This window comes from Arenimonas donghaensis DSM 18148 = HO3-R19, from assembly GCF_000743535.1.
GTDB classification, from domain to species: domain Bacteria; phylum Pseudomonadota; class Gammaproteobacteria; order Xanthomonadales; family Xanthomonadaceae; genus Arenimonas; species Arenimonas donghaensis.
In genome coordinates, this window is the sequence record NZ_AVCJ01000014.1 from 1 (window position 1) to 43323 (window position 43323).

Annotated in this window: 41 protein-coding genes; 19 read left to right on the forward strand and 22 right to left on the reverse strand. The window is 69.4% G+C overall.

The features are described 5' to 3' along the window. Together N788_RS08130 and N788_RS08135 are read left to right on the forward strand one after the other, a co-directional pair. Positions 1-727, forward strand: a 727-nt coding sequence (locus tag N788_RS08130; protein WP_034223579.1) for a thiol:disulfide interchange protein DsbA/DsbL, incomplete at its 5' end; no start/stop codon positions are given. Between the two features lie 140 nt (positions 728-867). Beyond that, positions 868-1584: an endonuclease/exonuclease/phosphatase family protein gene (locus N788_RS08135; RefSeq protein ID WP_034223652.1), complete on the forward strand. Its 717-nt coding sequence runs from the start codon at positions 868-870 to the stop codon at positions 1582-1584. A gap of 36 nt (positions 1585-1620) precedes the next feature. Here N788_RS08135 and N788_RS08140 read toward each other — a convergent pair whose 3' ends face one another. The 3 genes from N788_RS08140 to N788_RS08150 form a co-directional block, all read right to left on the reverse strand. Then, the gene (locus N788_RS08140; RefSeq protein WP_034223582.1) at positions 1621-2292 is read right to left on the reverse strand and encodes a Fe2+-dependent dioxygenase; all 672 of its coding nucleotides are present in this window, start codon (positions 2290-2292) and stop codon (positions 1621-1623) included. A 539-nt stretch (positions 2293-2831) separates the two neighbouring features. Beyond that, complete coding sequence (locus tag N788_RS08145) at positions 2832-5726, reverse strand: TonB-dependent receptor plug domain-containing protein (protein WP_034223585.1); 2895 nt, start codon at positions 5724-5726, stop codon at positions 2832-2834. A gap of 140 nt (positions 5727-5866) precedes the next feature. Continuing rightward, positions 5867-6664 carry a sulfite exporter TauE/SafE family protein gene (locus N788_RS08150; RefSeq protein ID WP_084695968.1) on the reverse strand — a complete coding sequence of 266 codons (798 nt, stop codon included), beginning with the start codon at positions 6662-6664 and terminating at the stop codon, positions 5867-5869. A gap of 70 nt (positions 6665-6734) precedes the next feature. Between N788_RS08150 and N788_RS08155 the strand changes: the two genes are divergently transcribed. The 3 genes from N788_RS08155 to N788_RS08165 are packed head-to-tail and all read left to right on the forward strand — an operon-like array spanning position 6735 to position 10880. Next, the gene (locus N788_RS08155) at positions 6735-8708 is read left to right on the forward strand and encodes a transglycosylase SLT domain-containing protein (RefSeq protein ID WP_034223589.1); all 1974 of its coding nucleotides are present in this window, start codon (positions 6735-6737) and stop codon (positions 8706-8708) included. Further along, entirely contained in the window at positions 8705-9646 is a 942-nt protein-coding gene (locus tag N788_RS08160; RefSeq protein WP_034223591.1) for a complex I NDUFA9 subunit family protein, read from the forward strand. The genes N788_RS08155 and N788_RS08160 overlap by 4 nt, the downstream gene beginning before the upstream one ends. A gap of 4 nt (positions 9647-9650) precedes the next feature. Beyond that, positions 9651-10880, forward strand: a complete 1230-nt coding sequence (locus N788_RS08165) for a multifunctional CCA addition/repair protein (protein WP_034223594.1) — start codon at positions 9651-9653, stop codon at positions 10878-10880. A gap of 22 nt (positions 10881-10902) precedes the next feature. Here N788_RS08165 and N788_RS08170 read toward each other — a convergent pair whose 3' ends face one another. Further along, entirely contained in the window at positions 10903-11316 is a 414-nt protein-coding gene (locus N788_RS08170; protein ID WP_034223596.1) for a VanZ family protein, read from the reverse strand. A gap of 2 nt (positions 11317-11318) precedes the next feature. Further along, positions 11319-12503 (reverse strand): class I SAM-dependent methyltransferase, encoded by a 1185-nt coding sequence (locus N788_RS08175; protein ID WP_034223658.1) that lies wholly within the window; start codon positions 12501-12503, stop codon positions 11319-11321. 56 nt (positions 12504-12559) lie between these two features. Here N788_RS08175 and N788_RS08180 point away from each other — a divergent pair, with 56 nt between their 5' ends. Further along, positions 12560-13300 (forward strand): pteridine reductase, encoded by a 741-nt coding sequence (locus N788_RS08180; RefSeq protein WP_034223599.1) that lies wholly within the window; start codon positions 12560-12562, stop codon positions 13298-13300. A 96-nt stretch (positions 13301-13396) separates the two neighbouring features. On the opposite strand, the gene N788_RS08185 is transcribed toward N788_RS08180, so the two are convergent. From N788_RS08185 to tsaD, 4 genes are all read right to left on the reverse strand, one after another. Further along, positions 13397-14230: a DUF6159 family protein gene (locus N788_RS08185; protein ID WP_034223602.1), complete on the reverse strand. Its 834-nt coding sequence runs from the start codon at positions 14228-14230 to the stop codon at positions 13397-13399. Positions 14231-14316: 86 nt separating this feature from the next. Then, positions 14317-14817, reverse strand: a complete 501-nt coding sequence (gene folK / locus N788_RS08190; RefSeq protein ID WP_051924492.1) for a 2-amino-4-hydroxy-6-hydroxymethyldihydropteridine diphosphokinase — start codon at positions 14815-14817, stop codon at positions 14317-14319. Beyond that, positions 14814-15170 carry a dihydroneopterin aldolase gene (gene folB, locus N788_RS08195; protein WP_034223604.1) on the reverse strand — a complete coding sequence of 119 codons (357 nt, stop codon included), beginning with the start codon at positions 15168-15170 and terminating at the stop codon, positions 14814-14816. Before folB ends, folK begins: the two co-directional genes overlap by 4 nt. A 33-nt stretch (positions 15171-15203) precedes the next feature. After that, the gene (gene tsaD, locus N788_RS08200; protein ID WP_051924493.1) at positions 15204-16292 is read right to left on the reverse strand and encodes a tRNA (adenosine(37)-N6)-threonylcarbamoyltransferase complex transferase subunit TsaD; all 1089 of its coding nucleotides are present in this window, start codon (positions 16290-16292) and stop codon (positions 15204-15206) included. A gap of 137 nt (positions 16293-16429) precedes the next feature. Between tsaD and rpsU the strand changes: the two genes are divergently transcribed. The 5 genes from rpsU (at position 16430) to N788_RS08225 (ending at position 22009) form a co-directional block, all read left to right on the forward strand. Next, complete coding sequence (gene rpsU, locus N788_RS08205) at positions 16430-16645, forward strand: 30S ribosomal protein S21 (protein WP_034223607.1); 216 nt, start codon at positions 16430-16432, stop codon at positions 16643-16645. A gap of 103 nt (positions 16646-16748) precedes the next feature. Then, positions 16749-17195, forward strand: coding sequence for a GatB/YqeY domain-containing protein (locus N788_RS08210; RefSeq protein ID WP_034223610.1), 447 nt, complete (start codon positions 16749-16751; stop codon positions 17193-17195). A 66-nt stretch (positions 17196-17261) separates the two neighbouring features. Further along, positions 17262-18998, forward strand: a complete 1737-nt coding sequence (gene dnaG / locus N788_RS08215; protein ID WP_034223613.1) for a DNA primase — start codon at positions 17262-17264, stop codon at positions 18996-18998. Between the two features lie 8 nt (positions 18999-19006). Continuing rightward, complete coding sequence (locus N788_RS08220; RefSeq protein ID WP_051924494.1) at positions 19007-20026, forward strand: mechanosensitive ion channel family protein; 1020 nt, start codon at positions 19007-19009, stop codon at positions 20024-20026. A gap of 42 nt (positions 20027-20068) precedes the next feature. Further along, a complete protein-coding gene (locus N788_RS08225) occupies positions 20069-22009 on the forward strand; it encodes a S9 family peptidase (RefSeq protein ID WP_051924495.1) in 1941 nt (646 codons plus the stop codon). Between the two features lie 45 nt (positions 22010-22054). Here the strand turns inward: N788_RS08225 and N788_RS13935 are convergent, their stop codons facing one another. The 6 genes from N788_RS13935 to N788_RS08255 form a co-directional block, all read right to left on the reverse strand. Next, on the reverse strand, positions 22055-23914 hold the full coding sequence (locus N788_RS13935) for a TonB family protein (RefSeq protein ID WP_051924496.1): 1860 nt from the start codon (positions 23912-23914) through the stop codon (positions 22055-22057). After that, positions 23904-24272, reverse strand: a complete 369-nt coding sequence (locus tag N788_RS08235; protein WP_034223673.1) for a BlaI/MecI/CopY family transcriptional regulator — start codon at positions 24270-24272, stop codon at positions 23904-23906. Before N788_RS08235 ends, N788_RS13935 begins: the two co-directional genes overlap by 11 nt. 66 nt (positions 24273-24338) lie before the next feature. Beyond that, the gene (gene cyoE, locus N788_RS08240) at positions 24339-25295 is read right to left on the reverse strand and encodes a heme o synthase (RefSeq protein ID WP_051924497.1); all 957 of its coding nucleotides are present in this window, start codon (positions 25293-25295) and stop codon (positions 24339-24341) included. Then, positions 25292-26437, reverse strand: coding sequence for a COX15/CtaA family protein (locus N788_RS08245; RefSeq protein ID WP_034223616.1), 1146 nt, complete (start codon positions 26435-26437; stop codon positions 25292-25294). The genes cyoE and N788_RS08245 overlap by 4 nt, the downstream gene beginning before the upstream one ends. A gap of 6 nt (positions 26438-26443) precedes the next feature. Beyond that, on the reverse strand, positions 26444-27010 hold the full coding sequence (locus N788_RS08250) for a hypothetical protein (protein ID WP_034223618.1): 567 nt from the start codon (positions 27008-27010) through the stop codon (positions 26444-26446). After that, positions 27007-27705, reverse strand: a complete 699-nt coding sequence (locus N788_RS08255) for an SURF1 family protein (protein WP_244444108.1) — start codon at positions 27703-27705, stop codon at positions 27007-27009. The genes N788_RS08250 and N788_RS08255 overlap by 4 nt, the downstream gene beginning before the upstream one ends. Before the next feature lie 57 nt (positions 27706-27762). Here N788_RS08255 and N788_RS08260 point away from each other — a divergent pair, with 57 nt between their 5' ends. Continuing rightward, positions 27763-27987 (forward strand): twin transmembrane helix small protein, encoded by a 225-nt coding sequence (locus N788_RS08260; RefSeq protein ID WP_034223623.1) that lies wholly within the window; start codon positions 27763-27765, stop codon positions 27985-27987. 130 nt (positions 27988-28117) lie between these two features. Here the strand turns inward: N788_RS08260 and N788_RS08265 are convergent, their stop codons facing one another. The 5 genes from N788_RS08265 to coxB are packed head-to-tail and all read right to left on the reverse strand — an operon-like array spanning position 28118 to position 32317. Next, complete coding sequence (locus tag N788_RS08265; protein ID WP_034223626.1) at positions 28118-28993, reverse strand: cytochrome c oxidase subunit 3; 876 nt, start codon at positions 28991-28993, stop codon at positions 28118-28120. 32 nt (positions 28994-29025) lie between these two features. After that, positions 29026-29610 (reverse strand): cytochrome c oxidase assembly protein, encoded by a 585-nt coding sequence (locus N788_RS08270; protein ID WP_034223629.1) that lies wholly within the window; start codon positions 29608-29610, stop codon positions 29026-29028. Next, entirely contained in the window at positions 29607-29735 is a 129-nt protein-coding gene (locus tag N788_RS15140) for a hypothetical protein (protein WP_275039605.1), read from the reverse strand. Before N788_RS15140 ends, N788_RS08270 begins: the two co-directional genes overlap by 4 nt. 39 nt (positions 29736-29774) lie before the next feature. After that, the gene (ctaD, locus tag N788_RS08275; RefSeq protein ID WP_034223631.1) at positions 29775-31406 is read right to left on the reverse strand and encodes a cytochrome c oxidase subunit I; all 1632 of its coding nucleotides are present in this window, start codon (positions 31404-31406) and stop codon (positions 29775-29777) included. Positions 31407-31432: 26 nt separating this feature from the next. After that, positions 31433-32317: a cytochrome c oxidase subunit II gene (coxB, locus tag N788_RS08280; protein WP_051924498.1), complete on the reverse strand. Its 885-nt coding sequence runs from the start codon at positions 32315-32317 to the stop codon at positions 31433-31435. A 249-nt stretch (positions 32318-32566) separates the two neighbouring features. On the opposite strand from coxB, the gene putA reads away from it, so the two are divergent. Next, a complete protein-coding gene (gene putA / locus N788_RS08285; protein WP_244444109.1) occupies positions 32567-35722 on the forward strand; it encodes a bifunctional proline dehydrogenase/L-glutamate gamma-semialdehyde dehydrogenase PutA in 3156 nt (1051 codons plus the stop codon). Positions 35723-35840: 118 nt separating this feature from the next. Here putA and N788_RS08290 read toward each other — a convergent pair whose 3' ends face one another. Next, a complete protein-coding gene (locus tag N788_RS08290) occupies positions 35841-36452 on the reverse strand; it encodes a hypothetical protein (protein ID WP_034223634.1) in 612 nt (203 codons plus the stop codon). A 200-nt stretch (positions 36453-36652) separates the two neighbouring features. Here N788_RS08290 and N788_RS08295 point away from each other — a divergent pair, with 200 nt between their 5' ends. From N788_RS08295 to N788_RS08315, 5 genes are read left to right on the forward strand one after another with little or no spacing between them, the layout of a single operon-like run. After that, positions 36653-38263: an ExeA family protein gene (locus tag N788_RS08295; RefSeq protein ID WP_034223637.1), complete on the forward strand. Its 1611-nt coding sequence runs from the start codon at positions 36653-36655 to the stop codon at positions 38261-38263. Beyond that, a complete protein-coding gene (locus N788_RS08300; RefSeq protein ID WP_034223640.1) occupies positions 38263-39012 on the forward strand; it encodes a general secretion pathway protein GspB in 750 nt (249 codons plus the stop codon). Before N788_RS08295 ends, N788_RS08300 begins: the two co-directional genes overlap by 1 nt. Positions 39013-39015: 3 nt before the next feature. Further along, positions 39016-39693 carry a rhomboid family intramembrane serine protease gene (locus tag N788_RS08305; RefSeq protein ID WP_034223643.1) on the forward strand — a complete coding sequence of 226 codons (678 nt, stop codon included), beginning with the start codon at positions 39016-39018 and terminating at the stop codon, positions 39691-39693. Positions 39694-39738: 45 nt separating this feature from the next. Further along, positions 39739-40062 carry a DUF1820 family protein gene (locus N788_RS08310; RefSeq protein WP_034223646.1) on the forward strand — a complete coding sequence of 108 codons (324 nt, stop codon included), beginning with the start codon at positions 39739-39741 and terminating at the stop codon, positions 40060-40062. A 4-nt stretch (positions 40063-40066) separates the two neighbouring features. Continuing rightward, positions 40067-41908: an O-linked N-acetylglucosamine transferase, SPINDLY family protein gene (locus N788_RS08315; protein WP_051924499.1), complete on the forward strand. Its 1842-nt coding sequence runs from the start codon at positions 40067-40069 to the stop codon at positions 41906-41908. Here N788_RS08315 and N788_RS08320 read toward each other — a convergent pair. Then, the gene (locus N788_RS08320; protein WP_034223649.1) at positions 41856-42842 is read right to left on the reverse strand and encodes an integron integrase; all 987 of its coding nucleotides are present in this window, start codon (positions 42840-42842) and stop codon (positions 41856-41858) included. The genes N788_RS08315 and N788_RS08320 overlap by 53 nt on opposite strands. Before the next feature lie 258 nt (positions 42843-43100). Here N788_RS08320 and N788_RS14965 point away from each other — a divergent pair. Then, on the forward strand, positions 43101-43323 hold a 223-nt coding region (locus N788_RS14965; protein ID WP_211250701.1), incomplete at its 3' end, for an STY0301 family protein.

Consider the following 43323-nt stretch of genomic DNA (forward strand, 5'->3'; position numbering starts at 1 on the left):
CGCCGAGGCCCCGGCCGACGAAGCGCCGGCGGCTGCCGACGCGGACGCCGCCGAGGCCACCGGCGAAACGCCGGCCGCTGCCGAAGAGGCCGCCACGACCGAAACCGCCGCTGCCGAAGCCCCGCGCCCGGCGCCGCCGGTCGTGGATCCGGCCAAGGCCCCGCGCCTGGGCACGGACTACGAACCGCTGGCCGAGCCGCAGCCGACCATCGGCAAGGGCGGCATCGAGGTGGCCGAGGTGTTCTCGTACATGTGCATCCACTGCGCCAACCTGCAGCCGCTGCTCAACACCTGGAAGGCCAAGCTGCCGGCGGACGTGCGCTTCGAGTACGTGCCGGGCGTCTTCGGCGGCGTCAGCGACAACTTCGCCCGCGCCTACTACGCGGCCGAGGCGATGAACCTGGTGGACACGACCCACGACGACCTGTTCAAGGCGACCCTGATCGAGCGCTCCTTCACCACCGCCTCGCCGGAAGAAATCGCCGACTGGTACGGTGCCCGCGGCGCCGACCGCGACGCCTTCCTGTCGACCATGCAGAGCTTCGCGGTGACCGCCAAGCTCAACCGCGCCAAGCAGTTCGCGCTGCGCGGCGGCGTGGACGCGACCCCGATGATCATCGTCAACGGCAAGTACCGCGCGATGGCCACCGGCGACCGCGGCATGCAGGGCCTGCTCGACACCGTGGATTGGCTGGTCGCGCACGAACGCGCCGGCAGCACGCCCTAAACGGCAGCCCAGCGAAAGCTGAACGAAAAGGGTCGCGCTTGCGGCCCTTTTCCTTTTTCGCCTTGCCGCTGCGCGCGCGGAGGGACACCATGGCAATCATGTCTGCCGTTCCCAAAGAAGCCGAAAACGACCGCCTGCGCCTGCTCAGCGCCAACATCCAGGCCGGATCGAGCACGCGCGCCTACCGCGACTACGTCACCCGCAGCTGGTCGCACGTGCTGCCCAACGGCAAGCGCATCAACCTCGATGCCCTGGCCGAGCTGGCCAGCAACTACGACCTGGTGGGCCTGCAGGAATCCGACCCCGGCAGCCTGCGCTCGGGCTTCACCAACCAGGCCGACTACCTGGCCGAACGGGCCCACTTTCCGTTCTGGAGCCACCAGCCCAACCGCCGCATCTCGCGCATCGCCGGCAGCGGCAACGCCCTGCTGAGCCGGGTGGAGCCCACCGAGCTGCTCGACTACGCCCTGCCCGGCCGCATCGCCGGCCGCGGCGTGCTGGTGGCCAACTTCGGCAAGGGCAAGAAGGCCTGGCAGCTGGCGATCACCCATTTGTCGCTGGGCGTGAAGTCCCGGCAGCTGCAGCTGGGCTTCCTGGCCGAGTTGCTGTCGGAAGCCCCGCGCCTGGTGCTGATGGGCGACTTCAACTGCGATTTCGATGCGCCGGAAATGCGGGCGCTGTACCGGACAACTTCGCTGGAGCCGCCGGCCGAACGGGTCTGCACCTTCCCCAGCTGGGGGCCGCAACGCTGCCTCGACCACGTGCTGGTGGGCGGCTTCGACGTGCTCGACTACAAGGCCGTGCCCGCCGCCGGCTCCGACCACCTGGCCGTGGGCGTCGAACTGCGCCCGAAGTGATGCCCCGGTCCGGGCACGCCGGACGCCGGTGATCGCCTAGGGTTCGGCGTGGCGACGTAGCAGGTTGAAGTAGGACTTGTTGATCAGCTCGAGCGCGCGCGACGCGCCTTCCTGGCCGACCAGCATCTCCCGCGCTTCGGACAGGTCGTGCAGCAATTCGCGCACGGCGGGTTCGCGCACCAGGCTCTGGACCCAGCCGACGACCGCCAGGCGCTCGCCCTCTTCGACCGGCCGCACGCGGTGCAGTTGGCCGGTGGAATAACAGATGGCCGAACGGGCGGGCAGCTTGAAGGCGGTTTCGCCGCTGCCGGTGTCGAACGCGAGCTCGCCGCCCTGGTAGGTGTCGGGCTCGTTGAGGAAGAGCGTGAACGATACGTCGCTGCGGACGTGGTTGGGCTCGGCCATGATCGGCGCATCGACATGCATGCCGTAGGCCATGCCCGGGCGGTAGCGGCTGACGAGCATGGCGGCGAGGCGCCGGGGCTGGGCGACGCTCATGAAGGCATCGCAGCGCCCCAGGGCCTGCATGACCAGGCCGGTCACTTCCTTCATGACCGGGTGGTTCCAGGGGATCTGCTGGTTGTTCTTGGCTTTCTGCAGCAGCGCGCCGGCGGTGGCCTTGCCTTCGGTGAATTCGACGCCGGAGACGAGGCGCTTGATGTGCGCGAGTTCGTCGGGGCTGATCACTTCGGGAAGCGTGAGAATCATGGTCGGGGTCCGGGTCCCGGGAGCGGACCTTAGTGTAGTAGCTACCCCTTCGAAAGCAATCTTGGACTTGCCCTTCGGGCAAGCAAGGCTTGGGGTCGTGGTGCCTTCGCGGGTGGAGGCAGCGTGCAGTCGCCCTGGCCGCGACCGCAAGCACCTCCATGTAGGCTCTTCGTCGACGTCCTTGTCTCCGAAGGTCGGCCAGGGCGACTGCACGCTACCTCCTCAACAATACGCAGTGGCCGCCAGGAAAGCCGGCCGGAAATCGGCAGGAAAGCAATGCTGCGGCCGACGATTGGCGAAGCCAAAGCTGTTCGACGCAGAGCGTCGGGCCTGCAACTTGCGGCCCGTGATGAAGTGGGAGCGTCGTCGTGCACGCTATGTCCTCGACGAAGCGGAAGGCAGGATGCCTGCAGCGTCCGGCCGTGAGCTGGTCGGGGTGGGAAGCTTCGCGCCTGAAGGCGCTCCTACAGGGGGTGGCGGGCAAAAAAAAAGGGCCGGCGCGTTGGCGCCGGCCCTTGGGTGTTGCGTGGATCGGTGGATCAGAAGGTGATGTCGGCGCGCACGTAGAAGAAGCGGCCACCCGGGATGTCGTAGGTGGACGCGTCGTAGCCGTTGAGCGAGCACGACAGGCAGATCGGCGGATCTTCGTCGAACACGTTGTTGACGCCGAAGGTCAGGCCCAGGCCCTCGCCATTGCCGAAGCGGTAGCCCAGCTGCAGGTCGTTGTACGTGGTCGCCGCCAGCACGTTCGTGCTGGTCGCCGGGTTCGAGCAGACCGGGAACGAAACCGCCCGGCCGCAGTTCTCGCGCAGTTCGCTGATGTGGCGCACGGTCCAGGCCGCATTCCAGCCGGCCAGGGCCCAGCTCAGCGAGAAGTTCGAGGTCCACTCCGGGATCGCGCTGTCGGTCACTTCGATGCCCGGGCCCTGCGGCTGCACCTGGCCCGCTGCGCCCACGGCCTGGTAGTCACCCACCAGCGTATTGCGCCACGCGGCGGAGAACTGGCCGATGTCCGTCACCGGGAACACCCAGAACAGGTCGATGTCCCAGCCGTCGGTTTCGATGGTGCCCAGGTTGGTCAGGCGGTTGTTGAAACCGTTGATGCCGCCGGTGGAAGCGCGGGAGATGCCGCTGCAGTACAGCGGGGACAGCGTCTGCACGCACAGGTCGAGCTGGGTCTGCGCGTCGATGGCCTGGATCGCGCCTTCGATTTCGTGGCGGTAGTAGGTGACTTCGAAGTCCACGCGCTCGGCGAACTCCGAATCCTCCAGGAAGGACGGGCTCCAGATGAAGCCGGCCGCGAAGCTGTCCGAGGACTCCGGATCAAGCTGGTCGTTGCCGCCGGTGGTCACCGAGATCTGCGGGTTCGGCTGCTGGTAGTTGTTGGGAACGCCCAGCGCCGCGCAGTTGCCGGCCAGGGACGGGTCGAGCAGCGGCGTCGTGCAGGGGTCGTCGAGCTGGGCGTCGAAGCGGCTGGCGGAACCGAACAGCTCGCCGATCGACGGCGCCCGGAAGCCTTCGCCGTAGCTGGCGCGCAGCACCAGTTCCTCGACCAGCTGGAAGCGCAGGCCGTACTTGGGCGTGAACTGCGAAATGCCGGTCGAATAATCCGAGTAGCGGCCGGCGACGGTGAAGTCGAGCTTCTGGCCGATGTCGGTGTTCTCGAACAGCGGGAAGTTGACCTCGAAGAACACCTCGCTGACGTCGTAGTCACCGGAGGTGGGCAAGGACGGCACGCCGTTGTAATCGCCGGCGACGGTCAGCGGGTCGGGCTGGTACCAGCCTTCCAGGCGACGGTGTTCGAGGCCGGCGGCGAAGTCCACCGAACCGGCCGGCAGGTCGAACAAGCTGCCGGAGAGGTTGGCCGTGAACAGCGCCAGGTCGTTCTGGCTGCGGTCGCGCACGACCGGCTGGATCCAGGCCAGCATTGCCGGGGTGATGGTACCCGGGCCGCCGAAGATGTTGAGCGGCGTGCAGCCGGCCACGGCCGCGCAGGCCGCCGGATCGCCCAGGGCCAGGGCCATGTTGCGGATGTTGTAGCTGCCGTAGTTGGTCTGCTCGGCTTCGTTCTCGCTGAAGGCGATGTTGACGTCCCAGTACAGCGTGCGGTTGGCGTCGATCACGCCTTCCAGGCCGGCACCCACGTACCAGGTGTCGACGTCCTGTTCGAACACGCGCGCGCCACCTTCGATCGGGCGGCGACCGATCAGGATGAGGTTGCGGTCGGCCTCGGGCGTGGTGAAACGGCCATCGAGGTCGAATCCGAACGGGTTGAACGGATTGAGCGCCGAAATGAAGATGCCGTCGGCCTGCGGATTGCCGGTGCCGGCCTCGGGGCCCAGGAACCACGGCTCGGGCGCCGCCTGGTTGGTCGATTCGCGGCGGTTGAGCAGCACCTTGGCGTAACCGCTGACCGCGTCGGTGAAGTTGAAGCGCACCTGGCCGAAGGCGCCCATGCGCTCGGACGGGGTCAGCAGGAGGTTGTACTGCGAGAAGTTGAAGCGGTCCGCGGTACCGAAGCAGTGGTAGTCGTCGGTGCGGGTACAGCCGGTCTGCGACGGATCGAAGGTCGGGTCGCTGGCGCCGTTGTTCGGGGTGATGTCGAACACTTCGCCGGTATTGGGGTCGACGAAGATGAAGCGGCCGGTCGGGGTGCCCGAGCTGCCGAAGGCGACGCCGGTGCCGGGCACCGGGAAGCTCGACTGGGCACGGTCGCGCGAATAGATGACGTCCTGGTCGGTGTAGCTCAGGCCCAGGAAAACGTTGGCGCGGTCGGTGTTCCAGCCCCAGGCCAGGTCCAGTGACTTGGTGGTGCCGTCGCCTTCGCCGTACTGGCCGACCTGGGCGTTGATCGAAAGGCCGTCGAAATTCTTGCGGGTGATGATGTTGATCACGCCGGCGATGGCATCCGAGCCGTACAGCGAGGACGCGCCGTCTTCGAGCACTTCGATGCGGTCGACGATGGCCAGCGGGATGGTGTTGAGGTCGGTCGCGGCGCCGACGCCGGACGCCGAGGCCTCGTTGACCCAGCGCACGCCGTCCACCAGCACCAGCACGCGCTTGGATCCCAGGTGGCGCAGGTCGGCCTGCGCGGAACCCGCGCCGACGCCGCTGCCGTCCGGCGGGAAGCCGAAGTTGCCGCTGGAGTTGAACTTGGTGTTGAGCGCCGAGCCCGAACCGGTGAGCGACTGGACGATGTCGGCGATCGACGTCAGGCCGGTGCGGTCGATGTCTTCGCGGGTGATTCGCTGCACGGGCACCAGGCCCTCGGCTTCCGAGGTCTTGATGCGCGTGCCGGTGACCTCGATGCGGTCGAGCGTCTTGACGTCGTCTTCAGCGCTGTCGTCCTGTGCAAGGGCCACGGCGGGCATCAGCGCGAACAGCAACGCGCCGCGGACCGCCAGGCTCAGGCGGGAGTTACGGATGGTCTTCATGAAGATTCCCCAAGGTTGGATTCACCCGCGCCTTGCCCCCAATGCGCGGCCCACCCCTCTTGTAAAGAAAGCGTCAAAACGTGACAAGAATCACTTTTCCTTACCCGGTTAGCGCCTATGGACGTTTTCGGCAGTTCTATTCAGGGAGCGAAAAAAACACTGATGCCGACCAGGGCCAGGAAGGCGGCGAACACCCGGCGAAGGGCCGGCCCGCTGAGCCGGTGGGCCAGGCGCGTGCCCAGGGGAGCCGCCAGCACCGAGGCCAGCGCGATGCCGGCGGCCGCCGGCAGGAAAACGAAGCCCCAACTGCCCGGCGGCAGGCCCGCGGGCGCCGACTGCAGGCCGTAGCCCGCGGCCGCGGCCAGGGCGATGGCGACACCACAGGCGCTGGACGTGCCCACCGCCCGCACGGGCCGGACGCCCCGCCAGACCAGCAGCGGCACGGTCATCGAACCGCCGCCGATGCCCACCAGCGCCGACATCGCGCCGATGCCGCCGCCAGCCAGCGAATACCCGGGGCCACGCGGCGCATCGGCGCGCTCGCCCCGGGCCCGTGGCCAGTCCAGGGCCATTTGCGCGGCCGCCAGGCCGCAGTAGCCGGCGATGAGCCATCGCAGCCAATCCCCGTCCAGCCGGACCGCCAGGCCGCTGCCGAGCCACCCCCCCAGCAGCAGGCCCGGCACCAGCCAGGCCACGGTCGGCCACAGCACGCTGCCGCGCCGGTGATGGGCGCGCGCCGAGGACAGGCCGGTCAGCACGATGCTGGCCAGGGCCGTGGCCAGGGCCGCGTGCACCGCGTGCTCGGCCGGCACGCCCTGGCCGGGCAGCAGCCAGACCAGGGCCGCCACCAGCACCAGGCCACCGCCGATACCCAACAGGCCCGCCAGCAGGCCCGCCAGCGCCCCGAGGGCGAGGTAAACGGCACAGGCGGACATCATGGGGACAGGCGCCGGGACGGGTCGGTGGGCGACTCGGGGGACTCAAGGGGCATGGGCTAGACTCTGCGGCATGTCGAGGCGAATTCTTACTTTCCTGGTGGCGGGCCTGCTCGCCGTGAACGCAACGGCGCAGGTGCGCCCGCCGGACCTTACCGACCAGCGGTCGGCCATCCTGGAAGCGTTCCGGCTGGCGGATCAAGGGCAACTGAGCCTAACCGACCTGGCGCGGGTCGAGGACCATCCCCTGCTGCCCTGGGTCGAAGTCACCCAGCTGCGCCGCAAGCTGGCCACCACGCCGACCCGCGAAGTGCGCGCTGCACTGGCGCGCCACGAGGGCCTGGCCGCCGGCGACTGGCTGCGCACCACCTGGCTGCACCACCTGGCGGCGAACAAGCGCTGGAGCGACTTCCTGGCCGACTACCAGCCTTCGGACTCACTGGACCTGCGCTGCGCCCACCTGGCCGCACGCCTGGCCACGGGCGCCACCGACGCGGCCTGGATCGCCGATGGCAAGGCCCTGTGGCTGACCGCCGAGTCGCTGCCCTCCGCCTGCGACACCCCGTTCAGCTCGCTGCTGGCCCTGGGCCAGATCGACAAGGACCTGCGCTGGCAGCGCATCGAGTTGGCGCTGCTGGCCGGCCAGACCGGCCTGGCGCGCTTCCTGGCGCGTGACCTGCCGGCGGCCGAAGCCGCCCGCGCCAAGGACTACGCCGACTTCATCGAAACCCCGCATGCACGCGCCGCGCAGTGGCCCAAGGATGCGCGCAGTCGCGCCGTCGCCGCCGAAGGCCTGGCCCGGCTGGCGCGCACTTCGCCCGATGCCGCCGAAGTCCAGCTGGCGACCCTGGACAAGGCCCTGGACCTGGGGGAAACCCAGCGCGGCAAGGTGCTCTACCAGGTCGCGCTGTGGACCGTGGCGTCCTACCTGCCCGGCGCCCGCGAACGCCTGGCGGCGGTGCCCGCCAGCGCCTACGACGAACGCCTGCACGAGTGGCGGGTGCGCGAAGCGCTGAATCGTCGCGACGATGCCGGCGCCCTGGACGCGCTCTCGCGCATGCCCGCCGCCCAGCGCAACGACCCGCGCTGGCAATACTTCGAAGCGCGCGTGCGCGAACGCACGGGCCAGAAGGAGGCCGCCCGCGCCCTGTACGCCAAGGCCGCGGCCACCGCGACCTTCCACGGCTTCCTGGCCGCCGACCGCCTGGGCCAGGCCTATGCCCTGTGCCCGCTGGAACCGTCGGACGACGCGGCGCTGCGCCGGCGCGTCGCCAACCATCCCGGGCTGGTGCGCGCGCTGGAGCTGCACACCATCGACCGCCGCCTGCCGGCGATCCGCGAATGGGCGGCGCTGCTGCGCGAGCTCGACGACGACGAACGCAAGGTCGCCATCGAATTCGCGCGCGACGCGAACTGGTACGACCGCGCCGTGTTCACCATCGGCGACGCGCCCGAGGACCTGCGTTACTACTCGCTGCGGTTCCCGCTGCATCACGAAAACGTGCTGCGCCGCGAAGCCCGCCGGCACGGCGTCGACCCGGCCTGGGTGGCCGCGCAGACCCGCGCCGAAAGCGCCTTCATGCCGCGTGCGCGCTCGCATGCCAACGCCATGGGCCTGATGCAGCTGCTGCCCTCCACCGCCGAGCGCACGGCCCGCCGACTGGGGCTCGCCTGGACCGGCGCGGCCAGCCTCTACAACCCCGAAACGAACATGATCCTGGGCATCGCCCATCTGCGCCACGAACTCGACGAGCACGCGGGCATCGCCTACCAGGCCATCGCCGCCTACAATGCCGGTCCGGCGCCGGTACAGCGGTGGAACCGGGACCGTCCCGGCTTCGATCCCGACCTGTGGATCGAAACCGTCACCTACAAGGAAACCCGCGAGTACATCGCCCGCGTACTCGCCTTCAGCGTCATCTATGACTGGCGGCTCGACGGCACCGCGGTGCCCGTGTCCGAGCGCATGCTCGGCCGCACCGTCGCACCTGCCGCCCGCCGCTCGTTCACCTGCCCCCTTTCGCCAGGTCCAGACACTTCGCCATGACCCCGCTAAAAATCGTCGTCCTGGGTGGTTCCGGTTTCATCGGCCGCCACCTGGTCTCCCGCCTCGCTGCCGACGGCCACGCCGTGACGCTGCTCAGCCGCAACCTGGGCCCGCACCACGACCGCCTGCTGCCGCCGGGCGTGACGCTGCGCGAAGTGGACGTGTACGACCCGGACGTGCTGCGCGCCTGTTTCACCGGCAACGACGCGGTGATCAACCTGGTCGGCATCCTCAACGAGAAGGGTGACAACGGCCGGGGCTTCCGCCGTGCGCACGTGGAGCTGACCAAGCTGGTCATCGCCGCGATGCAGCTGGCCGGCGTGCGCCGCCTGCTGCAGATGAGCTCGCTCAACGCCGGCCGTGGCCGCAGCCATTACCTGAAATCGCGCGGCGAAGCCGAAGCGGCGGTGAAAGCCTCGGGCCTGGACTGGACCCTCTTCGAACCCTCGGTGGTGTTCGGCGACGGCGACGGCCTGTTCTGCCGCTTCGCCGGCCTGCTGCGCATCGCGCCGGTCATCCCGCTGGCCCGCGCCAAGGCGAAGTTCGCGCCGGTGTACGTGGGCGACGTGGTCGAGGCGATGCGTCGCTGCCTGCACCTTCGCGGCAGCCGCGGCGAGGTCTACGAACTCTACGGGCCGGACGTGTTCACGCTGGCGCAGATCGTGCGCATGACCGCCCGCCAGCTGGGCCTGCGGCGGCTGGTGCTGCCGCTGCCCGACGCCCTGGGCCGGATGCAGGCCCTGGCCTGCGATTTCGTGCCGGGCAAGCCGTTCTCGTCCGACAACTTCCGCTCGTTGATGACCGACTCGGTCGGCGGCATCGACGGCCTGCACCGCCTGGGCATCCCGGCCACCCGGGTCGCCGACAAGCTGCCGGCCATCCTGGGCCACGTGGACGAACGCCAGGCCCGCTACCAGCGCTTCCGCGCGGCACGCTGAGCCGATGCAACGCTTCCTGGTCGGTGGCGCCGTTCGTGACCGGCTGCTCGGCCAGCCCGTCGGCGACCGCGACTGGGTGGTGGTGGGCAGCACGCCCGAAGCAATGATCCGCGCCGGCTACCTGCCGGTGGGCAAGGATTTCCCCGTCTTCCTGCATCCGCAGACCAAGGAAGAACACGCGCTGGCGCGCACCGAGCGCAAGACCGCGCCCGGTTACCACGGCTTCGTCTTCCACGCCGCGCCGGACGTCACGCTCGACCAGGACCTGGCGCGGCGCGATTTCACCATCAACGCCATCGCCGAGGACGAAGACGGCAGCCTGACCGATCCCTTCGGCGGCGTGGCCGATGTCCAGGCGCGGGTGCTTCGGCATGTGTCGCCGGCTTTCGCCGAAGACCCGGTGCGCATCCTGCGCGCGGCGCGTTTCCTGGCGCGGTTCGCGCCGCTGGGCTTCACGGTGGCGCCGGAGACGCTGGCGCTGATGCGCGACATGGTGGCCGCCGGGGAAGTCGACCACCTGGTGCCCGAGCGAGTGTGGCAGGAACTCAAGCGCGCGCTGGAAATGCCGCGGCCGTCGGCGGCGATCGCGCTGCTGCGCGAGTGCGGCGCGCTGGCCAGGCTGCTGCCGGAGGTGGATGCGCTCTACGGCGTGCCGCAGCGGCCCGAATACCACCCGGAAGTCGATACCGGCATCCACGTGCAGATGGTGCTGGACATGGCGGCGCGCCTGGCCCCCGGCGACGCGCTCGTGGGCTTTTGCGCCCTCACCCACGACCTGGGCAAGGCGCTGACCCCGGCCGACAAGCTGCCGCGCCACGTCGGCCACGAACATTCCGGCGTGCGACCGCTGCGGGCGGTTTGCGCGCGCTACAAGCTGCCGTCCGAATATGCTGCCGTGGCCGAGATCTGCTGCCGCGAACACCTGAACGTGCATCGCCTGGCCGAGCTGCGCCCCGAAACCGTGCACGAACTGCTGTCGCGCTGCGATGCGTTCCGCAAGCCCGAGCGGGTGCGCCAGCTGGCGCTGGTGTGCGAAGCCGATTCCCGCGGCCGGCTGGGCCGCGAGGAGGCCGATTACCCGTCCGCGCGCCTGCTGCCCAAGCTGCATGAAGCCGCGGCCGCGGTGTCGGCGGGCCATGCGGTGGCCCAGGGCCTGTCGGGCCCGGCGGTCGGCGACTGGCTGCGCAAGGCGCGCATCGAAGCGATCCGCAGCGCCAAGGCCGAACTTCTGTAGGAGCGCCCCTGTGGGAGGGACTTCAGTCCCGAAGCTTTTCGGGACTGAAGTCCCTCCCACAAAGAATCTTTTCCACCCGCTCGAGCGCGAAGCGCAGCGGCGTGAAGGTCAGCGACAGTCCCACCGCGACACCCAGCGTGTTGGCGACGGCGTCGCGCACGTCACCCAGGCGCAAGGTGGTCAGGCTGGCCTGGGCGATTTCCATCGCGATGCCCAGGAACACCAGCGCCAGCGCCGCCAGCAGGTGCGCCCGGCGCGTTCGGAACAGCCATACCGCCCAGGCCGTCAAAGTGAAATAGGCCAGGAAGTGGCCGATCTTGTCCGAGCCGGCGGGCCCGGGCAGGTCGGGCGGCGGCACCAGCGACAGCACGATGCACAGCACCCAGCCGGCCAGCCACAGGCCCAGCCAAAGCCGGGGATGCACGAAAGCCCGCATGCCTACAGGCGCCGGCCCAGGTCGCCCCGCGCGAACAGCGGCCGGATCTCGACACCACGCTGGAACGCCATCGCCTGGAAGCGTTCGCCCATTTCGCCGGGCAGGGTCAGCCGCTTGATCTCGCTGGTGCGCGCCAGCCGCGCCACCGGGTCCTCGATCGCCTCGACCGCCGCCAGCCGCTCGGGCAGGCCGCAGTTGAGCAGGAAGCTCGACTGCGCGCAGTACCCCGCGAGATCGAAGCCGGCGCCGACGCCGGCCTCGGCCAGCGCGGTGAAATCAACGAAGGCGGTGATGTCGGTCAGCCCCGGCAGGTCGAAGGGATCGCCGTGGGCGTGGTGCTGGCGATGGCAGACCAGGGTGCCGTCGCTGCGCTCGGGCAGGTAGTACTCGCGGCGCGGGTAGCCGTAGTCGATGAACAGCATGGCGCCGTCGCGCAGCAGGCCGCCGACCGCCTGGATCCAGTACGGCAGCTGCGGCAGCAGCTCCGAACGGTAGCCGTCGGCGAATGGCGCCTCGATGTCGCGTTCGACGTGGCGCACCGCGGCGTGCAGCAGGGCGTCGGCGGGCTGGTCGACGCGGGCGAGGCGGCCCTGGGCGTCCAGCGCCACGTATTCCTCGTAGACCTCGCCGCCGCGCATGGAAAAACGCGGTGTCGGCAGCGCGTCGATGACCTCGTTGGCGAACAGGAACCCTTGCCAGGGTTTTTCAGGCGGCCCGTCGAGCCAGCGCACCCGGTTGAAGACCGCATCGGGCAGGGCTGCGCGCAGGCGCTCGAGCTGGCGCTCGCGCAGGTCGGCGCTGGGTTCGAGGATCAGGTAGTGGGCGGGCAGCGCATCGATTTCCTGCAGCCGGCGCAGCGCGGCCTCGGCGAAAGCGCCGCTGCCGCCGCCGATCTCGAGGAAATCGGCGCGTCCGTCGAGCTGCCCGAACACCTGGGCGGCGCAGGCCGCCACGCACTCGGCGAAGGTCGGGCCGAGTTCGGGCGAGGTGATGAAGTCGCCGGCGGCGCCGAACTTGAGCGCACCGGCGCTGTAATAACCCAGGCCGGGCGCATACAGCGCCAGCTCCATGTAGCGGGAGAAGGGAATCGCGCCGCCCGCCGCGGCCAACTGGTCCCTGACCAGGGCCAGCAGGCGGTCGCTGTGGGCTTGGGCGTCGGCGTCCGGCGCCGGCATGCGTGCACTCATGTTGGAATCTTCATCGGCCAACGCGCAGGATAACGGCAAATCCCCGGAGCCCCTGAATGCCCACCGACCGTCCCGTCGTCCTGGTGACCGGCGCCGCCAAGCGCATCGGCGCCGTCATCGCCCGCCGCCTGCACGCCGCCGGCTTCGACCTGGCCCTGCACCACCGCCGTTCCGATGCGGAGATGGCGGCGCTGGTGGCCGAGCTCGAAGCCCTGCGCAAAGGCAGCACCCGGGTGCTGCAGGCCGAACTGGCCGACGACGCCGCGCCGGCGACGATGGTGCAGGCGGTGCAGGACCACTTCGGCCGGCTCGATGCGCTGGTGAACAACGCCAGCAGCTTCTGGCCGACGCCGCTGGGCCAGGCGACGCCGGCGGACTGGGACGCGCTGTTCGCCGCCAATGCCCGCGCGCCGTTTTTCCTCGCCCAGGCGGCGGCACCGCTGCTGCGCGCGGCGGGCGGCGCCATCGTCAACCTGGGCGACATCTACGGCGAGCGCCCGCTGGCCGGGCATACGATCTACTGCATGGCCAAGGCGGCGCTGCTGATGCTGACCCAGTCGCTGGCGCGCGAGCTGGGGCCCGAGGTGCGCGTGAACGCCGTGGCGCCCGGCGCGGTGCTGTGGCCGGAGGAAGGCAAGGCCGAAAACGAAAAGCAGGCGATGCTCGCCAGCACCGCGCTCAAGCGCGCCGGCGAGCCCGACGACGTGGCCGAGGCCGTGCGCTGGCTGATCCAGGACGCGCGCTACACCACCGGCCAGGTCATCCGGGTCGACGGCGGCCGGTCCTTGAACCTCTGATTGCGCTTTTGTGGGAGGGACTTCAGTCCCGAAGGGGCTTTCGGGACTGAAGTCCCTCCCACAGGGCAATGCGGCTTACCCACAGGGCAATCCGGCCTATTTCGGGCGGAAGGCGGCCTGCAGCTCGCCGCCGCTGAAACCCTGCGGCGCCTGGCCATCGACGGCATAGCGATAAACCGCCGCCGAATACACGCCCGACAGGGCCGCCTGGAACACCGCCACCAGCGCCACCGCGATGACGCCGATCACCGCGACGACGATCGCCAGCTCCGGACCGCCGAGCATCGCCGCGCCCACCACCATCGCGACCGCCAGCACCACGACCAGGGTGGTGATGATGCCGAAGGCGAAGTTGATGCCGACGTTGCCGACCACGTTCTCGCCCCAGGTGCGCTTGAGCAGGGTGACGCTTTCCTTGACCGCGTCGATCGGACCGACGTCGCGGGTGACCAGGATCGGCACCACCAGGAAGGTGGCGAAGGTCCAGGCCATGCCGACCAGGTTGAGGATGATGCGGCCCAGGAAACCGGCGCGCTCGCCCAAGGCCTTGAGCACGATGCCGACGGTCGCGGCGATCGCCGCGTAACCGAGGATCACGCCGATCTTCGAGCGCGCGATGCGCAGGCCGTCGGCCACGGTCGGGTCGCCGCCCTCGAGCCGGATCATCGCCGCGCCCACCAGGGCCGTGTTGAAGAAGAAAATCACGAAGTACTGCGAGACATAAAACAGGAAGCCGACCACGAAGCCCGCCGGTCCGATCTCGCCGCCTTCGAAGATGCGCAGGCCCAGCACCGGCACCAGGAAGGTCAGCGCCACCAGCAGGGTGGCGATGCCCGAGATCACCGGGAACAGCAGCAGTTCCTTGTCGGTACGCAGCACACCGGCGCTGGCCTTGACCAGGTGCCAGCTGCGGGAAATCTTGTCGAACATGGTGCGCTCCTCCCGAATGACACCCCGATTATGCGTCCTTGCTGCAATGCCGCAAGGCCGGAAGTCACCCCTGCCCGGCGCGGGCTTCAGGGCGCGGCGGCGAGATCCAGCGCTTCGACGGGCGGCGGGCTGGAGGCTCCGGGGTGCGCCGCCCAGAGTTCGGCCAGCGTGCGTCCGTCGCCCGGAACCGTGTGCCGCGGGGCGATGTCGGCCAGGGGTTTGAGCACGAAGGCGTGCTGCAGCTCCGGGCGCGGCAGCTTCAGGTTGCCGGGCCCTTCCAGCACCAGGTCGTCGAAAAAGACGATGTCGATGTCCAGCGGCCGGTTGGAGAAGCGTGGCCCACTGCGGTCGCGGCCGAAGGCCTGTTCGAGCGCATGCAGCCAGTCGTTGAGTTCAACGGGGGAAAACGACGTGCGGATGATGGCCGCGGCATTGAGGAAATCCGGGCCGTCGAAACCCACCGCCGGCGTGCGGTACACCGGCGAGAACACCACGTCGCCGAAGGCCTCGCGCAGGGCGCGGGCGGCGCCGGCCAGGTTGGCGGCCGGGTCCAGGTTGCTGCCCAGGCTCAGCCAGGCGGTGCTCACGTTTCGCGCTGGCGCTCGATGATGACGCCCACCGCGCGCGAACCGCGCACGGCGCCGGGCTTGGCCAGCTTCAGGCGCACGTGTTCGACGTCGAATTCTTCCAGGATGATGGCGGCGCAGCGCTCGGCCAGCGACTCGACCAGGCCGAAGTTGGATTCGGAAACGAACTGGATCAGGCGCTTGCTGACCGCCTTGTAGTCGAGCGTGTCGGCGATGTCGTCCGAGGCGGCCGGCTTGCGGTTGTCGAACGCCATCTCGATGTCCAGCACCACCGGCTGGCGGATCTTGCGCTCCCAGTCATAGATGCCGATGACACATTCGATCTCGAGCGCTTCGATGAAAACCTTGTCCACGTGATCTCCCGATTGGTTTCTGTGGGAGGGACTTCAGTCCCGATTTGACCGAGTCGGGACTGAAGTCCCTCCCACAGCGCTCAAGCTTGCCATGTCCCAGCGTGGTGTCACGGTGACGACGGCGGCTTCGTGCTGGCCGGCCTGCAGGCGCAGGGCACCGGCGAAGGCGATCATGGCGCCGTTGTCGGTGCAAAACGCCGGGCGCGGGAAACACACGCGGGCTGTGGGAGGGACTCCAGCGCCGGAACGTTTCGGGACTGAAGTCCCTCCCACCACAAGCGTCTGCAGGCGTTCGCGCAGGCGGGTGTTGGCACCGACGCCGCCGGCGACCACCAGGGTGCGGGCGCCGGTGGCGTCGAGCGCGCGCTGGCACTTGATCGCCAGGGTCTCGACCACCGCGTCCTCGAAACCGCGGGCGATGTCGGCGCGGGTTTGCGGGGCCTGGTCCGAGCCCTGCCAGGCCAGCAACACTTGCGTCTTGAGCCCGGAGAAACTGAAATCGAGCCCGGGCCGGTCGGTCATCGGCCGGGAGAAAGTGAAGACGCCCGGGCGCCCGGATTCGGCCAGCCGGGCCAGTTCGGGACCGCCCGGGTAAGGCAGGCCCATCATCTTGGCGGTCTTGTCGAAGGCTTCGCCGGCGGCGTCGTCCAGGGTTTCGCCGAGCAGGCGGTAATCGCCCACCGCGGCCACCTCGACCAGCTGGGTGTGGCCCCCCGAGACCAGCAGGGCGACGAAGGGCGGTGCCAGGCCCGGGTCTTCGAGCAGCGGCGCCAGCAGGTGGCCTTCCATGTGGTGCACGCCCACCGCCGGCAGGTCCAGGGCCCAGGCCAGGGCGCGGCCGGCGGCGGCGCCGACCATCAGGGCGCCGACCAGGCCCGGGCCGGCCGTGTAGGCGACGCCGTCGAGATCGGCCGGGGCCAGGCCCGCCTCGGCCAGGACCTCGCGCACCAGGGGCAGGAGCTTGCGGACGTGGTCGCGGCTGGCCAGCTCGGGCACCACGCCGCCATATTCGGCGTGCAGGGCGATCTGGCTGAACAGCGCGTGCGCCAACAGGCCGCGGTCGGTGTCGTACACCGCCACGCCGGTTTCGTCACAGCTGGTTTCGATGCCAAGGACGCGCATGTGCCTGTTTTTCGGGGCCTTTGGGCCCGGATTCAAGGAAGGGACCGGGTCTGGCTTGCCTGCCGCCCCGGGACCCGCGTATCATACGCGGCTCGCCGGCGTTGCCGTGCGACTTCCATAGATCCCAGGAACCGAACATGCCGTCTGTCAAAGTCCGCGAAAACGAGCCGTTTGAGTTTGCGCTGCGTCGCTTCAAGCGCACTTGCGAAAAGGCCGGCGTCCTCGCCGAAACCCGCAAGCGCGAGTACTACGAGAAGCCGACCCAGGAGCGCAAGCGCAAGGCCGCCGCCGCGGTGAAGCGCCAGCTGCGCCGCAGCTCGCGCGACGTCACCAAGCGCCAGCGCCTGTACTGAGCCGCGTTGCTTGCCAGAAAGCCGGCACGCGCGAGCGTGGCCGGCTTTTTGTGTTTCTGGCGCCATGCCGGCGCCTTCACTTCCTGACCCCCGGAGAGTCCCGATGAGCCTCAAGACCCAGCTGACCGAAGACATGAAGGCCGCCATGAAGTCGGGCGAGAAAGACCGCCTGGCCGTGGTCCGGCTCATCCTCGCCGCGATCAAGCAGAAGGAAGTCGACGAGCGCATCGAAATGACCGACCCGCTGGTGCTGGCCGTGCTGGAGAAGATGGTCAAGCAGCGCAAGGATTCGATCAGCCAGTACGAAGCGGCCGGCCGCGAAGACCTGGCCAAGATCGAGCGCTACGAACTGGGCATCATCGAAGCCTACCTGCCGGCCAAGATGTCCGAGGCCGAGGTCCAGGCCGCGGTGGACGCCGCCAAGGCCGAAACCGGCGCCGCCGGCCCGGCCGACATGGGCAAGCTGATGGCCGTGCTCAAGCCGCGCCTGGCCGGCCAGGCCGACATGGGCCTGGTGTCCCAGCTGGTCAAGAAGTCCCTCGCCGGCTGAGCCCCGTGTGGGAGGGACTTGAGTCCCTCCCACAGGCTTGGCCTGCAGCGTGGCATCCTTGCGGCCATGGCCCGCATTCCCGACGCCTTCATCGACGACCTGCTCGCCCGGACGGATATCGTCGAGGTGGTGGGGTCGCGCGTGCCGCTCAAACGGCAGGGGCGGGAGTATTCGGCGCGCTGCCCCTTCCACGACGAGCGCTCGCCCTCGTTCACGGTGTCGCCGACCAAGCAGTTCTACCACTGCTTCGGCTGCGGGGCGCACGGCACCGCCATCAGCTTCCTGATGAACTACGACCGGCTTGAGTTCCTCGACGCGGTCGAGGAACTGGCCAAGCGCGTGGGCATGGAGGTGCCGCGCGACACCCGCCAGCGCAATGAATCCGGCGAGTCGCGCGACCTGTATTCGGCGGTGGACGCGGCGGCGAAATTCTTCCAGCAGCAGCTGCAGGCCAGCACCAAGGCGCGGGCCTATCTGGAGCGTCGCGGTGTCGACCCGGACAACCAGGCGCGTTTCGGCATCGGTTATGCGCCCGAGGGCTGGGAAGGCCTGAAGTCCGCGCTGGGCACCGACGAGCGCCGGCTGGCGCTGCTGGAGAAGGTGGGCCTGTTCTCGCGCAACGACGCCGGCCGCGTCTACGACAAGTTCCGCGACCGGGTGATGTTCCCCATCCACGACCGCCGCGGCCGGGTCATCGCCTTCGGCGGCCGCGTCATGGAAAAGGACGACGGCCCGAAATACCTCAACTCGCCCGAGACGCCGCTGTTCCACAAGGGCCGCGAACTTTACGGCCTGTGGCAGGTGCGCCAGGCGCACGCGAAGATCCCGCGGCTGATCGTGGTCGAGGGCTACATGGATGTCGTGGCGCTGTTCCAGTTCGGCGTGAACACCGCCGTCGCCACCCTGGGCACCGCCACCACGCCCGACCACGCCGAACTGCTGTTCCGCAACGCGGCCGACGTGTACTTCTGCTTCGACGGCGACCGCGCCGGCCGCGGCGCCGCCTGGAAGGCGCTCGAGTCGGTGCTGCCGCGCATGCGCGACGGCCGCCAGGCGTTTTTCCTGTTCCTGCCCGAGGGCGAAGACCCGGACAGCATCGTCCGCAAGGAAGGCGCCGCCGGTTTCGATGCCCGCCTGGACCAGGCGACGCCGCTGTCGGAGTTCTTCTTCAACGAACTGTCCAAGGACGTGAACCTGGCCGGCATGGAGGGCAAGGCGCGGCTGGCCGAACGCGCCAAGCCGCTGATGGCCGGCATCCCCGATGGCGCGTTCCGCGACCTGATGCTCCAGCGTCTGACCGAACTCACCGGCGTCGGCCAGCGGGCGCCGGCGGCCGAACCCAGCCGCCCCACCCCGTCCATGCGCGCCGGCCGCGCCGGCGCCGCGGCGCCGCGCCGAAGCCTCGTGCGCACCGCCATCGCGCTGCTGCTGCAGAAGCCCGCGCTTGCCGAGGCCATCGAGCCGCCCTACCTGTTCGCGGTGCTGCGCCAGCCGGGCATCGAATTGCTGGTGGAGCTGCTGGACCTGGTGCGCGCCCGCCCGGGCATCACCACCGGCGCGGTCCTGGAACACTTCGCCGAACGCGAGGAAGAACCTGCGCTGCAGAAACTCGCGCTGCAGGGTTTCCCGGGCGATGAGTCGGCCTGGCGCCACGAGCTCGTGGACGCACTGGCCCAGCTCGACCGCCAGGTGCGCCAGCAGCGCATCGACGAACTGCACCAGCGCATCCGCGAAGTCGGCATGTCGGCCTTGAGCGACACCGAAAAGTCCGAACTGCGGGAACTGCACGCCACCCCACGCTAGGAGACCCCATGGCCAGCGACACCGGCACCGCCCAGCTTGCCCCCAGCCTGGAACGGCTGGTGGAGGAGATGAACGCCTGGCTCGCCTACCTGCCGCTGCTGGGCGTCGCCGTGGTGGTCGTGCTGCTGGCCTGGCTGCTCGGGGGCTGGCTGTCGCGGCGGGCGCTGGTGGGCCGGCTGGCCCGCGGCAACCCGTTCATGCAGGACCTGGCGCGCACGACGGTGCGCTGGGCCGTGCTGCTGGCCGGGGCCCTGGTCGCGCTCGAGATCCTGGACGCCACCGCGCTGGTCGGCGCCGTGCTCGGCACCGCCGGCGTGCTCGGCGTGGCGCTGGGTTTTGCGTTCAAGGACATCCTGGAAAACTACCTGGCCGGCCTGCTGATGAGCCTGCGCCAGCCGTTCTCGCCGCGCGACCACGTGGTGATCGACGGCAACGAAGGCGTCGTCGTCGCGCTGACCTCGCGCGCGACGGTCCTGATGACGCTCGACGGCAACCACCTGCGGCTGCCCAACGCCCTGGTGTTCCGCGGCGTCACGCTCAACTACACGCGCAACCCGAGCCGGCGCTTCGAGTTCGACGTCGGCGTCGGCGTCAACGAGGACCTGGTGCGCGCGCAGTCCCTGGGCGTGGAAACGCTGCGCGGCATCGACGGCCTGCTGGCCGAGCCACCGCCGCGGGCCCAGGTCATGGCCCTGGGCGACTCGAGCGTGAAGGTCCGCTACTTCGGCTGGGTGGACCAGCGCAGCCACGACTTCGGCACGGTGATGGGCGAGGCGATCCGGCGCGTGAAGGTGGGACTGGAACGCGCCGGCGTCGACATGCCCGAGCCGACCTACCGCCTGCAGGTGACCAACAAGGACGCGCCGGCCGCCCGGACGGCGACGCCTCCGGCAGCCGCCGGCGGGACTGGCGATGCCGAAACCAGCGTCGACACGCGCGCCCGGACCGACATCGACCGCCAGATCGACCGGGAGCAGCGCGACAGCGCCGGCGAGAACCTGCTCGACCCCAACGCCCCGCGCGAATAGCTGGGCTATCCTCGGGGTTTCCAAGCCACCGGGGATCCCTGAATGCGCCTGATCACGTTGATGCTCGGCGCGGCGCTGTTGGCGCCGCCCGCCCTGGCCGACACGGCCACCGTGGAACGAATCGCGTCCGGAAACCGGATCAGCGAGAACCTGCCGGAGGTGCCGGCCGAGCTGGTCGAACGCCTCAACCGCTACCAGAACACCCGCGGCGCCAGCTTCAACGGCTGGCTGCCCGACGGCAGCCTGGTGATCAGCACGCGGTTTGGCGAAACCAGCCAGGTGCACCGCGTGCGCGCGCCGCTGGGCATGCGCGAACAGATCACCTTCTACGACGAACCCGTCTCCGCGGTGACGGCCGTGCCCGGCCGCGACGGTTTCCTGTTCGGCAAGGACGTGGGCGGCTCGGAGTTCTGGCAGCTGTTCTGGTATGACCTGGACCAGCGCGAAGCGACGATGCTCACCGACGGCGGCCGCAGCCAGAACGCGCGGCCGCTGGTGTCCCACGATGGCAAGCACATGGTCTGGGCCAGCACCGCCCGCAACGGCAAGGACTACGACCTGTGGCTGCGTGACCTGGCCACCGGGGAATCGCGCATCGTGCTGCAGGAAGGCGGACTCTGGACGGCGACGGACTTCTCGCCCGACGGCAAGCGCCTGCTGGTGATGAAGTACGTCTCGATCAACGAGGCCTACCCCGGCGAGCTGGACCTGGCCAGCGGCAAGCTGCGTATGTTCCCGGTCGACGGCGACAAGGCGGCGTTCAACGCGTTCCTTTACGCGCCCGACGGCCGCGGCGTGTATTACGTTTCCGACGAGGAGCGCGAGTTCCTGACCCTGCGCCACCACGACCCGCGCGGCGGCGCGCCGACCCTGGTCAGCGCCGACATTCCCTGGGACGTGACCGACCTGGTCATCGCCGACGATGGCTCGCACCTGGCCTTCGTCAGCAACGAGGACGGCATCAGCAAGCTGCACGTGCGCTCGATGCCCGGCCACGCGGCGGTCGCCCTGCCCGACCTGCCGATCGGCGTCATCGGCGGCCTGGGTTTCTCACCCGACGGCAAGCGCCTGGCGCTGACACTCAACAGCGCCACCTCGCCCAGCGACGTCTACGTGGTCGACCTGGCCGGCGGCGAACTGGCGCGCTGGACGCAAAGCGAAGTCGGCGGCCTGGACGCCAGCCAGTTCCGCGCCCCAGAACTGGTGCGTTACCCGACCTTCGACCAGGTCGACGGCAAACCCCGCACGATTCCCGCCTTCTACTACCGCCCCGAGGGCGACGGCCCCTTCCCGGTGGTGGTGAGCATCCACGGCGGCCCGGAATCGCAGGCCTTCCCGACCTTCAACCCGAGCACCCAGTTCCTTCTGGAGGAACTGAAGGTGGCGGTGCTGGTGCCCAACGTGCGCGGCTCGGCCGGCTACGGCAAGACCTACCTGCAGCTCGACAACGGCCTGCTGCGCAAGGATTCGGTGAAGGACATCGGCGCCCTGCTCGACTGGATCGCCACCCGCCCCGAGCTCGACGCCGACCGCGTCGGCGTGATGGGCGGCAGCTACGGCGGTTACATGGTGCTGGCCGCGATGGTGGACTACAGCGACCGCATCCGCGCCGGCATCGACGTGGTCGGCATCTCGGACTTCGGCACGTTCCTCAAGAACACCGAGGACTATCGCCGCGACCTGCGCCGGGCCGAATACGGCGACGAGCGCATTCCGGAGATCAAGGCCTTCCACGACCGCATCGCGCCGCTCAACAACGCCCATCGCATCACGTCGCCGCTGTTCGTGGCCCAGGGTTACAACGACCCGCGGGTGCCGTGGACCGAGGCCGAGCAGATCGTGAAGGCGGTGCGCGGCAACGGCGGCGACGTCTGGTACCTGATGTTCAAGGACGAAGGCCACGGCTTCCGCAAGAAGGGCAACAGCGACTACTTCGGCGCGGCGGCGATGCTGTTCTGGCAGGAGTACCTGCTCGCCGAGTGAAACCGGTCCGGGGACGGGTGCAGGCTGCACCCGTCCCCGCTCGCCTTATTGCCCGGCGACCATCTGCGGCGGAGCCCGGTACTGCGGCCTCGGGTGGCGCATGGCTTCGGTTTCGAAATTGCTCACCGACGTGCCCTCGAACCAGACCGGCACCAGCACCGTCGACGCTACCGCCTGGCCGCCACTGCGCGCGGGTTCGAAGCGCCAGCGTTTCACCGCCGCGAGGGCGTTGCGCTCGTACACGCCGCTGAGCTTGCTGTCGAAGACCGCGACGTCGACCGGCGTGCCGGTGGCGTCGACGCTGACCTGCATCACCATGCCCGAGACCACCAGGCTGTCCGGGTTGACGCTGGCCAGGACCGGCAGCCGGGCCGGCTTGGCCAGGCGGATGCGCGGCGGCTGGTAGCCGGCGGCGCCGGCACCGGGGCTCCCGTCCGCGATGACCAGCACCTTGGGTTCGGAGACCTGGGCTTCGACCTGGTCCTCCGGCATCGGCGGCGGCGGCAGGGGCACGTTGTCGGTGTAGAGGAACCGGCGTTCGGCCACCCGCGGTGACGGCAGCGGTGCGCGCTGCGGGGCATGGCCAGCCCGCTGCGCGACGGGCGCAGCCGGCGCCACGGCCGGAACCGCGTCGGGGGCCGGCGTCGCTTCCGGGGCCGGCGTGGCAACGGGCCGCGCAGGCGCTGCGACCGGTGCCACGGCCTCTACGGCCGGTGAGGGGGCCGGCGTGACCACCGGAGCCGGCGAGGGCACGCCGGCGCTGGATGCCTGGGGCGTGGACGGCGCTGCGGTGGCCGGCGCGAGGACCACCGACGCAGGCGCGACTGGCGCCGGCGCAGCGACCTGTCCTTGCACGGCCAGCGGTGGCAGCGGCGCTGCGGCGGTGGCCAGGGAAATCGCCGGCAGTGTGACGATGGTGGCGGGTTGTTGCTGCCACAGCGCGGCCGCACCGGCCGAACTGGCGAGCACGGCGAGTCCGGCGCCCAGCATCAGCCGGGCCGGGCCCGGCATGGGTTTCTTGAGCATGGAAATTCTCCAGGTGAGGGGATGGCTGGACTGCCATGCGCAGCCGACCGGCAGTCCAAGGTCGGCCAGCTGCGTATTCAGGAGCGCGGTCGCGTAGGCGCGACCGGCGCGGGGATGTCGGGCGAGCACGGCGGCGTCGCAGGCCAGTTCCTGGTCCAGGCGCAGCTTGGCCGCGGCCAGGTGCACCAGGGGGTTGAACCAGAACAGGCAGCGCAGCACGCAGGCCAGGGCGTTGACCGGCAGGTCGCCCCGGCGCAGGTGCACGCGTTCGTGCGCCAGCACCAGCTGGCGCTGCTGGGCGTCGTAACGATGGTCGAAGTCCGACGGCACGACGATGCGCGGGCGCAGCAGCCCGATGACCACCGGACCGATGTCGTCGGCACTGGCCTGCCACAGGGTCGCGTCGCGGCGCTGCAGGCGGCCCAGGCGCCGGCGGAAGCGGCGCTGCTGCACCAGCATCCGGGCTGCCAGCGCCAAGGCACCCATGGCCCAGGCCAGCACGGCGACGGTGTGCGCGTCGACCTGCGGGAACCGGGCGGCCCCGGGAACCGCTTCCCGGGGGAAGGAACGGGACGCGGCCGCGGGGGTCGAGGCGGTTGCGCTGATCGCAGCCGGGCCCTGGAAGACGCGGGAGGCTTCGTACGACTGGCCCGCGGGGTTCGCTCGCTCGGAAAGGGCCACGACAGGCGCGTCCACCACCACCCGCGGACCCGGCATGCTGGTGGCCATCAGCGCGGCGGGCAGCAGCAGGTAGAGCCACAGCACGGCGCCGGCGCCGAGCCAGCGCCGCCACAGCGGCCGAAGGACCATCACCAGGACGGCGGCCAGGGCCAGCGCCCAGGCGGAACGCAGAAGCCAGTCGAAGAGCTCAGCGGCCATCGTCGAAGTCCTCGATCAGCTTGCGCAGTTCCTCGATGTCGCGGCGGGTCAGCTTGCCCTGCTCGCCGAAGTGCGCGACCAGGGGCGCGACGCGGCCACCGAATAGTCGGTCGAGCACTCCCTTGCTCTGTTCGGCCAGCCATTGTTCGTGGCTGAGCACCGGGCGGTAGCGATAGCGTCGCCCTTCGCGTTCGGCCGACAACGCGCCCTTGGTCAGCAGGCGATTGATCAGGGTGCGTACGGTGGCCTCGGCCCAGCCCTGCGGGCCGGCGACGGCGGCGATCAGGTCCTCGGCGGTGGCTTCACCGGCCGCCCAGAGCGCCTTCATGACTTCGCTTTCGGCTTCGCTGATGGAGATCCCGGCCATGGACTTTCCTTTTACACGCGTAATTGATGATTCAATTTACGCCTGTAAAACCAAAAGTCAAGCCGGCAGGAACTCCAGGGCCTGGACCACGTCCGCGGCGTCGCGCAGCAGCCAGTGGTCGGCCAGCAGGAAGGCGAACAGGGCCATCAGGTAAACGATGGAGTAGTTGAAGACCTGCATCGCGTAAAGCTCGGACGGCGGGTTGAGCAGGCGGATGGCGTACCAGAGGAACACCCCGCCCAGCACCAGCGCCCCGCCCAGGTAGAACACCCCGCTCATGCCGGCGACATAGGGCAGCACCGTCACCACCAGCAGCAGCACCGTGTAGAACAGGATCTGCCAGCGCGTGTAGGTCACGCCGTAGACCACCGGCAACATCGGGATCAGCGCCTTGGCGTAGTCGTCGCGGCGGAAGATCGCCAGGGCCCAGAAATGCGGCGGGGTCCAGACGTAGATGATCAGCACCAGCAGCAGCGCGTGGTCGTAGTGCAGCGGCGCGCCGGCCAGGCCCCAGAACGACACGCCCGCCGGCCAGCCCTTCACCGCCGCCCAACCCAGGGCCGGCGGCGCGGCGCCGGCGAGGCCGCCGATGACGATGTTCTGCGGCGTCGCGCGCTTGAGGTAGCCGGTGTAGATGATGGCGTAGCCGATGAGCGAGGCGAAGGTGAGCGCCGCGGTGAAGAGGTTCACGCGCCAGGCCAGGATCGCCATCGACAGCGCGCCCAGCACCAGCGCGAAGGCGAGCACCTGGCCCGGCCGCAGCGAGCCGGTGGCCAGCGGACGATGCTGGGTGCGCGCCATCAGCACGTCGATGCGCTGGTCGAGCAGGTGGTTGATGGCCGCCGCCGAGGCCGCCGCCAGCCAGATGCCCAGGGCGCCGAGCACGATGCGCTCCCAGGGCCAGGGCTGGCCGGGCTCGATCGCCAGGAACATGCCGATGATCGCGGTGAATACGATCAGCGCCACCACCCGTGGCTTGGTCAGCTCCCAATAGGCGGCCAGGGGCAGGCTCATTCCGGTGCCCGCAGCCGCGCCAGCAGGCCCATGACGGTAAACAGAAGCAGCGCCGCGCCGGCGTTGTGCGCCACCGCCACCCACAGCGGCAGGCCCGCCACGATGTTGCTGATGCCCAGCGCCACCTGGGCGCACAGCAGCGCCAGCAGCAGGCCGCCGGAATAACGCAGGCCGGTCGAACGGAGCAGTTTGATCGCCACCACCAGCAGGTGACCGACGACCAGGAGGGCCATCAGGCGATGCGCCATCTGGATGGCCACGCGCGCCGGGCCGTCGAGCACGCCGCCTTCGTAGTCCACGCCGATGCCGCGCCAGAGCACGAAACCTTCGCGGTAGTCCTGCGCCGGCCACCACTGGCCCTGGCAGGTCGGGAACTCGGTGCCGCAGGCCAGGGCCGCGTAGTTGGCGCTGGTCCAGCCGCCCAGGGCGATCTGCAGCACCAGCAGCACCAGGCCGATCCACAGCAATCGGCGCAGCTTGGGCGCCTCGGCGCTGACCAGTGGCCCCCCGGGCGTGGTCTTCCAGGCCAGCCAGGTCAGCAGCGACAGGGTCAGCAGGCCGCCCATCAGGTGGGCCATGACGATCACCGGCTTCACCAGCCAGATCACCGTCCACATGCCCAGTACGGCCTGGAAGATGATGACCATCAGCAGCAAGGTCGACAGGCGGGCGGCGTCCACGTTCGACCAGCGCAGGGCCTGCACCAGCAGGATCAGCTCGCCGGCCAGCCACAGCGCCACCGACAGCTCGTGGTTGGGCGCCATGCCCACGCCCATGTAGACCGGAATGGAAATGCCGACCAGGGCCGCGGCCGCGAGCACGCTGCCCACCCCGCCCTTGCGTTTGCGGGCCGCCAGCAGCGCCAGCGTCAGCACCAGCAGGCCCAGCAGCGCGGCGATGTGGCGATGGAATTGTTCGCGCCAGGCCTTGGACACTTCGACCACGCGCTCGAAGCCTTCGTTGGCGGCGGCGATTTCGTGGTCCTGGGTCGGCCAGGTGGCCTTGCCGTAGCACGTGGGCCAGTCCGGGCAGCTCAGCCCGGCGTTGGACAGCCGGACGAAACCGCCGAAGACGATGACGGCCAGGGCGAGCAGCACGCCGGCCCAGGCCAGGCGATGGAAGTGTTTGGAAGGTGCGTTCATCAGGGCCTACTTCAACACACGACCGAGGTCCTTGCGCAGGCTGCCGGGATTGAAGCCCGGGGCATAGCGCAGGACGAGGTAGCCATTGGGGTCGGCCAGGTATGCGGGCAGTGCCTGGGCGCTGGCGGTGTCGGGCAGCGCGGCGGCCAGCGCCGGGCTGGCCTGCATGGGCACCAGGCCGCTGAAGGACGCCGCGCCGGCCGGCACCTCGCCGAACCACAGCACCTTCAGTCGTTCGGCATGGCGGCCTTCGGACAGCCAGACGCGATGCAGCGCGTCGTACATCGCCGCGCAGGGCTCACCGCAGCCTTGCGGCGCCACGAACACCACGTGCCAGTTGCGTTCGGCCGGCTGCCACTGCCAGGCGCTGCCATCGGCGCGGACCAGGTCGAGGCCGCGCAGGTCGGGGTACGGGTCGAGCATCTCGCCGATGTTGCGGGTCTGGCTGGGTTTCCAGCCGCCGAAGAACAGGCTCGCGGCGATGCCGAAGCTGCCCAGGAAAAACGCCGCCACCAGCAGCAGCTGCAGGCGCGAACGGGTCCTGGACGGAGCGGGATGGGCAGATTGGGTCATGGGCGTTTCCGGAACCACAGCAAAAGGATGACCACCAGGGTGGCGATGGCCAGGCCAAACCACTGGATGGCGTAGCCGCGATGTTTCTCAGGCGGCAGGGTATTGGCCAGCACCTCAAGATCGCGTTCATGCCCCAGCGGCAGCGACGGATCCAGGCGCAACACCCTGGGTGCCAGGGCCGACAGGCCCCAGGCCCGGGCGACGTTGGCCGGCTCCAGGTGCAGGGCCAGCCAGCGCTGGCCGCCGTCGCGCGATTGCAGGCCTTCGCCCAGCTTCAGGCCGACGGCCGGCGGCGGCGACAACAAACCCGCCAGCTGCGCCTCGCCCCGGGGGCAGGCTTCGCGCGGCAGTTTGCGATCGCCGGGCAACGGCAGCCAGCCCAGGTCGACCAGCAGCGCCGGGCCGCTGTGCGGCTGGAAGGCGCAATACAGTCGCACGCCCACGCGGGCACCACGGCGCTGGTTGTCCAGCCACAGCGGCGGCGTGTCCAGGAAGCGGCCTTGGCCGGCCGCACGATTCACGCCCTCGCCGCTTGCCGCCGCCGACAGCGGCCAGGGCGCTTCGGCGCGCGCAACCACCGCGGCCTCGAGCATGGCCTGTTTCTCCAGGCCGCGGTTCCACTGCCAGCGGCCCAATGCCGAAAAACCCAGCACCAGGCACAGTCCGAAAACCGCGAGCAGGACGCGGCGTTTCACCACCGGCGGGCCCGGGAGGGGGATAATGCGCGACAGACTTCGCCACCGGCCCTTTGCATGAGCAGTGAACTCAAGACCCTGGTCGTCATCGCGTTCTTCATCTTCATCCTGTGGAACCTGGGCGCCGGCCTGTACTACATGATGGTGGACAAGGGCCGCAGCAAGCGCACCGTGAATTCGTTGACCTGGCGCATCGGACTGTCGGTGGCGCTGATCGCACTGGTGATCATCGGCATCGCCACCGGCCTGGTCGAGCCGCACGGCATCGGCCGCCAGCCCTGAAAACAGCGGGCCGGCGCAAGGCCGGCCCCTGGGTATCCAACGTGGGATCGCCTTGAGTGGGAGGGACTTCAGTCCCGAACGGCATCGGGACTGAAGTCCCTCCCACAGAAGGCGTTTCCCACCTGCCTCGTCAGAGCACGTAGACGAAGACGAACAGGCCCAGCCAGACCACGTCGACGAAGTGCCAGTACCAGGCCACGGCCTCGAAGCCGAAGTGGTGGTCGGGGCTGAAATGACCCCGCAGGCAGCGCAGCCAGATGATGGTGAGCATGATCGTGCCCAGCATCACGTGCATGCCGTGGAAGCCGGTGAGCATGAAGAAGGTCGAGCCGTAGATGCCCGAGCCCAGGGTCAGGCCGAGTTCGGCGTAGGCGTGGTAGTACTCGTAGCCCTGCACGCCCATGAAGATCGCGCCCAGCGCGATGGTCGCGCCCAGCCAGAACAGCAGCGAGCCGCGCTTGTTGGCCTTGAGCGCATGGTGGGCGATGGTGAGCGTCACGCCCGAGCTGAGCAGCAGCAGGGTGTTGACCAGCGGCAGGCCCCAGGCCGAGATGGTCTGGAACGAACCGCCGATGGCGGCCGGGCCGTTGGCCGGCCAGCCGGCGCTGTAGCCCGCCCACAGGAACTGGTTGGTCAGCGAGCCATCGCCTTCACCCGACAGCCAGGGCAGCGCGAACTGGCGCGCATAGAACAGGGCGCCGAAGAAGGCCGCGAAGAACATCACTTCCGAGAAGATGAACCACATCATGCCCATGCGGAAGGAGGCATCGACCCGGTCGTTGTACTTGCCCGACACCGATTCGGCGATGACGTTGCCGAACCAGCCGAACAGCACCGCCAGCGTGGCGATCAGGCCGATGTAGAACACCGGCTGGCCCCAGGCGTGGCCGTTGAACCAGTTCGCGACGCCGACCATGGCGGTGAACAGCGTGATCGAGCCGACAAAGGGCCAGGGGCTGTGGTGCGGGACGTAATAGATGTTCGGGTCGTCGTGGGTGTGTGCCATGGGGTTCCCCGGTATTCCTGATGGGCTTTGGGTCACGGCGCCGTGCGGGCGGTGGCGGGGACGACGTGCGCGCCCTCGCCGACCCGGGCCGTGGCCGCGTCGTTGCTGAAGAAAGTGTAGGACAGGGTGAGCGTCTGCACGTTGTCCGGCAGCGCCGGGTCGACGATGAAACGCACCGGCATCAGGCGCTCTTCGCCCGCGGCCAGCAGCTGTTCGGTGAAACAGAAGCACTCGGTCTTGTTGAAGTAGGTGGACGCCGTGGACGGCGCCACCGACGGCGCAGCATTGCCGACGATCGCGTGGTCGGACAGGTTGCGGGCGGTGTAGTTCATCTCGTACATCTTGCCCGGGTGCACCTGCATGCTGAGCTGGGTCGGCTTGAACGCCCAGGGCAGCTTGGAGTTCACCGTGGCGTCGAACTCGATGGTGACGGTGCGCGACTCGTCCACCTGCAGCCCGGCCACCTGCGCCTCGCCGGCGGGGCCCTGCTCGAGCTTGATGCCGAAGACCTTTTCGCAGGCGATGCGGTACAGCGGCACCAGCGAGAAGGCGAACACGAACGACGCCGCCGACACCAGCGCGATGGTCTTGAAGGTCTTGAGCGAACGCGCGTTCACGGGACCACCGCCGTCAGCAGGAAGGCCACGAAAATACCGACGGCCACCAGCCCGAGCGCCAGCGCCGTGCGGCGGGCGTTGCGGCGGCGGATATCGTCGGTTTTTTGCGGACGGGTCGTGTTCATGCCGGACTGGCGGCGCCCCGGGCGGGGCGCCTGCGCTCCTTAGTGGGTGATGTCGCCGTGGGCCAGGTCACCGTCCTTGATGACCGGCGGCAGGGTGAAGGTGTGGTGCGGGGCCGGCGAGGCCACCGTCCACTCCAGGCCCTTGGCGCCTTCCCAGACGCGCGCCTCGGCCTTGACGCCGCCACGGGCGGCCGACCAGACGATGTAGGCGAACAGCAGCTGGCTCAGGCCGAAACCGAAGCCGCCGATGGACGACCACAGGTTGAAGTCGGCGAAGGCCATGTTGTAGTCGGGCACGCGGCGCTGCATGCCGGCCAGGCCCAGGAAATGCTGCGGGAAGAACAGCAGGTTCACGAAGATGGTGGACAGCCAGAAGTGCAGCTTGCCCAGCTTCTCGTTGTACATATGGCCGGTCCACTTGGGCAGCCAGTAGTACACGCCGGCCATGATGCCGAACACGGCGCCGGTGACCAGCACGTAGTGGAAGTGCGCCACCACGAAGTAGGTGTCGTGGTACTGGAAGTCGGCCGGGACGATGGCCAGCATCAGGCCCGAGAAGCCGCCGATGGTGAACATGATCACGAAGCCCAGGGCGAACAGCATCGGAGTCTCGAAGGTCATCGAGCCGCGCCACATGGTGGTGACCCAGTTGAACACCTTCACGCCGGTCGGGATGGCGATGAGCATGGTCGCGTACATGAAGTACAGCTCGCCGCCCACGGGCATGCCCACGGTGAACATGTGGTGGGCCCAGACGATGAACGACAGGAAGGCGATCGACGCGGTGGCGTAGACCATGGCCTGGTAACCGAACAGCGGCTTGCGGGCGAAGGTCGGGATGATCTCCGACACGATGCCGAAGGCCGGCAGGATCATGATGTAGACCTCGGGGTGACCGAAGAACCAGAAGATGTGCTGGAACATCACCGGGTCACCGCCGCCGGCGGCGTTGAAGAAGCTGGTCTCGAAGAACTTGTCGGTCAGCAGCATGGTGACCGCGCCGGCCAGCACCGGCATCACCGCGATCAGCAGGAAGGCGGTGATCAGCCAGGTCCAGCAGAAGATCGGCATCTTCAGCAGGTCGACGCCCGGGGCGCGCATGTTGAGGATGGTGGCGATGACGTTGATCGCACCCATGATCGAGCTGATGCCCATCAGGTGGATGGCGAAGATGGTGAACGCGGTGCTGTTGCCGCCCTGCAGCGACAGCGGCGGGTAGAGCGTCCAGCCACCGGCCGGGCCGCCGCCGCCGACGCCGAACACGATCTGCAGGATCAGCGGCATCAGCAGCAGGGTGAAGGCGAAGGGCAGGATCCAGAACGACCAGTTGTTCATGCGCGGCAGCGCCATGTCCGGCGCGCCGATCTGCAGCGGGATCATCCAGTTGGCCAGGCCGACGAAGGCCGGCATGACCGCGCCGAAGATCATCACCAGCGCATGCATGGTGGTCATCTGGTTGAAGAACTCGGGCTCGACCAGCTGCAGGCCGGGCTGGAAGAGCTCGGCGCGGATGACCAGGGCCATCGAGCCGCCAATGAAGAACATCACCAGCGCGAACACCAGGTACAGGGTACCGATGTCCTTGTGGTTGGTGGAGTAGAGCCAGCGCTGGACGAAGCCCTGCTTGTGCTCGCCGTGGTGGTCGGCGGCGTGGGCGTCAGTGTGTGCCATGGTCTTGTGCCTCTCTCAGGTTCTGCTCAGCCCTCGCCGCCCGCGTTCGCGGGGGCGTTGGCTACGATGCGGGCGGCTTCGGCGAGGTCGCCGGCCTTCTGGGCGGCCAGCCAGGCCTCGTACTCGGCGCGCGGCACGGCCTTGACCACGATCGGCATGAAGCCGTGGTCCTTGCCGCACAGCTCGGCGCAAACGCCGCGGTAGGTGCCGGGCTCGCGGATTTCCGTCCAGGCCTCGTTGATGATCCCGGGGATGGCGTCCTGCTTCCAGCCCAGCGCCGGCACCCACCAGGCGTGGATGACGTCGTCGGCGGTGACCACGAAACGGATCTTGGTGTCGGTGGGCAGCACCAGCGGACGATCGACGTCACGCAGGTAATGCGGCACCACGTCGCTCTCGGGGCGCTCGCCGGACTGGCGGATGCGGTCGGATTCGCGGTCGAGGCGGGAGATGAAGTTCACGTCCTCGCCGACGATCTCGTAGCGCCACATCCACTGGTAGCCGGTGACCTTCACCGTCATTTCGTGGCCCTTGGCGTCGTACTGCTGGATCACCATCGAGGTGGCCGGCACGGCCATCACGACCAGGATGACGATGGGGATGACGGTCCAGAGGATCTCGAGCTTGGTCGAGTGGGTGAAGTCCACGTCCGGCTTGGCGCCCTTGGACTTGCGGAACTTGAACATCGCCACCGCCATGGCACCGAAGACCACGATGCCGATGGCAACGCAGATCCAGAGCATCAGCATGTGCATGAAGTAGGCGTTTTCCGCCGTCTGGGTGACGCCCTCGGGCATGTTCAGCTGCCAGCGGACCGGCTCACTGTCGGCCCAGGCCGAGACACTGGCCAGCGCGGCCAGCAGGCCGGTGGCGGCCTTGGCGACGATGGCGCTTGCTTTCTTCGCTTTCATCCGAACATACCCCAACGTGTGGTCTTGGCTCCGCCCGGCTCCCGGACGCCACCAGCCGCCACGGGGCGGCCAGCGCAGGAAACGCAGGACAGGAGAACTGGCGGATTTTAGCTACCCCCGCGACAGGGGGGCAAGCCAAACCGGAGGCCCGTTGTCCGGAAAGGTGAACGGGGACGGCTTCCGGCCCCCCCGGCCGCGGCCGTAGAATCCGCTTTCACGCGCAGCCCGCGCCGAACACCACGGACCTTTGTGAGCCCGATCCTGAGCCCTGAACTGCCCGACGCGCCGTCGGACCTGCGCGCCCGGATCACCGCGGCGTTCCACCGCGACGAGGCCGAACACCTGGCCGGCCTGCTGGAAATGGCCCGGCTGCCCGAAGACGAGCAAGCCGCCGTGCAGGCCGCCGCCGTCGGCCTGGTGCAGCGTACCCGGGTGCGCGGCGCCGACCCGGGCATGGTCGAGGCCTTCATGCGCCAGTACGACCTGTCCAGCGAGGAAGGCGTGCTGCTGATGTGCGTGGCCGAGGCCCTGCTGCGGGTGCCCGACCGGGCCACCACCGACAAGCTGATCCGCGACAAGCTCGGCGACGCCGACTGGGACAAGCACATGGGCCGGTCGAGCTCGGTGCTGGTCAATGCCTCGACCTGGGGCCTGATGCTCACCGGCCGCATGGTCAACCTGGCCGATGAAACCCGCCGCAATGCCGTCGGCGCCTTCCGCCGGCTGGTCGGCCGCGCCGGCGAGCCGGCGATCCGCCTGGCCGTGCGCCAGGCGATGAGGATCATGGGCCACCAGTTCGTGATGGGTGAAACCATCGCCGACGCGCTCGAGCGCAGCCGCAAGGGCGAGGCGGCCAGCTACCTGTATTCGTTCGACATGCTCGGCGAAGCCGCCTTCACCCAGGCCGACGCCGACCGCTACCTGCAGGCCTATCGCGACGCCATCACCGCCATCGGCGCCGGCGGGCCGTTCAAGGACGTGCTCCTGGCGCCGTCGATCTCGGTGAAGCTCTCCGCCCTGCACCCGCGCTACGAACTGGCCCAGCGCGCCCGCGTGCAGGCCGAACTGACGCCGCGGGTGCTGGAACTGGCGCGGCTGGCCAAGGCCCAGGGCATCGGCTTCACCATCGACGCCGAAGAGTCCGAGCGCCTGGAGCTGAGCCTGGACGTCATCGCCGGCGCCTATGAAGACGCCTCGCTCGATGGCTGGGAAGGTTACGGGCTGGCCGTGCAGGCCTACCAGAAGCGCGCGCCCTACGTGATCGACTACCTCGTCGACCTGGCCCGCCGCACCGGCCGCCGCATGCCGATGCGCCTGGTCAAGGGCGCGTACTGGGACAGCGAGGTCAAGAAGGCCCAGGCCGACGGCTACCCGGGCTTCCCGGTGTTCACGCGCAAGGTGAACACCGACGTCAGCTACCTGGCCTGCGCGCGGCAGATGCTGGCGGCGACGGACGCGATCTACCCGATGTTCGCCACGCACAACGCGCATACCATCGCCGCCATCCACCACTACGCCCAGGGCGCGCGCTTCGAGTACCAGAAGCTGCACGGCATGGGCGACGACCTGTATGCCGAGGTGGTGCCGGCCGACAAGCTGGGCGTGCCCTGCCGGGTGTACGCGCCGGTGGGGTCGCACGAGGACCTGCTGCCCTACCTGGTGCGCCGCCTGCTGGAAAACGGCGCCAACTCCAGCTTCGTCAACCGCATCACCGACGAATCCCTGCCGGCCGCCGACCTGGTGGCCGACCCGGTCGCCGTGGCCAGCGCCTACGAAAGCAAGCCTCATCCCCGCATTCCCCTGCCGCGCGCGCTGTTCCGGGCCGCCGGCGAAGACAGGACCAACTCCATGGGCGCCAACCTCGCCAACGACGACACCCTTGCCACCCTCGCCCGCGATATCAACGCCGCGCTCGCCCCGGTTTCGGCCACGCCGCTGGTGCCGGGCGCCACGATTTCCGGCGACAAGGTGAAGGTGACCAACCCCGCCGACCGGCGCGAACAGGTGGGCGAATACGTCAACGCCGACGCCGCCACGGTCGAACGTGCCATCGCCAACGCGGTGGCCGCCCAGCCGGCCTGGGACAAGATGCCGGCCGCCAGCCGCGCCCGCATCCTGGAGCACGCCGCCGACCTGCTCGAACAGCGCATGGGCGCGTTCATGGCGATCTGCGTGAAGGAAGCCGGCAAGTCCATCGCCTCGTCGGTGGGTGAAGTCCGCGAGGCCGTGGACTTCCTGCGTTATTACGCCATGCAGTCGCGCAAGCTGTTCGGTGCGCCGGAGAAGCTGCCCGGCCCCACCGGCGAAACCAACGAACTGTGGCTGCACGGCAAGGGCGTGTTCGCCTGCATCAGCCCCTGGAACTTCCCGCTGGCGATCTACCTGGGCCAGGTGGCCGCGGCGCTGGCCTCGGGCAATACCGTGGTCGCCAAGCCGGCCGAACAGACGTCGCTGACCGCCTACCTGGCGACCCAGCTGCTGCACGAGGCGGGCGTTCCCAAGGACGTGCTGCAGTTCGTGCCGGGCGACGGCGCCACCGTCGGCGTGGCCCTGACCAAGGATCCGCGCATCGCCGGCGTGTGTTTCACCGGCTCGACCGAAACCGCCTGGGCGATCAACCGCGCCCTGGCCGCCCGCAAGGCGCCGATCGCGGCGCTGATCGCCGAAACCGGCGGCCAGAACGCCCTTATCGCCGACTCCTCGGCCCTGCCCGAGCAGCTGGTGAAGGACGCCATGGTGTCGTCCTTCGATTCGGCCGGGCAGCGCTGTTCGGCGGCGCGCGTGCTGTTCGTGCAGTCCGACATCGCCGACAAGGTGATCACCATGCTCTCGGGTGCGATGGATGAACTGCGCGTGGGCGACCCGGCGCTGCTGAGCACCGACGTCGGCCCGGTGATCGACGAAGACGCGCGCCAGGTGCTCGAGGACCACGCCAAGCGCATGGACCGCGAGGCGACGCTGATCAACCAGGTGAAACTGCCGGAGGAAACCGCCAACGGCTGCTTCTTCGCGCCGCGGGCTTATGAACTCAAGAGCCTCTCGCAGCTCGAACGCGAGGTGTTCGGCCCGGTGCTGCACGTGTTGCGCTACGAGGCCAGCGACCTGGACAAGGTGATGGCCGACATCAACGCCACCGGCTACGGCCTGACCCTGGGCATCCACTCGCGCATCGACGCGACGGTGGAGAAGATCGCCAACACCGTCCGGGTCGGCAACTGCTACGTCAATCGCAACCAGGTCGGCGCCGTGGTCGGCGTGCAGCCCTTCGGCGGCGAAGGCCTGTCCGGCACCGGCCCCAAGGCCGGCGGCCCGCACTACCTGCTGCGCTTCGCCACCGAGCGCGTGCTGACCGTGAACACCACGGCGGCCGGTGGCAATGCCTCGCTGCTGACCCTGGACGACTGAGCGGGTGGACTGCACCTGTGGGAGGGACTTCAGTCCCGAAGCTTCTCGGGACTGAAGTCCCTCCCACAAGATGACGAGGACAAGGCCCTCCGGGAGGAGGGCCTTGTTCCTTGCGGGCTCAGCTCGGGTCGGGCTGGCGCTCGACGACGTACACGCAGGTGCAGGTGGAACCGGCGCCGCAGAGGCCGCTGCGGTAGTGCGCGCTCATGCCGATGGACGCGCACTCTTCCAGGCAGGCGTTCTGCCGGCCTTTCTCGGCGTTCATGCAGCTGTCGAAAATCATCCAGACGATCAGCGGGCCAAGGCCGCCACCGCCGCGCATCGCCGTGCGCCGCGGCGGATCGCCGGGACGGCGGCTGCGGCGGTTTTCCAGGTCGACGCCGTTTTCGTAGTAGTAGTCGAGGATCAGGTTGACCCGGGTCTCTTCCGACAGCGTCAACAGGCGCGGACGTGGCGGGTATTGCCGCATCGGCTGATCCGGCAGGTACAGGCGCATGCTGCCGTCGGCCGCGATTTCGGCCTTGCTGCGGCGGCCCAGGCTGTCTTCCCAGACCAGGTGGGTGCTGCCGTCGTCGGGAAAGGCAGTGGCCTCGGGCACGGCCGAGTGCACGGTGAGCAGCGCCGTGCCCGGCGGGCGTTCAATGGTTTCGTCGCCCGAGCCGGGGCCGGCCCAGGCGCAGGCAGCGGCCGCCCACAGGGCAGCGATGGTGAAACAACGGGTCAGGATCATCGGTGTCTCCTCCGCGCCGGGATGGCGCAGGGACAGCGTCCGCCCGTCGCCACGGCCGCGAATCGGCACTAGCCCGGCGCGCCGGTAGGCAAGCGGTGGCGATGGCGCGAAGAAAGCGGCCCGCCGCGGACCGGAATCGGCCGGTTCCTGCCCGCGTGGCCGGCGTGGCATGCTGGGCGCCCCTTTCGCACGGAAGACGCATGTATCTCGAGCACTACGGTTTGCAGGAGCCGCCGTACTCGATCACGCCCGACCCGCGCTTCGTTTATTTGAGCGAACGCCACCGGGACGCGCTCGCGCACCTGCTGTTCGGCATCGGCCAGGGCGGCGGCGGCGGCTTCGTGCAGCTCACCGGCGAAGTCGGCACCGGCAAGACCACGCTGTGCCGCCTGCTGCTCGAACAGCTGCCCGAAAACGTGCGCGTGGCCCTGGTGCTCAACCCGCGCCTGGACCCGGTGGAGCTGCTGGAGACGATCTGCGAAGAACTGCGCATCGACGTGGCCGGCAAGCGCGGCAGCCTCAAGGGCCTGGTGGACGCGCTCAACCATTTCCTGCTCGACGCCTACGCGCAGGGCCTGCGGGTGGTGCTGATCATCGACGAGGCGCAGAACCTGAGTGCCGAAGCACTGGAACAGGTGCGCCTGCTGACCAACCTGGAAACCCCGACCCAGAAGCTGCTGCAGATCCTGCTGCTGGGCCAGCCCGAGCTGCGCGACATGCTGGCGCGCCCGGACCTGCGCCAGCTGGCGCAGCGCGTCACCGCGCGCTTCCACCTCACGCCGATGGACGCCACCGAAACCGAGGCCTACCTGCGGCACCGGTTCGCGGTGGCCGGCGGTACGCGGTTCCCCTTCACCAAGCTGGCGGTCAAGCGCATCCACCACCACGCCAGCGGCGTGCCGCGACTGGTGAACATCATCGCCGAGCGCGCCCTGCTGGCCGGCTATGCCCACGATGAAGTGCAGGTGAGCGAAAACTGGGTGGATCGTGCCGCCCGCGAAGCAATGGCGCCGCGCCTGTCCAAGCTGCCGAAGTTCAACCTCGCCTGGGCCGTGGCCGTGGTGCTGGCGGTGCTGGTGCTGATGCTGGCGCTGCACGAGCCGGACCCGGTCGTGGATACGGCCGCCGATGAAGCCAACGCGCCGGCGCCGCCGCCGGTGACCGTGGCGGTGGTGCCCTACCTGCCCGGCGACCAGTTGCCCGACCGGATCCGCCTGGCCGCCAGCCAGTCGCAGGCGGCATGGGGACAACTGCTGGGCCTGTGGACGGTGCGCGCCAGCGAAACCACGGTGGACCGCGCCCAGGCCTGCCCGCCGGTCCTGGCGCCGGGTCTTTATTGCCTGCGCGGCCGCGGCAGCCTGGACAAGCTGGCGGCGCTGGGCAGGCCGGCGCTGATGCGCCTGCGCCTGGGCGAAGACGAAGCCTGGGCGCTGCTGCTGGGCGCCGACGCGCTGCGGGTGCGCCTGTGGCTGGGCGGCGGCCGTTTCGATACCGACCGGCTGGCGCTCGAACGCGCCTGGAACGGCGACTACGCCACGCTCTGGCGCGGCCCGGACTTCCTCTGGCCGGCACCGGTGGCGGGCGAAAGCGGCCCAGCGGTGGACTGGATCCACGACCGCCTGCGCGACCGCGCCGGCCTGCAGTCGCACGAAGCCGGCCCGGCCGTGCTCGATGCCGACAGCCTGGCGGCGGTGCGCCGCCTGCAGGATGCCCATGGCCTGGCGGCCGACGGCGTGGTCGGCCCGGAAACCCTGATGGCCCTGTCGGCCCGCGAAAACGAGGGCCCGCGCCTGCGCCGGGTGCTGGACTGATGTCGCTGATCCTGGAAGCCCTGAAGAAGTCCGAAGCCGAGCGTCAGCGCGGCAAGGCCCCGGGCCTGTTCGTCGAACAGGCCGTGTTGGCGCCGCGCCGGCCGCGCGGCACGCCGGCGTGGGTGTTTGCCCTGGGCGCGCTGTTGGTCGTCTTCGCCGCCGCGGCAGTTTGGTGGGGCTGGTCACGCGGGGCCTCGATGGCCGAGGCCGATGGCGCGCCTGTGTCGTCGACGACTCCGTCGGTTCCGCCCGCAAACGAAGAGGTCGCGACCGTCCCTGCATCGATGGCCATGGAGGCGCCCCCGCCCGCGTCAGTCGGCCGGGGAGAATCGATCCGCGCATCCGACGCGCGCCCGCTGCCTGTCACCACGCCGCCGCCCGCCAGTCCGGCTCCGACGTCGGCACCCCGGCCAGTCGTGGCGCCGACACCCGTGCCTGCGCGACCCGCCGCGCGTCCTTCGGCCCCGCCCGAACCGGTCGCGCCCCCTGCCGAGACCGAGTCCGCGGCGTACGCCGACGCCCTTCCCCGCCTCGCCGACCTGCCGGCCGCCGAACGCAACGCGCTGCCGCCGCTGAACATCACCATGCACGTGTTCACCGAGGAGCCGGCGCAACGTTTCGTCATCCTCGACGGACGTCGCCACGGCGAAGGTGCGACACCCACCGCCGGCCTGGTCATCCGGGAGATCCGCCGCGACGGCCTGGTGATTTCGTTCAACGGCCGCGACGTACTGGTGCCGAGGCCCTGACCGGTGTTCGTTGACCTGCCCACCCGCCGCAAGGCGCACTGGCGCTGGGCCACGCCGCTGCTGGCGGCGCTGATGGTCGGTGCCTACATCTGGATCTTCCTGCTGCCCGACGACGCCGCCTGGCGTTCGACCCTGCTGCGCTGGGGCACGCTGTCGGGCAGCGTCACGGAATGGCGCGCGGCCATGCGCGACGTGCGGCTGCTGACCCTGCTGACGGCGCTGTTCATCCACGCCGGTCCGGTGCACCTGGTGGGTAACCTGCTGTTCCTGCTGATCTTCGGCTTGCCGTCCGAACGCACCATGGGGCCGTGGCGTTTCCTGCTGCTGTTCCTGGCCGGCGGCGCCCTGGCCAACCTGGCGGCAGCGGTACTGATGGGCACGCCGGCGCGGGCGATCATCGGCGCCAGCGGCGGCGTGTCGGCGGTCATCGGCGCCTACCTCGCGCTGTTCCCGCGGGCGCGCCTGGGCGTGGTGGTGCCGCTGGGCCTGTGGCTGGAGTTCATCAAGGTGCCGGCGGCGCTGCTGATCGGCCTGTGGGCGACGCTGCAGCTGATCTTCACCTTCACCGGCCCCAGCTTCGGCGCGGTGGCGTGGTGGGCGCACCTGGCCGGCTTCGTGGTCGGGCTGCTGTATGCGCTGGCGCTGAAGCCGGCGCTGGCGCGGCGCAAGCGCGGCGTCTGAAGCGCGGGCAGGACTTCACGGCCGCCGCGGCTTAGAATCGCCGGCATGAGCAACCGCATCCTCTACAAGGTGACCTTCCTCAACGCCGGCAAGGTGTACGAGCTGTACGCGCGCCGGGTGGCGGCGAGTTCGCTGTGGGGGTTCACCGAGGTGGCCGACCTGGTGTTCGATGCCAAGGAAGGCGTGGTGGTCGACCCCACCGAGGAACGCCTGCGCGACGAGTTCGCCAGCACACGCGTGCTGCACCTGCCGATGCAGAGCGTGGTGCGGGTCGAGGAAGTCGACCGCAAGGGCCAGCTGAGCATCCGCGACGCGAGCACCGGCGAGAAGGTGGTGACGCCGTTCCCGCTGCCCGCCAAGCCTCGCTGACTCCATGATGCCGCCGGCTGCCTCGCCCGAGGTGCTGTTCGTCCAGGCCACGCAGGCTTTCCGGCAAGGCCAAGCGGCAACGGCATGGCGCCTGGTGCAGGCGCTGCTGGCGCGCTCGCCACGCCACGCCGACGGCTGGAACCTGGCCGGCATCCTGGCGCAGACGCGTGGCGACGTGCCCCAGGCGCTTGAGTGTTTCAAGCGCGCCTTGGCGGCTGGCGCATCCCCGGGGGTGCTGGTGAACGTCGGCTTCGCACACCAGAAGCTGGGCGACAACGACGCCGCCATGACGGCCTACCGGCAGGCGGTACGCGCCCAGCCGGGCCTGGCGATCGCCTGGCAGAAGCTGGGCGGTCTGAACGAGGCCAAAGGCGAAACCACGCACGCCCTGGCGGCCTACCGTCGCGCCGTGCAGGCGGATCGTGATGACCTCAGGAGCCTCTGCGATGGCCTGTACCTGCGACGTCACCTGGGCGACTGGGCTGCCGATCCGGTATTGGATCCGCAGACCCTGCTGGCCGCCTTCGCGCGCGCGAAACGCAGCGATGGCTCGCCTTCGATCCTGCTGTCCTTGCCTGAAGCCTCGCCCCGGGCGCAGCGTGAGGCGGCGGCGCTGTTCGCGCGTTCACAGTGGGGCCCCCTGCTGGACGCTCCCCCGCTTGCCGTCAACGCCCGGCCCGGTGACCGGCGCCTGCGCATCGGTTACCTGTCGGCGGACTTCAGCAACCATGCGGTGAGCTACCTGGTTGCCGAGGTGCTGGCCGCACACGACCGCGAGGCCGTGGAGGTCTTCGCCTATGGCTATCGCGCACCGGCGCCGGGCGACCCGTGGCGCACGCGCATCCGTGCCGCGGTGGATACGTTCGTGGACATTGACGCGATGGACGACGCCGCGGCCGCCAGCCGTATCCACGCCGACGGCATCGACGTCCTGGTGGACCTGACCGGCTACACGCAGGGCGGCCGCCCTGGCATCAACGCGCGCCGGCCCGCGCCGGTGATCGCGCAGTGGATCGGCTACATCGGCACCCTGGGCGAACCGCGGCTGGCCGACTACGTGATTGGCGATGCCGTGGCGATCCCGACGTCGCTGGAGCCGGCGTTCAGCGAGGCGGTGGCACGGCTGCCGGGTTGTTTCCAGCCCAATGGCGCCCTCGCCCCGGTGCCGGCGCCGCCTTCGCGCGCGGACGCCGGCTTGCCCGGGGAGGGCGTCGTGTTCTGCAGCTTCAACCAGACCTACAAGATGAACCCTGCCGTCTGGGATGACTGGTGTGCGGTGCTTGCTGCGGTCCCGGGCAGCGTGCTTTGGCTGGCGACGGGGCGGCATGCGTCCGCCCATGCCCACCTCAGGGCCGAAGCCGAGCGTAGGGGCATTGATGGCGGGCGGCTGGTTTTCGCACCGCAACTCTCGCGCGAGGCGCACCTGGCGCGCCTGGCCCTGGCCGACCTGGCGCTGGACACCTACCCCTACAATTCCGGCACCACCGCCAGCGATGCGCTGCGCATGGGCGTGCCGGTACTGAGCTTCGCCGGCGACACGTTCGTGAGCCGCATGGCCGCCAGCCTGTTGCACGCCGCCGGCCTGGAAGACTGCCTGGCGAAGGATCGCGCCGGCCTGGTGGCGCTGGCGATCCGCCTGGGCCTGGATGACACCGCGCGCATGGAACTGAAAACGCGTCTTCGCGCCCGTTTGGACCAGGGGCGCCTGTTCGACCCGGCCGGCTTCGCCCGCGACCTGGAACGCCTGCTGGCGACCATGCATGCGCAGGCGCTGGCCGGAACGCGTGAATCCTTCACGCTGGCGGCCGATCCAGCGGACTGCGGACCCCGCCTGCGCCGCGATTGAGCACATGCGTGTAGATCTGGGTCGTCGCCACGTCCTTGTGACCCAACAGTTCCTGCACCGTGCGGATGTCGTAGCCCGCCTCCAGCAGGTGGGTGGCGAAGCTGTGCCGCAGCGTGTGGGCCGTGACGTGCCGGGCCAGGCCGGCGCGACGGCACGCCTGCTTCAGGGCGCGCGACAGCACCTGGTCGTCCAGGTGGTGGCGGCGTTCGCAGCCGTCGCGCGGATCGCGCGAGCGTCGCTCGGCGGGGAACAGATACTGCCAGCCGGTCTCCCGGTCGGCCTGGGGATATTTCTTCGCCAAGGCGAATGGCAGCCACACGCGGCCAAAGCCTTCGCGCAGGTCGGCGGCGTGAACGGAACACGCATGCTCGCGCTGCCGCTGCAGTGGCGCGGCCAGGGCATCGGGCAGGAGGGTGCGCCGGTCCTTGGCCCCCTTGCCTTCGCGCACGGTGATCTCGCGGCGGCTGAAGTCCAGGTCCTTGATGCGCAGGCGCAGCGCCTCGGTGATCCGCATGCCCGTGCCGTAGAGCAGGCTGGCCAGCAGCCAGGTGCGCCCATCCATCGCTGCCAGCAGCGCCTGCACTTCCTGGTGGCCGAGCACCGTCGGCAACCGCTCAGGCTTCTTCGCCCGCACCACCTTTTCCATCCAGGGCAATTCCTGCCCCAGCACTTCGCGATACAAGAAAAGCAGGGCCGCCAAGGCCTGGTTCTGCGTACTTGCCGACACCCGCCCCCGCACCGCCAGGTTCGACAGGAAGGCCTCGACTTCGCGCCGGCCCATCTCACGCGGATGGCGTTTGCCGTAGGCCAGGATGAAGCGCCGGATCCAACCCACGTAGGCCTGCTCGGTACGCAGGCTGTAATGCCGCGCCCTGAGCCGCTGCCGGACCTGTTCAAGGAGACGCGGCCCCGTCCCGACGCGCTCAGGCGCCATCAAGCCCCATCCCGCCGGACTCCGCCCCACCGGCCCCACTTGCCCCCTGCAACCGGGTTACGCCCCCAGTTCCGCTCCGATAAATGCCTATGCTTCGCTTCCCATCCATAAGCGAGGATGCTGAATTACGCGAAGCCCCGAAAAAATCAGCCAACCCGTTGGCTATGGGTAAGAATTCTCTCTTGACCACCCCCGAGTCCTACCGCAACGTAGGCACATCGCCTCGAATTTGGGGCTGAATAGGTGTTAGGTGCCTCGATGAAGCGCGTCGCCACTCTGGCTCTAATGATCTCGCTGCCGGCCTACGCCGGAGCTATTGACCTCCCATGCCCAGAGAACATTCAGACCTCTCAGTCGATCGAATCCGACCATCCAGGCTGGCACGCAGCTAGCTCCAATATTCGCGCCAAGAACGGGATCTCGACCCACCTTGGACGGCCGGTCGGCTTCAGTAGCGGCCCCGCCCGAGAGGGCGCCCTCC

Coding starts and splice junctions, on each gene's coding strand:
- N788_RS08140 (WP_034223582.1), bottom strand. CDS start 2,292: ATGATTCTCACGCTTCCCGAAGTGATCAGCCCCGACGAACTCGCGCAC.
- N788_RS08145 (WP_034223585.1), bottom strand. CDS start 5,726: ATGAAGACCATCCGTAACTCCCGCCTGAGCCTGGCGGTCCGCGGCGCG.
- N788_RS08150 (WP_084695968.1), bottom strand. CDS start 6,664: ATGATGTCCGCCTGTGCCGTTTACCTCGCCCTCGGGGCGCTGGCGGGC.
- N788_RS08155 (WP_034223589.1), top strand. CDS start 6,735: ATGTCGAGGCGAATTCTTACTTTCCTGGTGGCGGGCCTGCTCGCCGTG.
- N788_RS08160 (WP_034223591.1), top strand. CDS start 8,705: ATGACCCCGCTAAAAATCGTCGTCCTGGGTGGTTCCGGTTTCATCGGC.
- N788_RS08165 (WP_034223594.1), top strand. CDS start 9,651: ATGCAACGCTTCCTGGTCGGTGGCGCCGTTCGTGACCGGCTGCTCGGC.
- N788_RS08170 (WP_034223596.1), bottom strand. CDS start 11,316: ATGCGGGCTTTCGTGCATCCCCGGCTTTGGCTGGGCCTGTGGCTGGCC.
- N788_RS08175 (WP_034223658.1), bottom strand. CDS start 12,503: ATGAGTGCACGCATGCCGGCGCCGGACGCCGACGCCCAAGCCCACAGC.
- N788_RS08180 (WP_034223599.1), top strand. CDS start 12,560: ATGCCCACCGACCGTCCCGTCGTCCTGGTGACCGGCGCCGCCAAGCGC.
- N788_RS08185 (WP_034223602.1), bottom strand. CDS start 14,230: ATGTTCGACAAGATTTCCCGCAGCTGGCACCTGGTCAAGGCCAGCGCC.
- tsaD (WP_051924493.1), bottom strand. CDS start 16,292: ATGCGCGTCCTTGGCATCGAAACCAGCTGTGACGAAACCGGCGTGGCG.
- rpsU (WP_034223607.1), top strand. CDS start 16,430: ATGCCGTCTGTCAAAGTCCGCGAAAACGAGCCGTTTGAGTTTGCGCTG.
- N788_RS08210 (WP_034223610.1), top strand. CDS start 16,749: ATGAGCCTCAAGACCCAGCTGACCGAAGACATGAAGGCCGCCATGAAG.
- dnaG (WP_034223613.1), top strand. CDS start 17,262: ATGGCCCGCATTCCCGACGCCTTCATCGACGACCTGCTCGCCCGGACG.
- N788_RS08220 (WP_051924494.1), top strand. CDS start 19,007: ATGGCCAGCGACACCGGCACCGCCCAGCTTGCCCCCAGCCTGGAACGG.
- N788_RS08225 (WP_051924495.1), top strand. CDS start 20,069: ATGCGCCTGATCACGTTGATGCTCGGCGCGGCGCTGTTGGCGCCGCCC.
- N788_RS13935 (WP_051924496.1), bottom strand. CDS start 23,914: ATGGCCGCTGAGCTCTTCGACTGGCTTCTGCGTTCCGCCTGGGCGCTG.
- cyoE (WP_051924497.1), bottom strand. CDS start 25,295: ATGAGCCTGCCCCTGGCCGCCTATTGGGAGCTGACCAAGCCACGGGTG.
- N788_RS08245 (WP_034223616.1), bottom strand. CDS start 26,437: ATGAACGCACCTTCCAAACACTTCCATCGCCTGGCCTGGGCCGGCGTG.
- N788_RS08250 (WP_034223618.1), bottom strand. CDS start 27,010: ATGACCCAATCTGCCCATCCCGCTCCGTCCAGGACCCGTTCGCGCCTG.
- N788_RS08260 (WP_034223623.1), top strand. CDS start 27,763: ATGAGCAGTGAACTCAAGACCCTGGTCGTCATCGCGTTCTTCATCTTC.
- N788_RS08265 (WP_034223626.1), bottom strand. CDS start 28,993: ATGGCACACACCCACGACGACCCGAACATCTATTACGTCCCGCACCAC.
- N788_RS15140 (WP_275039605.1), bottom strand. CDS start 29,735: ATGAACACGACCCGTCCGCAAAAAACCGACGATATCCGCCGCCGCAAC.
- ctaD (WP_034223631.1), bottom strand. CDS start 31,406: ATGGCACACACTGACGCCCACGCCGCCGACCACCACGGCGAGCACAAG.
- coxB (WP_051924498.1), bottom strand. CDS start 32,317: ATGAAAGCGAAGAAAGCAAGCGCCATCGTCGCCAAGGCCGCCACCGGC.
- N788_RS08290 (WP_034223634.1), bottom strand. CDS start 36,452: ATGATCCTGACCCGTTGTTTCACCATCGCTGCCCTGTGGGCGGCCGCT.
- N788_RS08295 (WP_034223637.1), top strand. CDS start 36,653: ATGTATCTCGAGCACTACGGTTTGCAGGAGCCGCCGTACTCGATCACG.
- N788_RS08300 (WP_034223640.1), top strand. CDS start 38,263: ATGTCGCTGATCCTGGAAGCCCTGAAGAAGTCCGAAGCCGAGCGTCAG.
- N788_RS08310 (WP_034223646.1), top strand. CDS start 39,739: ATGAGCAACCGCATCCTCTACAAGGTGACCTTCCTCAACGCCGGCAAG.
- N788_RS08315 (WP_051924499.1), top strand. CDS start 40,067: ATGATGCCGCCGGCTGCCTCGCCCGAGGTGCTGTTCGTCCAGGCCACG.
- N788_RS08320 (WP_034223649.1), bottom strand. CDS start 42,842: ATGGCGCCTGAGCGCGTCGGGACGGGGCCGCGTCTCCTTGAACAGGTC.